Annotated in this window: 51 protein-coding genes, 1 tRNA gene and 8 pseudogenes (1 of these 60 cut by a window edge); 25 read left to right on the top strand and 35 right to left on the bottom strand. The window is 64.4% G+C overall.

Annotation, left to right across the window (positions count from 1 at the left end; translation table 11 throughout):
* On the bottom strand, nucleotides 1-607 hold the 5' portion of the coding sequence (locus ACVWYI_RS36280) for a peptide ABC transporter substrate-binding protein (RefSeq protein ID WP_456664399.1). Its footprint begins 1,184 nt before the window's first position; the window shows 607 of its 1,791 coding nt (coding positions 1-607); its start codon is at nucleotides 605-607; the stop codon falls past the left edge of the window.
* A 262-nt stretch (nucleotides 608-869) separates the two neighbouring features.
* Nucleotides 870-2,290: pseudogene (locus tag ACVWYI_RS36285) on the bottom strand (M20 family metallopeptidase).
* Nucleotides 2,291-2,574: 284 nt separating this feature from the next.
* On the opposite strand from ACVWYI_RS36285, the gene ACVWYI_RS36290 reads away from it, so the two are divergent.
* Both ACVWYI_RS36290 and ACVWYI_RS36295 read left to right on the top strand, forming a co-directional pair.
* Complete coding sequence (locus ACVWYI_RS36290) at nucleotides 2,575-3,546, top strand: S1C family serine protease (protein ID WP_247339869.1); 972 nt, start codon at nucleotides 2,575-2,577, stop codon at nucleotides 3,544-3,546.
* 28 nt (nucleotides 3,547-3,574) lie between these two features.
* Nucleotides 3,575-4,658 (top strand): annotated as a pseudogene (locus ACVWYI_RS36295) (phospholipase).
* On the opposite strand, the gene ACVWYI_RS36300 reads toward ACVWYI_RS36295, so the two are convergent.
* Nucleotides 4,653-5,309: a nucleotidyl transferase AbiEii/AbiGii toxin family protein gene (locus tag ACVWYI_RS36300; protein WP_247339867.1), complete on the bottom strand. Its 657-nt coding sequence runs from the start codon at nucleotides 5,307-5,309 to the stop codon at nucleotides 4,653-4,655. The pseudogene ACVWYI_RS36295 and the gene ACVWYI_RS36300 overlap by 6 nt on opposite strands.
* Nucleotides 5,293-5,607 carry a hypothetical protein gene (locus ACVWYI_RS36305; protein ID WP_247339866.1) on the bottom strand — a complete coding sequence of 105 codons (315 nt, stop codon included), beginning with the start codon at nucleotides 5,605-5,607 and terminating at the stop codon, nucleotides 5,293-5,295. Before ACVWYI_RS36305 ends, ACVWYI_RS36300 begins: the two co-directional genes overlap by 17 nt.
* A 131-nt stretch (nucleotides 5,608-5,738) precedes the next feature.
* On the opposite strand from ACVWYI_RS36305, the gene ACVWYI_RS36310 reads away from it, so the two are divergent.
* Nucleotides 5,739-5,945, top strand: a complete 207-nt coding sequence (locus ACVWYI_RS36310) for a hypothetical protein (protein WP_247339865.1) — start codon at nucleotides 5,739-5,741, stop codon at nucleotides 5,943-5,945.
* 77 nt (nucleotides 5,946-6,022) lie between these two features.
* Here the strand turns inward: ACVWYI_RS36310 and ACVWYI_RS36315 are convergent, their stop codons facing one another.
* The 3 genes from ACVWYI_RS36315 to ACVWYI_RS36325 all read right to left on the bottom strand — a co-directional run bounded on the left by ACVWYI_RS36315 (nucleotide 6,023) and on the right by ACVWYI_RS36325 (nucleotide 7,689).
* Complete coding sequence (locus ACVWYI_RS36315; protein WP_456664400.1) at nucleotides 6,023-6,682, bottom strand: DsbA family protein; 660 nt, start codon at nucleotides 6,680-6,682, stop codon at nucleotides 6,023-6,025.
* 98 nt (nucleotides 6,683-6,780) lie between these two features.
* Nucleotides 6,781-7,257: a PaaI family thioesterase gene (locus tag ACVWYI_RS36320; RefSeq protein ID WP_247339861.1), complete on the bottom strand. Its 477-nt coding sequence runs from the start codon at nucleotides 7,255-7,257 to the stop codon at nucleotides 6,781-6,783.
* A gap of 3 nt (nucleotides 7,258-7,260) precedes the next feature.
* On the bottom strand, nucleotides 7,261-7,689 hold the full coding sequence (locus tag ACVWYI_RS36325) for an acyl-CoA thioesterase (RefSeq protein ID WP_247339858.1): 429 nt from the start codon (nucleotides 7,687-7,689) through the stop codon (nucleotides 7,261-7,263).
* A gap of 111 nt (nucleotides 7,690-7,800) precedes the next feature.
* Between ACVWYI_RS36325 and ACVWYI_RS36330 the strand changes: the two genes are divergently transcribed.
* Nucleotides 7,801-8,349, top strand: coding sequence for a TetR/AcrR family transcriptional regulator (locus tag ACVWYI_RS36330; RefSeq protein WP_456664401.1), 549 nt, complete (start codon nucleotides 7,801-7,803; stop codon nucleotides 8,347-8,349).
* Nucleotides 8,350-8,396: 47 nt separating this feature from the next.
* Here the strand turns inward: ACVWYI_RS36330 and ACVWYI_RS36335 are convergent, their stop codons facing one another.
* Nucleotides 8,397-8,888 (bottom strand): hypothetical protein, encoded by a 492-nt coding sequence (locus tag ACVWYI_RS36335; RefSeq protein WP_247339854.1) that lies wholly within the window; start codon nucleotides 8,886-8,888, stop codon nucleotides 8,397-8,399.
* Nucleotides 8,889-9,093: 205 nt separating this feature from the next.
* Between ACVWYI_RS36335 and ACVWYI_RS36340 the strand changes: the two are divergent.
* Nucleotides 9,094-9,376: pseudogene (locus tag ACVWYI_RS36340) on the top strand (PsiF family protein).
* A gap of 99 nt (nucleotides 9,377-9,475) precedes the next feature.
* On the top strand, nucleotides 9,476-10,561 hold the full coding sequence (locus ACVWYI_RS36345; protein ID WP_247339851.1) for an AbrB family transcriptional regulator: 1,086 nt from the start codon (nucleotides 9,476-9,478) through the stop codon (nucleotides 10,559-10,561).
* Here ACVWYI_RS36345 and ACVWYI_RS36350 read toward each other — a convergent pair whose 3' ends face one another.
* Complete coding sequence (locus ACVWYI_RS36350; RefSeq protein WP_247339850.1) at nucleotides 10,562-11,101, bottom strand: disulfide bond formation protein B; 540 nt, start codon at nucleotides 11,099-11,101, stop codon at nucleotides 10,562-10,564.
* A 155-nt stretch (nucleotides 11,102-11,256) separates the two neighbouring features.
* On the opposite strand from ACVWYI_RS36350, the gene ACVWYI_RS36355 reads away from it, so the two are divergent.
* The 3 genes from ACVWYI_RS36355 (at nucleotide 11,257) to ACVWYI_RS36365 (ending at nucleotide 12,155) form a co-directional block, all read left to right on the top strand.
* Nucleotides 11,257-11,341 (top strand) — tRNA-Leu (locus tag ACVWYI_RS36355).
* Nucleotides 11,342-11,527: 186 nt separating this feature from the next.
* Nucleotides 11,528-11,830 (top strand): hypothetical protein, encoded by a 303-nt coding sequence (locus tag ACVWYI_RS36360; protein WP_247339849.1) that lies wholly within the window; start codon nucleotides 11,528-11,530, stop codon nucleotides 11,828-11,830.
* Between the two features lie 91 nt (nucleotides 11,831-11,921).
* Nucleotides 11,922-12,155 carry a hypothetical protein gene (locus ACVWYI_RS36365; RefSeq protein WP_247339847.1) on the top strand — a complete coding sequence of 78 codons (234 nt, stop codon included), beginning with the start codon at nucleotides 11,922-11,924 and terminating at the stop codon, nucleotides 12,153-12,155.
* A 74-nt stretch (nucleotides 12,156-12,229) separates the two neighbouring features.
* Here the strand turns inward: ACVWYI_RS36365 and ACVWYI_RS36370 are convergent, their stop codons facing one another.
* Nucleotides 12,230-13,189, bottom strand: coding sequence for a helix-turn-helix transcriptional regulator (locus ACVWYI_RS36370; RefSeq protein WP_247339845.1), 960 nt, complete (start codon nucleotides 13,187-13,189; stop codon nucleotides 12,230-12,232).
* A 566-nt stretch (nucleotides 13,190-13,755) separates the two neighbouring features.
* Between ACVWYI_RS36370 and ACVWYI_RS36375 the strand changes: the two genes are divergently transcribed.
* From ACVWYI_RS36375 to ACVWYI_RS36385, 3 genes and pseudogenes are all read left to right on the top strand, one after another.
* Entirely contained in the window at nucleotides 13,756-14,007 is a 252-nt protein-coding gene (locus ACVWYI_RS36375) for a GCG_CRPN prefix-to-repeats domain-containing protein (RefSeq protein ID WP_456664617.1), read from the top strand.
* 197 nt (nucleotides 14,008-14,204) lie between these two features.
* The gene (locus tag ACVWYI_RS36380; RefSeq protein WP_247339841.1) at nucleotides 14,205-16,931 is read left to right on the top strand and encodes a DUF2235 domain-containing protein; all 2,727 of its coding nucleotides are present in this window, start codon (nucleotides 14,205-14,207) and stop codon (nucleotides 16,929-16,931) included.
* A gap of 122 nt (nucleotides 16,932-17,053) precedes the next feature.
* Nucleotides 17,054-17,135 (top strand): annotated as a pseudogene (locus ACVWYI_RS36385) (DNA-binding response regulator); the annotation flags it as partial.
* A 298-nt stretch (nucleotides 17,136-17,433) separates the two neighbouring features.
* Here ACVWYI_RS36385 and ACVWYI_RS36390 read toward each other — a convergent pair.
* Nucleotides 17,434-17,717 (bottom strand): annotated as a pseudogene (locus ACVWYI_RS36390) (hypothetical protein).
* A gap of 235 nt (nucleotides 17,718-17,952) precedes the next feature.
* Here ACVWYI_RS36390 and ACVWYI_RS36395 point away from each other — a divergent pair.
* Nucleotides 17,953-18,177 carry a cysteine rich repeat-containing protein gene (locus ACVWYI_RS36395; protein WP_247339837.1) on the top strand — a complete coding sequence of 75 codons (225 nt, stop codon included), beginning with the start codon at nucleotides 17,953-17,955 and terminating at the stop codon, nucleotides 18,175-18,177.
* 33 nt (nucleotides 18,178-18,210) lie between these two features.
* Here the strand turns inward: ACVWYI_RS36395 and ACVWYI_RS36400 are convergent, their stop codons facing one another.
* The 6 genes from ACVWYI_RS36400 to ACVWYI_RS36425 form a co-directional block, all read right to left on the bottom strand.
* Nucleotides 18,211-20,097 (bottom strand): hypothetical protein, encoded by a 1,887-nt coding sequence (locus ACVWYI_RS36400; RefSeq protein WP_456664402.1) that lies wholly within the window; start codon nucleotides 20,095-20,097, stop codon nucleotides 18,211-18,213.
* A 2-nt stretch (nucleotides 20,098-20,099) separates the two neighbouring features.
* On the bottom strand, nucleotides 20,100-20,576 hold the full coding sequence (locus tag ACVWYI_RS36405; RefSeq protein ID WP_456664403.1) for a hypothetical protein: 477 nt from the start codon (nucleotides 20,574-20,576) through the stop codon (nucleotides 20,100-20,102).
* A 139-nt stretch (nucleotides 20,577-20,715) separates the two neighbouring features.
* On the bottom strand, nucleotides 20,716-21,429 hold the full coding sequence (locus ACVWYI_RS36410) for a hypothetical protein (RefSeq protein ID WP_456664404.1): 714 nt from the start codon (nucleotides 21,427-21,429) through the stop codon (nucleotides 20,716-20,718).
* Between the two features lie 84 nt (nucleotides 21,430-21,513).
* A complete protein-coding gene (locus tag ACVWYI_RS36415; protein ID WP_247445213.1) occupies nucleotides 21,514-22,221 on the bottom strand; it encodes a hypothetical protein in 708 nt (235 codons plus the stop codon).
* Between the two features lie 132 nt (nucleotides 22,222-22,353).
* Complete coding sequence (locus ACVWYI_RS36420) at nucleotides 22,354-22,602, bottom strand: hypothetical protein (protein ID WP_247339825.1); 249 nt, start codon at nucleotides 22,600-22,602, stop codon at nucleotides 22,354-22,356.
* A 158-nt stretch (nucleotides 22,603-22,760) separates the two neighbouring features.
* Entirely contained in the window at nucleotides 22,761-23,720 is a 960-nt protein-coding gene (locus ACVWYI_RS36425) for an NAD(P)H-dependent flavin oxidoreductase (protein WP_456664618.1), read from the bottom strand.
* 122 nt (nucleotides 23,721-23,842) lie between these two features.
* Here ACVWYI_RS36425 and ACVWYI_RS36430 point away from each other — a divergent pair, with 122 nt between their 5' ends.
* Nucleotides 23,843-25,405, top strand: a complete 1,563-nt coding sequence (locus tag ACVWYI_RS36430) for an AMP-binding protein (RefSeq protein ID WP_456664405.1) — start codon at nucleotides 23,843-23,845, stop codon at nucleotides 25,403-25,405.
* Nucleotides 25,406-25,771: 366 nt separating this feature from the next.
* Here ACVWYI_RS36430 and ACVWYI_RS36435 read toward each other — a convergent pair whose 3' ends face one another.
* The 7 genes from ACVWYI_RS36435 to ACVWYI_RS36465 all read right to left on the bottom strand — a co-directional run bounded on the left by ACVWYI_RS36435 (nucleotide 25,772) and on the right by ACVWYI_RS36465 (nucleotide 31,407).
* Nucleotides 25,772-26,545, bottom strand: coding sequence for a thioesterase family protein (locus ACVWYI_RS36435; protein WP_456664406.1), 774 nt, complete (start codon nucleotides 26,543-26,545; stop codon nucleotides 25,772-25,774).
* A 181-nt stretch (nucleotides 26,546-26,726) separates the two neighbouring features.
* Complete coding sequence (locus ACVWYI_RS36440; protein WP_247339822.1) at nucleotides 26,727-27,695, bottom strand: NAD(P)H-dependent flavin oxidoreductase; 969 nt, start codon at nucleotides 27,693-27,695, stop codon at nucleotides 26,727-26,729.
* A 149-nt stretch (nucleotides 27,696-27,844) separates the two neighbouring features.
* Complete coding sequence (locus ACVWYI_RS36445) at nucleotides 27,845-29,245, bottom strand: aspartate ammonia-lyase (protein WP_247339821.1); 1,401 nt, start codon at nucleotides 29,243-29,245, stop codon at nucleotides 27,845-27,847.
* Between the two features lie 30 nt (nucleotides 29,246-29,275).
* Entirely contained in the window at nucleotides 29,276-29,815 is a 540-nt protein-coding gene (locus ACVWYI_RS36450; RefSeq protein WP_247339820.1) for a hypothetical protein, read from the bottom strand.
* Between the two features lie 61 nt (nucleotides 29,816-29,876).
* Nucleotides 29,877-30,479: a YqaA family protein gene (locus ACVWYI_RS36455; protein WP_247351210.1), complete on the bottom strand. Its 603-nt coding sequence runs from the start codon at nucleotides 30,477-30,479 to the stop codon at nucleotides 29,877-29,879.
* A 36-nt stretch (nucleotides 30,480-30,515) separates the two neighbouring features.
* Nucleotides 30,516-30,920, bottom strand: a complete 405-nt coding sequence (hisE, locus tag ACVWYI_RS36460) for a phosphoribosyl-ATP diphosphatase (protein WP_247445218.1) — start codon at nucleotides 30,918-30,920, stop codon at nucleotides 30,516-30,518.
* A 118-nt stretch (nucleotides 30,921-31,038) separates the two neighbouring features.
* Entirely contained in the window at nucleotides 31,039-31,407 is a 369-nt protein-coding gene (locus ACVWYI_RS36465; protein ID WP_247445219.1) for a hypothetical protein, read from the bottom strand.
* Nucleotides 31,408-31,636: 229 nt separating this feature from the next.
* Here ACVWYI_RS36465 and ACVWYI_RS36470 point away from each other — a divergent pair, with 229 nt between their 5' ends.
* The 8 genes and pseudogenes from ACVWYI_RS36470 (at nucleotide 31,637) to ACVWYI_RS36505 (ending at nucleotide 39,945) form a co-directional block, all read left to right on the top strand.
* A complete protein-coding gene (locus ACVWYI_RS36470; protein ID WP_456664407.1) occupies nucleotides 31,637-32,686 on the top strand; it encodes an ABC transporter substrate-binding protein in 1,050 nt (349 codons plus the stop codon).
* A 66-nt stretch (nucleotides 32,687-32,752) separates the two neighbouring features.
* On the top strand, nucleotides 32,753-33,028 hold the full coding sequence (locus ACVWYI_RS36475; RefSeq protein ID WP_456664408.1) for a type II toxin-antitoxin system RelE/ParE family toxin: 276 nt from the start codon (nucleotides 32,753-32,755) through the stop codon (nucleotides 33,026-33,028).
* 34 nt (nucleotides 33,029-33,062) lie between these two features.
* Nucleotides 33,063-33,374 (top strand): HigA family addiction module antitoxin, encoded by a 312-nt coding sequence (locus tag ACVWYI_RS36480; RefSeq protein WP_247445221.1) that lies wholly within the window; start codon nucleotides 33,063-33,065, stop codon nucleotides 33,372-33,374.
* Nucleotides 33,375-33,448: 74 nt separating this feature from the next.
* Nucleotides 33,449-35,246 (top strand): annotated as a pseudogene (locus ACVWYI_RS36485) (glucan ABC transporter ATP-binding protein/ permease).
* A gap of 188 nt (nucleotides 35,247-35,434) precedes the next feature.
* Entirely contained in the window at nucleotides 35,435-36,907 is a 1,473-nt protein-coding gene (locus ACVWYI_RS36490) for a D-alanyl-D-alanine carboxypeptidase family protein (protein ID WP_247351216.1), read from the top strand.
* A gap of 188 nt (nucleotides 36,908-37,095) precedes the next feature.
* Entirely contained in the window at nucleotides 37,096-38,781 is a 1,686-nt protein-coding gene (locus tag ACVWYI_RS36495) for a long-chain fatty acid--CoA ligase (RefSeq protein WP_247351218.1), read from the top strand.
* A 15-nt stretch (nucleotides 38,782-38,796) separates the two neighbouring features.
* Nucleotides 38,797-39,351: a DUF924 family protein gene (locus tag ACVWYI_RS36500; protein WP_456664409.1), complete on the top strand. Its 555-nt coding sequence runs from the start codon at nucleotides 38,797-38,799 to the stop codon at nucleotides 39,349-39,351.
* A gap of 108 nt (nucleotides 39,352-39,459) precedes the next feature.
* Nucleotides 39,460-39,945, top strand: a complete 486-nt coding sequence (locus tag ACVWYI_RS36505) for a peroxiredoxin (protein WP_247351225.1) — start codon at nucleotides 39,460-39,462, stop codon at nucleotides 39,943-39,945.
* Between the two features lie 164 nt (nucleotides 39,946-40,109).
* Here ACVWYI_RS36505 and rnhA read toward each other — a convergent pair whose 3' ends face one another.
* From rnhA to ispH, 3 genes and pseudogenes are all read right to left on the bottom strand, one after another.
* A complete protein-coding gene (rnhA, locus tag ACVWYI_RS36510; RefSeq protein ID WP_247351227.1) occupies nucleotides 40,110-40,574 on the bottom strand; it encodes a ribonuclease HI in 465 nt (154 codons plus the stop codon).
* On the bottom strand, nucleotides 40,571-41,554 hold the full coding sequence (locus ACVWYI_RS36515; protein WP_247351228.1) for a homoserine kinase: 984 nt from the start codon (nucleotides 41,552-41,554) through the stop codon (nucleotides 40,571-40,573). The genes rnhA and ACVWYI_RS36515 overlap by 4 nt, the downstream gene beginning before the upstream one ends.
* A 6-nt stretch (nucleotides 41,555-41,560) precedes the next feature.
* Nucleotides 41,561-42,530: pseudogene (gene ispH / locus ACVWYI_RS36520) on the bottom strand (4-hydroxy-3-methylbut-2-enyl diphosphate reductase).
* Nucleotides 42,531-42,784: 254 nt separating this feature from the next.
* Here ispH and ACVWYI_RS36525 point away from each other — a divergent pair.
* Entirely contained in the window at nucleotides 42,785-43,480 is a 696-nt protein-coding gene (locus ACVWYI_RS36525; RefSeq protein ID WP_247351232.1) for a DUF1013 domain-containing protein, read from the top strand.
* Nucleotides 43,481-43,574: 94 nt separating this feature from the next.
* Here the strand turns inward: ACVWYI_RS36525 and ACVWYI_RS36530 are convergent, their stop codons facing one another.
* From ACVWYI_RS36530 to ACVWYI_RS36545, 4 genes are all read right to left on the bottom strand, one after another.
* The gene (locus ACVWYI_RS36530) at nucleotides 43,575-43,844 is read right to left on the bottom strand and encodes a hypothetical protein (RefSeq protein WP_247351234.1); all 270 of its coding nucleotides are present in this window, start codon (nucleotides 43,842-43,844) and stop codon (nucleotides 43,575-43,577) included.
* Nucleotides 43,845-43,955: 111 nt separating this feature from the next.
* On the bottom strand, nucleotides 43,956-45,866 hold the full coding sequence (locus ACVWYI_RS36535) for a propionyl-CoA synthetase (protein WP_247351237.1): 1,911 nt from the start codon (nucleotides 45,864-45,866) through the stop codon (nucleotides 43,956-43,958).
* A gap of 142 nt (nucleotides 45,867-46,008) precedes the next feature.
* The gene (locus ACVWYI_RS36540) at nucleotides 46,009-47,394 is read right to left on the bottom strand and encodes a tetratricopeptide repeat protein (protein ID WP_456664410.1); all 1,386 of its coding nucleotides are present in this window, start codon (nucleotides 47,392-47,394) and stop codon (nucleotides 46,009-46,011) included.
* Between the two features lie 132 nt (nucleotides 47,395-47,526).
* A complete protein-coding gene (locus ACVWYI_RS36545) occupies nucleotides 47,527-48,285 on the bottom strand; it encodes a tetratricopeptide repeat protein (protein ID WP_247351242.1) in 759 nt (252 codons plus the stop codon).
* 127 nt (nucleotides 48,286-48,412) lie between these two features.
* On the opposite strand from ACVWYI_RS36545, the pseudogene ACVWYI_RS36550 reads away from it, so the two are divergent.
* Nucleotides 48,413-49,958, top strand: a pseudogene (locus ACVWYI_RS36550) (cation:proton antiporter).
* An 84-nt stretch (nucleotides 49,959-50,042) separates the two neighbouring features.
* Complete coding sequence (locus ACVWYI_RS36555; protein WP_247351248.1) at nucleotides 50,043-50,813, top strand: hypothetical protein; 771 nt, start codon at nucleotides 50,043-50,045, stop codon at nucleotides 50,811-50,813.
* 48 nt (nucleotides 50,814-50,861) lie between these two features.
* On the opposite strand, the gene ACVWYI_RS36560 is transcribed toward ACVWYI_RS36555, so the two are convergent.
* The 4 genes from ACVWYI_RS36560 to ACVWYI_RS36575 all read right to left on the bottom strand — a co-directional run bounded on the left by ACVWYI_RS36560 (nucleotide 50,862) and on the right by ACVWYI_RS36575 (nucleotide 55,311).
* Entirely contained in the window at nucleotides 50,862-51,668 is an 807-nt protein-coding gene (locus tag ACVWYI_RS36560) for an SDR family NAD(P)-dependent oxidoreductase (RefSeq protein WP_247351250.1), read from the bottom strand.
* A 12-nt stretch (nucleotides 51,669-51,680) separates the two neighbouring features.
* On the bottom strand, nucleotides 51,681-52,100 hold the full coding sequence (locus ACVWYI_RS36565; RefSeq protein WP_247351252.1) for a DUF1850 domain-containing protein: 420 nt from the start codon (nucleotides 52,098-52,100) through the stop codon (nucleotides 51,681-51,683).
* On the bottom strand, nucleotides 52,061-54,169 hold the full coding sequence (locus ACVWYI_RS36570) for a TRAP transporter permease (protein WP_247351254.1): 2,109 nt from the start codon (nucleotides 54,167-54,169) through the stop codon (nucleotides 52,061-52,063). The genes ACVWYI_RS36565 and ACVWYI_RS36570 overlap by 40 nt, the downstream gene beginning before the upstream one ends.
* Before the next feature lie 194 nt (nucleotides 54,170-54,363).
* Nucleotides 54,364-55,311, bottom strand: coding sequence for a TAXI family TRAP transporter solute-binding subunit (locus ACVWYI_RS36575; RefSeq protein ID WP_247351256.1), 948 nt, complete (start codon nucleotides 55,309-55,311; stop codon nucleotides 54,364-54,366).
* Nucleotides 55,312-55,556: the final 245 nt, after the last annotated feature.

Consider the following 55,556-nt stretch of genomic DNA (forward strand, 5'->3'; position numbering starts at 1 on the left):
GAGCCCCGACAAAGGCGTCGGCCCAGAACGGCGTCGGCTTGTTGAAGACGATGCGGACCGTGAGGTCGTCCACCTTCTCGACCGTGATGTCGCGGAGCGTCCCGATCGTCAGCGCGGAGGTCGCCGGATCCTTGCCATATTCCCAGTTGAACACGACGTCGTCGGCTGTGAACGGCGTGCCGTCATGCCATTTGACGCCGGGTTTGAGCTTCCAGGTCACCGACTTGCCGTCGGCGGCGAGGCCGCCGTTCTGGATCGAGGGAATTTCGGCGGCCAGAACCAGCTTCATGTTGCCGTCGGGATCCCAACAGGCGAGGGGCTCGTAGAACAGGCGCGCGCCGTCCTGGTCCTTGGTGCCGGTGGCAAAATGCGGATTGAGCAGGGTCGGCCCCTGCCACCACAGCAGCTTGAGCGCACCACCGCCGCCGCGCTTGGTCGGCTTGTAGGTCGAGACGCCCTCAGCCATCGCGACACCGCCAAGCGCGAGAATCTGGTTGGCCAGAGGCGCGGTGAGACCCACGGCAGCCAGGCGCTGAATGAAGCCGCGGCGATCCATCCGCCCGTCCTTCACGTCACCGATCATCGAACGTAGTTCTTTATCCAGCATGGTTGTCCCCCGTCTGGTTCCCGTATGGATGCAGGCGGTCGCGCGAGGCGACCACCGGGCTTGGCTGGCGGTAGATGGCACCCCGAATGGGGTGCGCGTCAACTGCGAGCGTGTGTATGCAAACGGTCTTCTGACTATCTGTTGGGCAAAACCATATTCGGCAGCCCATCCGTTCGGCAATCCAGCATCAAAACAGGCTGGATTCCGCGCTGCACTGCAGAAAATTTGTTCGCCGGATCAGACGAAGTATCGAGGCGAAATTCTACGCCACGGACATGTCGAGCGGCGGCGCGACGTGGTCCGGCAGCGGACAGACGTAAGGCGTCTTGGCCGTCCGCTTCTCGAGGTCCGCCTTGGCGGCCTTGATCAGCTCCGGCTCTGTCAACGCCTTGATGCCGATGCCGGCCATCGCCTTGGCGGCCTGCACCATGGCCTTGTGCGCATGCGCGCTCTTGCCCTGCGCAACCACCTGCCAGGTATGGAAAGGCGTGCCGATTGCAACCGTGGGTGAATGGACCTGCACGGTCGGCACCACCCAGCTCACATCACCCACATCGGTCGAAGCCGACCTGCGGGTTACGCTTGGCATCGAGCGGCACCAGGAAGTCGGCCAGCGGCCGATCGGTCGGCTCCATGCCGATCGCATAATAGACCGCGGCGATGTCCTTGTCGCTCAGCGTCGCGCGGATTTGGGTCGCGAAGGTCTTGTCGGCGTCGTCGAAATGCGGCGGGCCGAGCTCTTCCATGACCCGGTGCAGCGCCTGCTCCAAGGGAGCATTGGGCAGGATGTTGGAGACCGCGGAAATGACCTTCATCTCCATCTTGGTCTCTGTCATCAGGGCTGCGCCCTGCGCGATCTTGTTCACGCGCCCGACCAGCTCGTTCATGCCGGACAGGTCGCGGGCGCGGATCGAATAGCGCACACGCGCGTGGGCCTGCACCACGTTCGGCGCGATCCCGCCGGTATCGAGCACCGCGTAGTGGACGCGAGCATCGCTCGGCATGTGCTCGCGCATATAGTTCACGCCGACATTCATCAGCTCCACCGCGTCGAGCGCGGACGCGGCCGAGATGCGGCGAGGCTGCCGCATGCGAGGTACGGCCGGTGAAGATGAAATCGGCGCGCGTGTTAGCGAGGGACGGCGTCACCGCCACCTCCCATAAGCTGCTCGGGTGCCAGGTGATGGCGACATCAGCGTCCTCGAACGCGCCGGAGCGGACCATGAATGCTTTTGCTGCGCCGCCTTCTTCCGCCGGGCAGCCGTAATAACGCACGCGGCCCGGCAACTTGTTCTCGGCGAGCCAGTCCTTCACCGCGGTCGCGGCCAGCAGCGCCGCCGAGCCGAGCAGATTATGACCGCAGCCATGGCCATGGCCACCGGTCTCAATTGGCCGATGTTCCGCGACGCCCGCCTCCTGGCTCAGGCCCGGCAGCGCGTCATATTCCCCCATGAAGGCAATGACCGGTCCGCCCTCACCCCACTCGCCCAACACCGCGGTCGGAATGTCCGCGACGTTCTCGGTGATGCGAAAGCCCTGATGACGCAACTCGGCGAGATGCTCTGCGGCTGACCGCGCCTCGGTGTAGCACACCTCGGGCATGCCCCAGACTTTGTCGCTGAGGTCGATGAAACGCGCCTTGATCGTGTCGATGCCACGCCAGATGTCGCTGCGGTTGTCCATGCTTCGGTCCGTGATCCCTGCGTCAAACGAAGCGGCAATGGTTAGCAGCTTCATTGTACCGCGCCTAGCACCTCGCCGAACAGCAGCCATGCGGCCAATGCCGGAGGCCGCCCTGCCGACCGAGCATGAACCGTTCCATTGCCGTTCAAAGATTTCACACGGCGTTCTCCGGAATTGTTGGGGAACGAGGCTTTCAAGACCGCCCCCTCCAGCCTAAATTATGCGTGCTTCGCGCGCCGTTCCGCTAGCCACGGCGGAGCAATACTCTCAGCCAGGAGAACTCGATGCCCGCCCTGACCGAATGGAGAGTACCGCTGGCCAATCAGCCGCGTGCGAGCGATTATGGTTTCGATCTCGACCGCGCGCTCGCGTCCGTGGTCGGCCTGCATGCCATCATCCCGCCGGACGCCTTCAGCGCCGAGACACTGGGCACCGAACGCGCCGGCAACGGCGTCGTGATCGACGACGGGCTGGTGCTCACCATCGGTTATCTGATCACCGAAGCAGAGTCCGTGTGGCTGCATGTCGGAGACGGGCGCGTGGTGGAGGGACATGTGCTCGGCTTCGATGCTGTCACTGGCTTTGGCCTGGTGCAGGCGCTCGGCCAGCTCGACGTCGAACCCTTGCCGCTGGGTATCTCGGCCGAGACCCGGCTCGGCGACCGCGTCGTGGTCGGCGGCGCCGGCGGACGCACGCGTTCGGTTGCGAGCCAGATCGTGGCCAAGCAGGAGTTCGCCGGCTATTGGGAATATCTGCTGGACGAGGCCATCTTCACCCTTCCCGCACACCCGAACTGGGGCGGCACGGCGCTTCTCAACGAGCGCGGCGAGCTGATCGGCATCGGCTCGCTCCAGCTCGAACGCGAGCGCGACGGCAAAGCCGAGCACGTCAACATGATCGTACCGATCGACCTGTTGAAACCGATCCTGGATGATTTGCGCAAGTTCGGCCGCGTCAACAAGCCGGCACGGCCATGGCTCGGACTCTATTCGACAGAGATCGACAACCGCGTGGTGGTGATCGGGATCTCCGCCAACGGCCCGGCCGCCCGTGCCGAGCTCAAGACCGGCGACGTCATCCTCGCCGTGGACGGCGAGAAGGTCACAAGCCAGACCGGCTTCTACAACAAGCTGTGGGGGCTCGGCGCAGCCGGCGTCGACGTGCCGCTGACTGTCCATCATGAAGGCGTCACCTTCGACGTCACGGTGACCTCGACCGATCGCTTCAAGCTCTTGAAGGCGCCGAAGCTGCACTGACAAACCGAACTCAAGCAAGGAAGCGACGATGACCGAGGCCGTCGTTGACGACATCGTGGCCGTGTTGCCGCCGCTGCTCAACGCGCTGGAAGCACTCGGCTTCTTCCAGCGACATTTGCACCCCGCCGGCCTTTGCCACCGTGATGAATGCGATCGGCGCGCCGGATGAGGCGCTGCAATCAGCCCGCGCGGCGATCAACGCCTGGCCGGAACAGTTCACAGGACTGCGCGAGCGGCTCGATCGTGCCTGCGACGAGACGCTCGCCGCCTTTGCCGGAATACGCGAGGTCGAGCGCGGCAATGGCGATTTCGTCGCGGTCTTCCGCGCGCTACGCCATGTGCCGCGCGCGCAGGAGGCACTTTATCCGCTGACGGCGCAGTTTCCGCCGGTGAGCGGCTTCTTCCTCAACGCCGCCAATCGCGAGAATGCGGACCTGTTGTCGCGGCTGGAAGCCGGCGCGGGCGAGCACACCGGCATCATCCACGACCACAACGAGCCCGGCAGCCGCGGCGGCTTTTCGGTCTACGTGCCCGAATATTACACGCCCGACCGCGCCATGCCGCTGGTGATGGCGCTGCACGGCGGCAGCGGCAACGGCCGCGGCTTTCTATGGAGCTGGCTGCGCGACGCCCGCAGTCTTGGTGCGATCCTGGTGGCGCCGACCGCGACGGGCCCGACCTGGGCGCTGATGGGTGACGATTCCGACACGCCCAACCTCATGCGCATTCTCGAAACCGTGCGCAACCGCTGGACCATCGACGCCTCGCGCATGCTGCTCACCGGCATGAGCGACGGCGGCACCTTCTGCTACGTCACCGGGCTAGAGGCCGCCTCGCCCTTCACACATCTCGCGCCGGTGTCGGCGACCTTTCATCCGCTGATGGCGGAGATGGCCGACGCCAAGCGCCTGCAGCGTCTGCCGATCTTCATCACCCACGGCAAGCTCGACTGGATGTTTCCGGTGCAGACCGCGCGGCAGACCCAGGCAACGCTCTCCGCCGCCGGTGCCGTCATCACCTATCGCGAGATCGACGACCTCAGCCACACCTATCCGCGCGAGATGAACGCGGAAGTGGTGCAGTGGCTGAACGCATGGCCGACGCCATCATAGCAAGCCCTGCCGCAGAGACACATCGGGCAACACGCCGACACGATCCCGAGCCTCACGCAGGATTCGGCGATCGGCAGCACCCAAGCTGCGAAGATCTCCATCCTCGAAGAAGCCTAACGCGCGCAGCACTTGCGCTGGCTCACCGCCAAACATTCCCCTGAATGCTGCGAGCCCGCGTGGCAGCGACACTCCGGCAGAAACCATTTCAGCAATGTCCCGATAGTCCTTGGCCTCAGCACGATCGAGCGTGGCCTTGAGCTTGGTCGCCAGCAAGTCTTCCAACGACGCCACGAGTATCATGCCGTCGGCCGTCTGCATCGGGTCGTTGACGCGACCAAATCCGATATGTCCGAAAAAGGAAATTTTCACCGAGCCCGAGGGCATATCGGCCAAGATGACCATCGTATTGGGCGCATCCTGAAGGATGGCAGCGCCGTTGAGGAAGCCGAACTGCGCGCGGACGTCCCCCTTGTCCAGTGGAGCGGAGCAAAAGAAGTCGAAATCGAGCGACTCTCGATGTCCGAGTTGGAGCGCCACGGCGGTACCGCCATAGAGGACGAGTCGCAGACGCAGCGCCGGAGCAAGTAAGGGCCAAACTTCGCGCTGAGCGGCAGGCAGGATCGATAATTTTGGCTCAAAACGTCGCGGCATCGAACGCCCTTCGTGGCGCATGCTCCGGCAGCGCTGCACCTGTCGCAAAGGACAGGCGCCCGCGCCAGAATTCCCAGGAACGATCGCTGAACCAACCGGGCTCGGCGTGCAGCATGACATCGACGAGATGCGCGCTCCCCAGCGCTGCCTCCAACTGGAGAATGTCGTCGTACGTTCCGAGGTTCATGATTTGCGAAACGATGCGCCGCTCGGCAAATGGCTCCCCGTCGACCGGTCGCCACCAGAGATATTTGCGGCCGAGCTCGCGGATCAGGCTTTGTGCAGTGTCGCTTGTCATTGGTAGGAGTATAGCGTTTCCAGCCACCTTAATCCACGACCATACGGCCGATCCGGTCCGAACTTGCCTCCCGGTTGCCGACGGAACCGTCCTTGGCGATCCACGTTATCGCCCGTCACCGGAGGTTCGCCATGCAGACTTTTCTCGGAATGATCTTGGGCGCGCTGCTGCTCGGCTGCGGCGTATACGCCTATGACTCCATGCAGACGTCGTCGGTCGCCAATGGCGAGGTCGCGACCACCAATCGCACCATCGTAAACTGGGATGTCGCCAAGGCCGACTGGGACGCGTTGCGCGATCGCGCGCACAAGGACTGGGTCCGCATCTCCTCGAAGTAACAACGCCGTATCATGAACAAGGCGCCGTCGCGGGTCCGCGGCGGCGCCTTTGTGTTGCGCGGTGAATATCACGCGCGTCAGTTCATCTTGGCCTTGCGGGCGTCGGCGATGATCTGCTCGAAGTCGTTGATGCTGAGCACGCCCGGCACGCGGTACTTGCCGACGATAAAGGATGGCGTGCCGCGGAAGCCGAAGGCCTCAGCCTGTTCGTTATTGCGCTTGAGCACGGCATCGATGTCCTTGCCATGGTCGGTGAGGTCGCGCTTCAGGCGGTTCATGTCGACGCCGGCGGCCGCGAGCAGCTCGTCGATGCGCGGCTCGGTCAGGCGCGAGCTGACACCCATCATGGCGTCGTGGGCCGGATGGTATTTGTCCTGGTATTTTGCCGCGAGAGCGATCCGGGCGGCCGTGACCGAAACGGGCCCGAGAATCGGCCAGTCCTTCATCACCAGCCTGACCTTGCCGTCGTCCTGGACGACCTGACGTAGCTCCGGCTCGAGCTTGCGGCAATAGGGGCAATTGTAGTCCGACCATTCGATAATGCTGATATTGCCGTCGGGATTACCGGCGACGGGAACGTCGGGGTCGCGCAGCACCTTGGATTCGGTCAGCACCTCGTCATTGTCGGTGGCCGCCAACGCCGAGGCGATCGCGCCCGTCGCGAGCGCGCCGGCTCCGATCAGCGTCAATGCCGCGCGCCGCGTCGGCACAAGGCTCTTATTCCTGAATCCGGCCATATCTCGCCCCGTTTCGGTCCCATCGCCGCAAATACGGCTCGGGACCGGGAATTGTTACGCGTCATATAGAGCGTTGCGGGCGCGATGTCATCGCCACGCTATGCGGGGATCGCGGCCGGCGCTTGCGAAGCGGCAACGCGCGGCACCATCGCCATCAACGTTCCGGTCATTGTGGCGATCATCGTGACCCTGCCCTCGTGCTCGGCAAACGCCTCGGCCTCGCAAAAGGTCAGCGTGCGGCCGGGCTTGACCACCTCTGCTTTGAAGACGAAACGCTCGCCCCGGGCCGGTGCGAGCAGCGTCGTCTTAAACTCGACGGTGAGGATGTCCGCCTCGCGCGGCATCAGGGTGAAGGCGGCGACGCCGCAGGCATTATCGAGCCCAGCTGTAATAATGCCGGCGTGGATAAAACCGTTCTGCTGCGTGAGGGCCGGCGAGTGCAGCATGGCCAGCTCAACCTCGCCCGGCGCCAGGCGGACGATCACGATGCCGAGCGTGTGCATCGCCGGCTGGCCGTCGAACATGGCGACGGCAGCCGCGCGATAACCCGGGTTCTTCGGCTCGTATGCGGCCATGGCTCAGGCCTCCGCCGGCTCGGCGAGATGCCTCATGGCGATCTCGCGGATGGCATCCGTGAACGGCCCCGATTTGCGCTGGCTACGGTCCATGTGCACGACCGTGATCTCGCAGAATGCGGCGATCTCGTCGGTCTCGGCATTGGCCATGTCGTGCCGGAAGCGGATCGATTTGTCCCGGATCTCGAGCAGATGACTGCGGATCCCGACAATGTCGCCGGCGAGCCGCTCGCGCTTGTAGGTGACGTTCTGCTGCACGGCGGCCATGCCGCGGCCGGAGCCGCGCAGATAGCTCGGCGTCAGCCCGAGACGGGCGAACAGATTCCAGTTGGCCTCATCGAATTTGCCGACATACCACATGATGTTCATGTGGCCGACGTGATCGCACTGCCACGGATAGACCGTGCCGCGATAGGTCGCCTCCTGCTCCATCGCAATTTCTCCCTGCCCTTTTCCGGCCTTTGATTGCTGATACGGTAGCGTATCAGCCTCCTCCCGCGCTAGCAATACGGCACCGTATCAAGCACCGGTGAGGCTTCCTTCATGAGCGACGGCAAGGGCGATGTCTGGGTCGAGGCGGGGTTCACCGAGCTCGCCCGATCGGGGGTCGAGGGGGTGCGGGTCGAGGTGCTCGCCAAGAACCTGGGCGTTACCAAGGGCGGCTTCTACCGCCGCTTCGCCGACCGTGCCGCGCTGCTCGGTGTCATGCTGGAACGCTGGCGCGAGGGGCGCTCGACGGCGATCGCGCAGCAGACGAGTCTCGGTGGCCAAGAGCCCCGCGAGCGGCTGAAGGCGGTGATCCAGCTCTATTCCGAGCGGCTCAATCCGGACGGGATGGCCATCGAGCTCGCGATCCGGCAATGGGCCCGCTCGGACGAGGGCGCAGCGGCAGCGGTGGCGAGCGTGGACGCGGCGCGGCTGAAGCACGTCTCCGAACTCTATCGCGCGACCGGCCTCGAGGCCGAGGCGGCCGAAGCGCAGGCCTTCCTGTTCTACTGCTTCATCTTCGGCCAGAGCCTGCTGTTCGTCGAGCGCGGCCCGCGCAAGCGATCGCAGCTCGTGGCGAAATCGGCCGAGAAGCTACTGGATTAAAGCAAGAGGCCGGAGCTTGGCTCCGGCCTCTGCATCGTCTTGAAGCTTCAGGCGGCGCCCTTCAGCTTCTTGTTGCATTCGCTGTAATAGCCGCCGCCCTTCTCGATCCACTTCATGCCGCCATTGCCGTTGGTGGCCTTGTTGGCGTTGTACTGGTCGACGCAGGTGTGGAGGCGCGCCTTGCCCGCGGTCTCCTTGGCGTATTTCGGATCGACTGCGTTCGGATAGATCGCAGGGCCGGCCGGCAGGGTCGGGGCGGCAGCGGGGGCTGCCTCCTTCTTCGCCTGCTTCGGCTCGGCGGGAGCCCCGGGCGCGGCAGGAGCAGCCGCGGTCGGAGCGGCGGCAGGCGCTGCGTCGGCACCGCACTGAGCCTTGCGGAAGTCATTCCACTTCGTGGTGCCGAGCGACCCGTCCTTCTTGGCGGCCTGATATTTCGCGCTGCACTCCTGGGAAGTCAGCGCCTGCGCCGGCGCACTCGCCACCAGCGCGGCAAAGCCCGACAGCGCAACTGCACACAGCATTTTTGATTGAATGGTCATCCGTGGTCCTCCTCCTTGATCTTCCCCCGAGGGAAGTGAAACGAGGATTGCTATCCTAACGTGCCGCCGGCTTGCGACAAGGAAGCGATGGCTCCTGCCGCCAAAATATAGTGGTCCCTCCCGTTCAGATCGTTCATGTTGCGTTCAGCAATGCGAGCCGACGTTCCCAACCCTTCGCAATTCTCGCAAAGAAGAGTGCAACACCATGACCTTCACCTCTCGCCTCGCCGTCGTCGCCCTCGCCTCCCTGTTCGCCACCGGCACCGCCTTCGCGCAGACTGGCCGCGCCGGCGGCCAAGACCGACACCAAGACCACTGCCGCCCCCGCCGACAAAAAGGCGCCGAAGGAGCACTCGGCCGAGTCACTCGAATGCTCCAAGCAGGCGGATGCCAAGGCATTGAAGGGCAAGGAGCGCAAGAAATTCCGCCGCGAATGCATGAAGGAAGCCAAGGCCGGCACGACCGCCGCCCCCGCTGACAAGAAGTAAACCCATCACGGTCTTTGCCGGCTCTCGGCGAGAGGCGCGCGCATTGCGGCATGACGTGGCCGCAATTGTGCGCCTCTTGCTGATTTGCGATAAGGCGGTGTGAAGCAAATCACCGCCTCTCTGCCGTTCGAATTGCCAAGCCGTGCCAAGATCTTGAGCACAGTGGAAACGCTCGTCATCGGCACCGCGGGAGGCCTCGCGTTTCTGCTCGCGGGCCTTCCCGGCGGATTGATCTCGGGCTCGATGATCGCGGTCGGGATCGCTGCGATCGCCGGACGCCAATTGTCGCTGCCGCCGATCCTGACTCAGACCGTGCTGGTGCTGCTCGGCATTTCGTTAGGGTCAGTCGTCTCGCGCCATCTGCTTCAACAGGTCGGTGCCTATCCGCTCACCATCGGCCTGCTTGCGCTCGCGACCTTCTGTTCGACCTTCGGCTCGAGCTATTATCTTCAGTGCGTCCACGGCTGGGACCGCACCTCGGCCTTCCTCGCCGGCAGCCCCGGCGCGCTGTCGCAGATCACGATTTTGGCGGTCGAGCGCGGCGCCGATTTGCCGGGCATCGCGGTGGTGCAGACCATGCGCGTCATCATCCTCACCGCGGCGCTGCCGATGGTGCTGGCGTTCGCCGGCGTCGCGCCCTCCGTCGCGCCTTCCTTGACGACGACGATCGCCTCGCCGCTCGACCTCGTCGAGTTGGTCGCGGCCTCGCTGGCCGCGGCGCTCCTGCTGCGGCTGATCAGGTTTCCGGCGAGCTGGATGTTCGGCGCGATGATCGGCTCAAGCGTGCTGCATGGCGCCGGCTGGGTCGAGGGCGGTCTGCCGGACTGGGTACGCGGCGTGGCGCTGGTCGGCATCGGCGCCCTGATCGGCAGCCGCTTCGCGCGGATGCGGATCAAGACGCTCGCCGGCCACATCAATGCGGCACTGGGTTCGTTTACTGTCGCCATCGCCGTCTCCGCGATCTTCGTCGGCATCGTGGCGCTCACCACACAGGTAAAATTCTCCGACGTGGTGGTCGCCTACGCACCGGGCGCGATGGACGCCATGCTGGCGCTGGCCCTGACGCTGCACATCGACCCGATCTTTGTCGGCGCACATCACCTCTCGCGTTTCGTCTTCGTGACGATCGCGACGCCGGGCATCGTGCACCTGTTCGGCCGCACGCAGGACGATGTGGATGATTAGCTAGCGCTTCGCCGTCCGCACAAATCCCCACGCGGCGATCGCCGCCATCAACAACGAGATCAGCAAATTGTAGCCGGCGAGCGAGAGGCCGAGGAAGCGCCACTGCACCTCATCGCAGCGGACCACCTTCACGGTGTCGAGCCGCGACAGCAGATCGGTGGCGCTGCCGAGATTGACGACCGGACCGGAGCAGTCGGTCGGTCCTTTCCAGAAGCCCCATTCGACGCCGGAATGATAGGCGCCGAGCCAGGCATTGGCGAGGCTCGCCAGCGCAAGGATCGCAAGGCCCGCAAGCAACAGCGGTCTCGGCGCACCGCCCCGCACCGCGAGTGCGATGAGCAGGCCCAGCGGGATCGCAAGGTAATAGGCGTAGCGCTGCTCCAGGCAGAGCGGACAGGGCACGATCCCGAGCACCAGCTGGAAGAACCAGGCGCCCGCGATGGTCGCGGCTGCAATCAGCGTGATCGCGAGCGAAGCGGCCAGCGCCGGGTTCGTGGCCGCCGGTTTGAACGCAGATATTGCGGCACTCTGGGTCGTCACGGCAGCCTCTTTCGGATGGACGCTGACTTTAAGCCTCTAACCCCGCCCCATGCGGCTGTCGAGAACGGCGGGATCACTTTGGCGCGGGTTGACCCCGTCCGGTCCATGGCTATAGTCCGCCGGCTTCGCGACGCCCTGTTTGGGGCTGACCGAGGGCCCCTGTGGCGGAACTGGTAGACGCGCTCGACTCAAAATCGAGTTCCGCAAGGAGTGCTGGTTCGATTCCGGCCAGGGGCACCAGCCTTCGCGGCTACGGCTTGGCAAGCCAGGCTAAATCCTATCCATGCGAAGCAGCGAAGGCTGTCCCGCCGAAGCCTTGGCGGAGGCGGACTGGGTCAACGAGTCCAGTCACTCCCCCTCCACTAGCCATCGTCACATCCCCACTGTATAAGCCGGTAGCTTCTTCACTTGACCGAAGAGGCTCACATGAACGACCTGCACGCGTGGCTTTCGCAACAGCACCACGGCCTGCGAACCTTCCGTATCTTTCAGCAAAAGCTCGAAACGCTCGGCCGGGACGATCCTTCCCAGCGCGGGCTGTGCCGCATGTTGAGCGGCCTTGTCGACAATTATGTCGAGGCCTTTGACGAGGCCCCGCTGCCGGTCGAAATCGCCGATGGCGCGTATCACCGCCTGCTCACACTGGTTGAGGGCATCGACCTTCAGGGCGATGCCGACCGCCGGCTCGCCGACATCAACCGCGTGGCGGAGACTCGGATCTGGCAGTAAGGCGGAAATGCCGCTCCCCGCAGGCGTTCGACTTCGTCCGGCCAGTGCCTATATCGTGTGGCAACGCGTACTGATGCAGCGAGCAGCTTCAATGGCCAGGAGACGCACGACGGAAGCGGACGCCGACGACCTCCCCCGCTTCTTCGTCTGGGTCCGGGGCCTCGAAGGCCCCGAGCCGCAAAAATGGATGGCGATGGATTTCGGCGTCCGCGACTGGAAGCGGCCGCTGGTGCTGGCGTATCTGGAGCTGCCGGAGGGCGAGCGACACTTGCCGTTGTCGGCGCTGGCCCGGCGATATCCGGCGCCGCGGGGAGAGGCTTCGTAGAGATGCCTTTCGGGATACGCTCAGGAGAGATTTCGAGGGTGTCCTCCCGTAAGTCAACCCATCTGTGGCCTACCTCACTTCCCCCGTGCCGCCGTCGGCGTCAGGCCGAACCTCCGGCGGAAGCAGCGGTTGAAATAAGACAGGTCGTTGAAGCCACAGGCGAAGGCGATGTCGCTGATGCGGTCTTCGCGATGGGCGAGAAGATCGGCGGCGTTGCGCAGGCGCAGCTCGTTGAGGCGCGTGGTGAAGCTGGCGCCGGCCTCGAACAGCAGCTCGTTGACGTAGCGTTCGGAGAGGCCGGCAGCGGCGGCGAGTCTTTGCGCGGAAAAGTCCGGCTCGTGGAAGCGCGCCTCGAGGATCGACAACACGGCTTTCAGCCGCACGGCGCGCAGGCCCCCGCGTCGCGCGGCGACGGCGACATCGCTGCGGGCGCCGAGACCGATCGCGGCGAGATCGAGCAGATGGGCGGCGATCGCCATGTCGGCTTCGTCGACGGCTGCGGGATAGCGAAGCAGCAGATCGCTGTAGTCCATCGCCAGCGTCAGCGCGCCGCCGGGTTCGAGTTCACAGCCGACGAGATCGTCCACGTTGGCGACCATCGCGCGCAGCGTGTCGACCGGCAGATGCACGTTGGTGAAGCGCTTGTGGCTCGCGCCGTCGGCGGCGAAGAACGGCTCGTCCAGCTTGAGCAGCACCATCGATCCCGGCCGCATGGTGAATTCGCGGCCGCGATGGACCACCCGCGAAGGACGATCGCCGGTGTTGCGGGCGAGGCAAAAGCGGTCGTCGCCGGTCTCAAGCACCTGGCGCTTTTCGCGCCGGACCGTGACGAAGCTGCCGTCGCAGCGTCCGAGCATGGTGGTGCCGATATGAATCGAGTTCATCGTGGCGCGAAACGGCACGTCGGACGCCGGATCGAGCTCGCCGGTGTTGGAGAAATGCTCGAACAACTCGGCGAAGCGGATGAAGCGCTGCCGGTCGGACAGGTCCCGCGGCAACATGTCGGTCGAAAGCGTCTTCCGGATGACGGACATCGAAAGACCTTCCAAAAGGACGTTTGGGAAAAGCTCATGCACGGAAGCGTGCCGAAGCCTGGCAGGTCTAAAATGAACGCCTGCCAAACACCGGTAAGCGCAGGCTATCAGCACGCCAACGTGAAGCAAGCTGCGCCGGTCAGTCCAAGCCGCGCCGCCGTCGGCGCCGGACAGTCCAAGACGGCTCGCACAAGCGGGCCCTATTCAGGCGGCGGGTACGACTTCCCGGCACATAAGGGACCGCATCCGGGCAAACGGGCGGCCCCAGCCTGACGCCCGCTGGAGGAGACGACGACATGCGAATCTCTCTACCCCGCAGCCTCGTGCTCGGCGGCGCCATCGCGACCAGCCTCTGCATCGGTTACGCGCTGGGCGCGCAGCCGCACATGGACGAAGCCATCGCGATCCTGCAATCGGCGCGCGTCGAGCTCGGCAAGGCCGAGCCGAACAAGGGCGGCCATCGCGAGAAGGCGATCGGGGCTGATCGACCAGGCCATCGCCGAAGTGCGTGCCGGCAGTGCGTTCGCCGCCGGCCATTGAAGCAGCGTCATTCGGGAGGACAAGACATGATGCGAACAATGTTTGCCGCAGCTCTCGCGCTCGGCGCGATCACAGGCTCTGCTCAGGCCATGCCGCTCGCCCCGCTCGGTGCGAGCGCGAATGGCGACGTCATCGCAGTCGCCGGCGGCTGCGGCGCCGGCTGGCACCGCGGTCCCAATGGCGGCTGCCTCAGGAACTATGCCAACCCGGCCGCGCATGCTTGCCCGCGCGGCTACCATATCGGCCCCGGCGGCGCGTGCCGTGGCAATGGCCGGTAAAGGCTGAACACTCCGCCTCTCCCCGTTCGCCGGGGCCCCTGCCGCGACGGCGCGTTCCTGCTTGCTACCTCAGCGGGATCGTGTGCAGAATGCACCTGCATTTTCACGACGCAATTATTGCATCCGTTAATTGACTCCGGGGAGTGCTGCCCGGCTCGGGCCTGAAGCGCGTCCCCGTCGAATTGCCGGAGGGGCTCATGCCACACCATGATGGTGCGCCGAACGCCGATTCTGCCGGACCGGAACACGCGCATATCGAGATGCATGTCGGCGGAACCACCACCGCCATCCCGCCGAAGCGCAAGCTGGTGCTGTTCGCCGACGGCACCGGCAATGCGTTCACCACCCAGGAATCCAGCGTCTGGCGTCTCTACGAAGCGCTCGACCACACCCAGCCGGACCAGATTGCCTACTACATCAAGGGCGTCGGCACAGCCGGCTGGGCGCCGCTCGCCGCGCTCGACGGCGCCACGGGCATCGGCGTGCCCGGCAACGTCCGCAAGCTGTACCGCTTCCTGTGCTGGAATTGGCGAGAGGGCGACGAGATCTACATCTTCGGCTTCAGCCGCGGCGCCTTCACCGCGCGCACCCTGGCATCGCTGATCGCGAGCCAGGGCCTGGTGCCGGCGGAAATCGGCGGCACGCCGGTGTCGCATGAGGAGATGGAGCGCAACGCCATGGCCGCGTGGCGGGAATACCGTCGCGATACCGTGCCGTTGAAGAAGAGCCTGCCGACGATCTGGATCGCGCGCTTCATCCGCGATGTCCTGCTCTATCTCTATCATGCGATCTGCCGGCACCGCTCCTACGCCGATGTCCGCTCGGCGATGAACGGCCGCAAAGAGATCGACATCGAATTTCTCGGGCTGTTCGACACGGTCGAGGCTTTCGGCGTCCCGATCGAGGAGCTACGGGTCGCGATCGACTGGGCGATCTGGCCGATCTCGTTCCGCAATCACCGGCCTTCGCGCAAGGTGAAGCACATCTCGCATGCGCTGGCGCTGGACGACGAGCGAACCACCTTCCATCCGCTGCGGATCGACCAGAGCCATTTGGCGCCCGACCAGACGGTCGAGGAGGTGTGGTTCACCGGCGTGCATTCCGACATCGGCGGCGGCTATCCGGAATCCACGCTATCCTTCGTGCCGCTGGTCTGGATGGCCGATCAGCTCGACGGACGGCTCCGCTTCCAGGACGGCGAGATCGAACACTTTAGGAAATACCAATCGGCGACCGGACCGAAGCACGATTCGCGCAGCGGCGCTGCCGTGCTCTACCGCTACGGGCCGCGCCCGATCCTCGCTGGTCAGGTCAATGGCGGGCTGCCGGTGGTGCACTTCGCCGTCATCGAACGCATGCTGTTCGGCTGCGACGACTACGCGCCGATCATGCTGCCGGCGGACGCGCTGGTGCTGACGCCCGATAGCAGCAAGCTGAACCTCGTCGAGGACGGCACGCGCGAGGCCATGAAACAGGCCTATCTGGCGAAGGCCCAAGACCCGCGGCGCGAGACGGAGGCCGAAGCCTTCACCCGCATGAACACGCCCAGTGCCGAAATGGCCAGGCTCACCCGCGACACCGTGTGGTGGCGGCGCGTCGCCTATTTCTCGCTGCTGTTCATGGTCGGTGTAATCGCGGTCTGGCCGTGGATCGCCCGCAGCCTGATCGGGGTGTCGAAGGACAATGGTCTGCAAGGCACAATGTTGCTGCACGCCATCGCCACCATCGATTGGCTCGTTGGCGCCGTGCTGGGGCCGCTGGCCAATCTTGTCAGGAATGTCCTGCCATCCTATGCGGCGCCGTGGCTCGACATCACGCTGTACTATCCGTTCGCGACCTCGATCGTCCTCGTCATCACCTACCTGATCTGGCGCAGGAACACGGTGCTCCGCGACACCATCCAGGAACGCGCGCGGCTGGCCTGGAGCAGGCCACACCGCATGGCAAGCCAGCGGCATCTCGACGAGCCCGGCTTGCTGCTCCGCTTCGCCCGATGGATGCGGCTGAATGCGGGACCGGCGCGCCTTCTCTTCACCAAGCTCGTGCTGCCCGGCATCTTTCTGTTCATCATCTTCTACTCGGCCCTGCTCATTGGGGCGACCAGCGTCTTCACCGCCCGCACCGCGACCGGAAATATCTGCACGACTCCGGGGTCAGAGGCCGGCACGCCGGTGCTCGACGAACCGATCCATGCGCGCGGCCGCTTCGCGACGAAGGAGTTTTGCTGGTGGAGCGGCCTTTCGGTCGAGAAAGGCCGCTCATACCGCGTCTGGGTCGAGATCGAGGATCCCTGGTTCGACCGGACCATCTTGAGCGGCACAAATGGCTTCAAGACCTATTTCACGGCTCACTACCTCGCCCTGCCGACGCTCCGTCAGTTCGGCGCCGCCTGGTTCCAGCCCGTCGTGCGCGTCGGTACGAAGGGAATGAGCGACGTTCCGCTGAAGGCCGTCTACGTCATGCCGGCCGACGAATTGCCGCGCCGGATGAATCCGACCATTCCGGTCGAGGACGATGCGGATCAGACCAAAGGCAGGTATCCGACCCAGCTCGACAAGACGAAAGGGTTCGCGGCACTTCCCGACGACGATCCGTTCAAGCTCTCAGTGCGCAAGCTCGGGCCCTTCGAGCCGGTGCCGAATGATCCGACCGCGCGCGCGATCTGGGACGAACAGAAGCTGTCGGGACGGCTGGTCGCGGAATTCGTCGCGCCCGATGCCGGCGATCTGTTCTTCTACGTCAACGACGCCGTCCAGATTTATCCGACGCTGCTCCCGGCCGCATTGCGCCCGGCGAAGCTCGACGTTGTCCTGGGGCCCTATGAGCAGTTCTACAAGAACAATGCCGGCACCGCGCGCATTGTCGTGCAGCGACTGCCGAGTCCGCCCATGCCGCAGGATAAACCGGCCGCGACGAAGCCGTAGACACCGCGTCGCGGATGCCAAGTGGTCGCCGTGCGCCCCCATGATTATGGGTGTCGCGGTGTCCGCGCCGCGGCTAGGCTTGGGCTCTCGCCGCGGGGGACACGCGGTGCAGGACGATGATCATGACCGAACAGGGCGAGACGGGTGAAGCCATCACCATCCTCCTCGTCGAGGACGACGCGCCGACTTGCTGGCAGCTCCAGCACTCGGCTCCTGGCGCGAGCGCGCGACCGCGCAATTGCGCTCGCACGAGATCGCGCTCGACTGGCAGGTGGGACGCCGCGCGCTGCGGGGCGACACTCAATCTCAGTCCGGATTCCTCAGGCACGCGCGTGCGGCTGCAATTGCCGCAGATTTTTCCCGACAGCGATGCTGCCAACGGCTGAAATGCCCCCCTCCGAACGTGTGGGACGCGCGGAGAGAGGGACGGGCCGGATAATTTGCCTGCGGAGGACGGGGGGTTCGTCCGCAAGGCTCCTTCGCCCGAACTCTTTCGTCGTTCTCAGCGCACGCCGACGCGATTGACCGGACCACCGCGATTCATCGGCGTGCCCGCGCGCACGCCGACACCGGGCGCACCGACACCCGGCGTCGCCACCACGACCGCGGCGGCCGGCGCAACCACCACCGCTGCTGTCGGCCGCACCACGCAGCCGTTGGGTATGCCGACCGTCTTGCAATAGACCACGGCTTGCGCCGGGCTCGTGCCCAGCGACACCATCGCCGCACCTGTCAGCGCGCCAAAATCGTCAGCCCGGCGCTCAGCGCTCCCGCTCTTTCCGACATCTTGCTCTCCTGCTTCCCGTTCGGCGTCCCGATGCAATCACCGGGTCTCGCAGCCAACGTGCAGCCTGAATGGCAAAAGACAGCGCGCGGATACATGCCATGAAAATGGGGGTACGGCGTGCGGGCGGGCGGGCCGATGCCATGAACATGGCATGGACCAGCGCGCGGCCTTCGCGAGATGGTCCGGCTCGCTTGATCCCAGGCGAGACCAACGACATTCTCAAAGAGGTGTTTTATGAAATTTTCGATTCTTACCGCGCTGCTGCTCGCCACCACCGCCCTGCCCGCCGCTGCGCAATCCGGTCCGACCCCGCAGGAGCAGATGGCCTGCCGCAGCGATGCCGGCAAATTCTGCGCCGAACACATCGGCAAGCCGCCGCAGATGAATGCCTGCCTGCGCGAGAACAAGTCGAAGCTTTCGGATGGCTGCCGCAAGGTCGTGGATTCCCACGGCGGGTGAGCACTTGCGTCCACCGCACAAATCTCGCCGGCGCTATTGGGTCAGGCCGTAGACGTCGATGCGCCCGTCATAGGTCGGGCGATAGATGCGGCCTTTCCAGACGATCGGACGATTGAACTTGGGATGCGTGAAGGCGTGCTCGGGTCCCCAGTTCTCGCTGTCCCAGATCACCTGGAGCCGCCTGGAGCCGTCGGGATTGGTGGCGAAATTCTGCGCGTCGTAGATCAGGAAGCGGCCCGGACTGAGCAACATGTTGCTGTCCTGATAGGGCACCATCGCCACGATGATGCCATCAGCGCCGTTGTTGGCGGCAAGCGTGATGCTCCAGCCGGGCATGCCGCCCGGCGGACGCGGCGATTGCGGCGAGGCGATCTCATTGCCACCGGCGAGATAGGCCGTGGTCCCGTCGGCTGCGATCGACCACGCCCGCAAGGCGCTGTTCTCGCCGCCGACAAAATGCATCGTGCCGTGGACGGCGGACTGAAACAACAACGGCGTGCCATGCAGGTGCCGCGTCGCGCCGCCCGGAAACAGGTTCAGCTCCATCGGTGACGCCGGCGCCGGCGGCACGCCAGGATCGAAATACGTGTACAGGATCGGCGGCATATGAAGCTTGTCGTAGTTCGCCGCAAAATGGCCGGCCGCAAGATCGCCCGGTTGCGTGTCGCCAAGCGCATTGGCATTGCCGGTGTAGAGGACTCCATCCTTGCCCGCTGCCAGCACGGCATGGGCGGAAGCGACATAGACCGGACCGCCGGAACCGAAATCCTGGTCGCTCCACATCGACTCGTTCATCGCCTCCATGTGATGCGCCACGATCGGCGCGATCTGCGCATCGGTTGCACTGCGACCTGACGTGACCGCGGCATGCGGCATCTCGCGCGCATGAAGAGGCTTGAGCGGCATTCCCATGCGCCTGGCATGCGCAATCACGGAAGGCAGGGATACGTTGGACGGCAACGCCGCCTCGTCATCGTCGTCCGCGGCCGCTGCGACCGCGGCGGCGCCGACCCGGTTAGCGTCGGTCCATGGCGCCCACCACGACGTGACCTCGAAATGCGCGTGGTGTCCCGTGCGCAAGGCGAGCCGCACGATGCTCTCGCCGAAATCACCATGTTGCGGCGAGAACGCCCCGTTGCCGGTGATGACATAGATCGAACCGTCGGGAGCAACGGCAGGTCCCGCCCCGCTCTGCCACAATCCGCCGCCGGCGCCGGTGACGGTGGAGCACCATGTGGCAGCGAGCCGCCAGGCATGGACGTCCACCGCAATCAACCAACCACGCGCCGTCTTCGACGTCTCCGCGATCGTGCCGAAGGGAATCAACACGTGGTTCTGCGTCAGCGTCAAGGCGCTGCGCTGCTTGCGTTGCGCCGAGACGAATTTCTGCACCGGCAAGCCGCTCGGCGGCGTGTAGACCGCGCCCTCGAGATTCAAGAGCCCGTGCACCTTCGAGCCGTCGCGAATCCGCAGCGCTGCGAGAAAGTGCTGCCCCTTGGCGACGCTGCCGTCGTTGCTGATCCAAACGCAGGCATAGAGAATACCTGCGCCTTCATCGATCACGGGCGTCGAGAGAATGCCCCAACGGACGTTGGTCATGTGGCCGTCGATCGCCCTCGTTCCGACGATCGGACGTCCGAGATTCGTCGCCCAGATCTGGTGGCCGGTCACAGCGTCGAATGCATAGACCCAGTTGCCCATGCTGGCCTGGAAGATCAAATCGCGGGTCTTGCCATCGGCCATGCGCACGCCGCCGACCGCCAGCGGCTGCGCCTCGAGCCTTGGATCGTCGGGAATCCGAAGGCTGAAGAGTTTGACGATGCCCTTCGTGCGGACGGCGGTCGCCGTCAGCACCGTTTCCGAATTGTTCGCACCGGTACGGGCGTGATCGTAGCTGCGGGTCGTGACGGAAGTGGGCATGGTTAGCCCCCGAATGCCAAAACGCTTCCAGCGACAAGCAGACAGGCCCCGGCGAACGACCGTCCGCTTTCGGTACTTGCGTTGCACCAACCGGACGCCACGGCTCCGCACGAAAATCCGAGGCTAGCCATCGCGGCGCTCGACAGCGCCACAAGGCCGACATGGTCCGGCGCGTGCGACACGATATTGTCGATCGCAAGCAGCGGCGGCAGGACGTAGACCCAGCCCGCCGCCTGTATCAGGCGATGTGCGATCGGAAGACGCAGGACCAACAACGCGCCACACGAGATCAGCGCGACCGCGGCAAGACCGCCTTCGGCGGGCACACCGACACCGAGCGCAGAGCCTAGTGCGTCACAAACGCCGAACATCAGAATCAGAGGCAGCACATGCCATCGCGGAACGATGAATGCGAGCGCGAAGGCCACGATGAGGCTATCGGCGGACGTCCACAACAGATGCACTGACATGGAAACCATGACGCGGCCTCTGGCTGGCTACGTCAATCATGCATTGAACGGAGATCGTCTGGAAGTTGAAAGTGGAGGCAAGCGCCTCCCCGGAACGAACCGCCGCTCACGATCGCGTGCGCGGCGGCGAACAGGGCGGTTTCAGGCGCTAATCGTCGTCGGCGCCGAACATCCTGATCTGCGGGAAGCCACTGCCCGGACGGATCACGACGTCCCGAGTGCTGGAATCTTCACGAACGTTGCGCGCGACATCGTCCCAATCGGTCTGATCGCGCATGCCGCGTTGCTCGCGGGGGTCGTAACGACGGCGCTCGGCCCAACGCTCGCGGCGATCCATCCGGCGCCGTTCGGACGTGGCACGCTTCACGTCAGAATCCCTGGCCTTGGCACTGGCATTGTCCTTGGCATTGTCAGATGAAGAGGACGGCACCGTCGAAGCCTGCTGCTCGGCGGGTTTTACAACTTGCGGAGGCGAAGCGGCTGCCGGCTTGAATTGCTCCTTGGGCGGCTCGACTGCGGCTGCTTGCGGGGGATGCGGCGCGGGCGATTCAGCGTTTGCCTGGGTAATCTGCGTCTCGGATTTGGGCTCAGGCTTTGCTTCGTCCTGCGCCTGCGCAGGCACGACGACTATCGCGCCGAACGTTTTTGAGCCGGTGAGATATTGGACGCGCTCCAAGGGCGCACTCGTTGTTGTCGGTGCGGCGACTGGTTCAGCACGCTGCGCCATCTTGCCGGTATCAGGCCCCTGCTTGGGCGCGATTGGGTGCATGATATTGCCGGCGACGATGCCGCCGCCGAGACCAATCGCCATGGCGGCGACGATCGTTCCGGCACCGACGAAATAAGCTATCGAGGCGCGCATCGATCCACTCCCTCTTTGGAGCGGGTAACGTCTTGGGATTGCCCGATGTTCCAGAAGCGAGCGCGCGGTTCCCTAACCCATGCGTCAGATTTGCTGCGCGACCTTCTCGAGCCCGATGATGCGGGCAAGCTTGCGCACTTCCTCTTTCTGGTCGTCACGCAGCTGGAACAGCAGCGGCATCGCGGCCGACTTCAACTGCTGGACCTCGTCGCAATTGGGATCGATCGGCACGCCCTGCACGTTCGGATTGGACAGCTTGTTTGCCGAGATCTTGCGGACAACGTTGCGCAGCGCTGTCTCGACCGAAGGCCAGTAATATTCCTGCGACGACGACAATTTCAGACGGTCCCGGATGCCCGAGATCTGCACGTCGGAAAGCAGCGAATAGGATTTCTGCGGCTGCGGCTTGGCCACGACCTTCGGCTTGGCCGGGACCTCGACGGCCGGAACCTCTGAAGCGGCCGGAGCCTCGTTCACGTTCGCCTTGGATGTCGGGAAATCGGACGGCGTGGCGGCAGCGAACGCCTGGCGCAGCGGCTCGGCCAGCACGGGCGTTTGCGAGAGCTTGTCGGCTGGAACCTGAACCGGGTCGATTGCGGCCGAAGCCAGCGCCAGCGTCGGAACCAGACGGTCGGCCTTGGCAGCCCGGTTGGTTGCAAGCGGCTTAGGCGGCGTCTGCGAGATCATCTCAGCGCTGACGCTTGGCACGCTGTCACGGCCGAGAATGGCAGTGGTGGCGGCGCCGAGGACGAGGAAGCAGGTCAGCACGACGATGGTGATGGCTTTCGACAAACGTCTCTCCGCGTCCGACTTCAAGTCCACGTGATCACTGCTTGGAAACTAGGCGATAATTAAGGCCTAACCGAGCCATTGCGGCGGCAATCGCGCAGACTGCGGCGACATCGCCCGAAAAACTCAAGAAGATCAGGCAGCTAGCGCCAGATCGTAGGCGTCCTGGATGTCGGCCACGATCTCCGAGGCCTCCCAGACGCCGCGCGGCTCGACCGATTGCAACGTCACCGTCCAATTGCCGCCCCGGCGGGTGCGGGGGACACTGACAATGTCGAAGCGCACACTGCGGCACAGCGGATGGCGGGCCAGCGCATGGGCTACGCGAACGCGAATTTCGTCCAGTGAAGCCGCCGTCTTGGCGTTGAGATAGTCGAAGTCCATCGCCTGTCCCTCTCGGTCCTGATTGGCGCCGTGAGAGGGATTCTTGCCGGGCGTTGGTTAATCTGCCGTTAAGTGAGGGGCTTCGAAGGAGCGCTCGATTAACTGTGATGGGGACAAAAGGCCCCTGCCGGCCACCGCAGTTTTACGGGGAGAGGCGGTCACCCCGCCTCTCGATACTCGGCGACCGTCCGCGCGACGAGATCGTCGACCGCCATCACGTCGGTCACGCCCGATATCGAATGCCCGCCGCTCCAGATATCGCGCCAGCGCTTTGGGCGGCTCTCGCGTGCGTTGACGTCGATGTCCTTGCCGATGTCGATCGCGCCCCGCGCCGGCAGATCGTCGGGGTCGAGACCGGCTGCCACGATCGACGGCTTGAGCATGCTGGTCTGCAGGCCCGTGAACGCGGTGGTCAGCAGAATGTCGTCCGCGCTGCCGTCGACCAGCATTCGCTTGTGACGCTCGTCCGCCATGCTCTCGCGCGTCGCTATAAATTTTGTGCCCATGTAGCCAAGATCGCAGCCGAGCACTTCGGCCGCATGCAGCGCGCGACCGTCGCTGATGCCGCCCGCGAGCACGACGATGCCATCGTAGAATGCGCGCACCGCGCGGACGAAGGCAAACGGGTTGAGCCAGCCGGTCTGCCCGCCGGCGCCCGCGGTGAGCAGTACGAGCCCGTCGGCGCCGGCCTCCGCCGCGCGCTGGGCGTGGCGGATCGAGGCCACGTCCGCCAGCACCAGCGCGCCAGCTTCATGCAGCGGCTTCAACACCGGCTCGGGCGATCCAACGGAGGTAATGACGATCTCCGGCTTGTGGCGCAGCAGCACAGTGAGATCCTGCTCCAGCCGAGCGTTGGAGCGATGCACGATCAGGTTCGGGCAGAGTGGCGCGGCCCTGCGACCGGCTTGATCCTCGTGATGGCGCAGCCGCGTCTCGATTTCGGTGAGCCACGCCTCAAGCTGTTCCGCGCCACGGCAGTTCACAGTGGGGAAGCTGCCGATCACTCCGTTACGGCAGGCCGCGACCATGAGCTCGACGCCCGACACCAGAAACATCGGCGCCGCGATCAAAGGCAGATTGAGACGATCGCGAAAGCGTTGCAGTCGATCGGACGTCACAACCCTCCCTGTCACTCTTGCCTCCTTGCGCGGGCTTTGTCGTTCCATCCCGCATTCCCTGTGCTAGCCTTGCGCGCAACATTGGCACGTCAAACGCCGATGACAAAGCAATGAGGAAACATATGCCCGATCCGCTCCACGCATCGTCTCCGGCTTGTGCGCAGACGCTACGGGCACTGTCGCGCTATCCTGGCCGCACCGCTTTCGCCTGGCCCGGCGGATCGCTGAGCTATCAGGGCACAATCGACCTGATCGGACGCATCCAGAGCGTATTCATGCGCCTTGGATTGCAGCCCGGCGCGCGTGTCGCTCTCCTCACCGCCAATCGCGCCGACACCTGGTGCGCCGGTGTCGCCGCGCAATTGTCCAGGCTCTGCATCACCTGGCTGCATCCTCTGGGGTCGCGAGGAGACCAGCTCTTCCAGCTCGAGGATTCCGGGGCCGAGATGCTGGTGGTCGATGCGGCCTCCTTCCGCGAGCGCGGCGGCGAGCTCGCCACACAGGCGGGGCAGCTCAAGGCGGTCTTCACCATGGGACCGGCCGACTATGGCGTCGACCTGTTGCAGGCGATCGAGATCGAAGGCCACGCCACCGCGCTGTGCCTCGCCGGCGCCGACGATCTCGCGACACTGAACTACACCGGCGGGACGACCGGAAAATCCAAGGGCGCGCTGCGCTATCATCGCGAGAACAGCGGGGCGGCAGGTGCGATCCTCGCCGACTTCGAAATTCCAGAGGCGGCGCGCTATCTGACGGTCGCTCCGATCAGCCATGTCGCGGGCACAAAGGTGCTGCCGACCCTGATGCGCGGCGGCACCGTCCACATGCTGAAGGGTTTTGATCCCGAGGCGGTACTGGCCACCATCGCGCGCGAGCGGATCAATTTCACATTGTTCGTGCCCACCATGATCTACGTGCTGCTCGATCATCCCGCGCTGGGCAAGACCGACCTCTCCTCGCTCGAGCTTGTGCTCTATGGCGCCTCCGCGATGTCGCCGAGCCGGCTGATCGAGGGGATCGAGCGCATCGGGCCGGTGTTTTCGCAGCTCTACGGCCAGACCGAATGCTATCCCGTCTCGGTGCTGCGCAAGGCAGATCACAATCCCAAGACGCCGGAGCTGTTCCTGTCCTGCGGTTTCCCGATCGCGGCTTGCGAGGTCGAGATCCTCGACGACAACGACCAGGAGGTGAAGACGGGCGAAGCCGGCGAGATCTGCGTGCGCGCTCCACATGTCATGGCGGAGTACTGGAAGCGGCCGGACATCACCGCCGAAACGCTGAAGAACGGCTGGGTGCATACCGGCGACATCGCGCGCAAGGACGATCGCGGCTACATGTTCATCCTCGACCGCAAGAAGGACATGATCGTCTCTGGCGGTTTCAACATCTTTCCACGCGAGGTCGAGGACGTACTGTCGCAGCATGCGGACGTGGCGATGGTCGCGGTCGTCGGTATCCCCGACGAGAAATGGGGCGAAGCCGTCACCGCCGTCGTCGTCCTGCGCGAGGGCGCAAAACCTGATGCCGATGAGTTGATCAATCTGGTGAAGACGCGAAAGGGCTCGGCGCATGCGCCGAAGCAGATCCAGTTCGTCAAGCAACTGCCGATGACCGGCGTCGGCAAGGTCGACAAGAAAGTACTGCGCGCGAGCTTTTGGGGCGGGCGGGACCGGATGGTGGGATAGACACCCCGGAATTCTACGGTGTCATTGTGGCCCCGGCACCACAACGCGCAACGGAGTGAGCGCCGGCGATGCGCACGCAATTGCGCGCGAATCAGGGAATCAACTAGACCGCTAGCGGGGCTGGGAAGCGGAGTGTGAAATGAGAGTCGCTTCCCTGGAAAGTGCGTTGGCCGCGGTCACGTTGATCACGGCTATCATCGTGGTGCTGTGGGAGATCAAGATCTTCTACGGCGTGTGAACAGGCAGGATGCCGCGCCGAACAAGAGACCTTCGAACAGAAGGCTCGCGACCAGGCATCCCTTCCGCGGCGGCGGAAGCCTGCCGTTCAACCGGCCAAGGGAGCGATCGCGGCGCTCGCCGTCACGCTCACCGCTTCTCGATCACCAGGCTTTGCACCGCACGGCCGAAATAGCCCTGCCGGTCGGCGAGCCGCGACATCGCAAGCCCGGCGCCGTCAGGACCGATCCAGGAGTCGCCGTCGAGCAGGATCCATTCGCCGATCGGCTGGCGCGAAAAGCTGACGGTGAGGTCGGCGTTGATGTAGGTCCAGGCGCGGAAGTCGAGCGTCGAGGCGGTGCCGTTGGAGAAATCGGCGGCGACCACGGCGCGCATCGCCTGCGAGAGCGCTTCGCCTGCGATCAGGGGATGGTCGACCCGAAACCAGATCGCGCCCGCGCCGGCCTGGCCGAAGCGGCCGCGCGCGGCGCGCATCGAGACCGAACGTACGAACGGGCTGGTGGCGGCATGACCGTCCTCGACCAGCGAGTCCTCGGGCGACGGCAATTCGACCGGCAGCGCCTTGACGTCGTCGGGGAGCGCCAGCGCCTGGCGCTTGATCTTGAGCACGGTCGCGCCGACGACCTGCACGCCGTCGGCGAGCAGCTTGACCCCGCAGAGCTGGATCTTGCGGCCCTCGCGCAAGATCTCGGTCGTAATCGTGAGCGGCGCCACCGGCACGGGGCGCATCAGATCGATGGTGACGCGCGCGATGTCCATCGTTACAGGCGTCGGAATGCGCTCAGCCGCCCACGTCACCAGCGAGGCCGGCGCCGAACCGTGCTGCATACGCCGGTCCCACGGGCCCGCGGCGTCCGGGCTGGTGACGACGCTGTTGCCGTCGACGCGGTAAATGGGGGTCATGTCGTACTCGATCTCGGGTGGCGTTCCCCGGACGCAGCGTAACGCTCTTGCGGTGCGCTGCTGATCCGGGGTCCAGTTGTCGTGGCGGTGGGTCCCGGCTCTGCGGCGCGGCACCATAGCGCGTCGAAGACGCGCGTGAACGCGCTTATGACGCCGCACCGGGTCCGGGACACCACAGCGATCACAACGGCGGATCGACCGCTTCGTCGTATTCCTTCTTAAAGCGCGCGATCATTTCGGCGGCGGGCACGATGCCGTCGATGCTGCCGACGCCCTGGCCCGAACCCCAGATTTCCTTCCAGGCTTTTGGCTTGGCGCGCTCGCCGGAGGCGTCGGTGCCGAAGTTCATCTTGGAGGGATCGGAGGTCGGCAGGTTTTCCGGATCCATGCCGGCGGCGAGAATCGACGGCTTCAGATAGTTGCCGTGGACGCCGGTGAAGAGGTTGGAATAGACGATGTCGTCGGCGTTCGCGCCCGCGATCATCTCCTTGTACGTCTCGACCGCATTGGCTTCCTTGGTGGCAATGAAGGCCGAGCCGATATAGGCAAAGTCGGCGCCCAGGATGCGCGCAGCGCGGATCGCCTTGCCGTTGCCGATGGCGCCTGACAGCGCGATCGGGCCGTCGAACCATTTTCGCGTCTCGGCAACGAAAGCCAACGGCGAGATCGTGCCGGCATGGCCGCCGGCGCCGGCCGCGACCAGGATCAGGCCGTCGGCGCCCTTCTCGATCGCCTTGTGCGCGAATTTCTGGTTGATCACGTCGTGGAAGACGATGCCGCCCCAGCCGTGCACGGCCTGATTGAGCTCTTCGCGAGCACCGAGCGACGAAATGACCATCGGCACCTTGTACTTGGCGCAGAGCTGCATGTCGTGATCGAGCCGGTTGTTCGATTTGTGCACGATCTGGTTGACCGCGAACGGCGCCGACGGCTTGTCGGGATGGGCGCGGTCATAGGCCGCGAGCTCTTCGGTGATCCGCGCCAGCCACTCGTCGAGCAGTTCCGGCGGCCGCGCGTTCAGCGACGGAAACGATCCGACCACACCCGCCTTGCACTGCGCGATCACAAGATCGGGCACCGAGATGATGAAGAGCGGCGAACCGATCACAGGGATCGACAGGCGTCCCTTGAACAAGGCAGGCATGGACATTGCGAGAAGGTCCTCTGTTGGCGGTCAAATGGAAGTTGGGGGCCATACCAACAAGGCAATCTTTCCACTGTCAAGTATTGCGTTCTGACGCCGTGGCGGACGCCGTTACCGCAATTCCAAGCTACGGAATTCGCTGCGGGACGACGACATCACGCAATCAGATCCGGATTGATCAGCCGCTCGAATGAGAACATCTCGTCCCATGTCTCCTGCGTCAGCAGCTTGCGCTCGACCACGACGATCTGGTGCAGCGATTTGCCGCTCTTGTAGCCCTCGCGCGCGATCTCGGCGCATTGCTTGTAGCCGAGCAGCGGCTTCAGCACGGTGACGATGCCGAGCGAATTGAGCACCATGTTGCGGGTGTGCTCTTCGTTGGCAGTGATGCCCACGACGCAATTCTCGCGCAGGCTGTTGACCGCGCGCTCCATGGTACGGATCGAGAAGAACAGCGCGAACGAGATCACCGGCTCCATCACGTTGAGCTGGAGCTGGCCGGCGGACGCTGCGAGCGTCACCGTGGTGTCGAGCCCGATGACGAGGAAGCTGGTCTGGTTGACGACCTCGGGGATCACCGGATTGACCTTGCCGGGCATGATCGAGGAGCCCGGCTGAAGCTGCGGCAGGTTGATCTCGTTGAAGCCCGCACGCGGCCCCGAGGCGAGCAAGCGGATGTCGTTGCAGATTTTTGTCAGTTTGCTCGCGGTGCGTTTGAGCACACCGGAGAGCTGCACATAGGCGCCGGTATCCGACGTCGCCTCGACGAGGTCGCCGGCGAGGATGAAGTCGATGCCGGTGAGCGCGCTCAGGTGCCGGACCGCAAGTTTTGGATAGCCATGCGCCGCGGTGACGGAGGTGCCGATCGCAGTGGCGCCGAGATTGACCTCGCGCAGCAACGCGCGCGCCTCCGAGATGCGATCGACCTCCTCGCCCATCGTGGTGCCCCATCCGCGGAATTCGGCGCCGAGCGACATCGGCACCGCGTCCTGCAAATGTGTGCGGCCCATCTTCAGCACGCGCTCGAACTCCCGGCCCTTGGCGAAGAACGCCTCCTGGAGCTGGCGTAACGCGGTCATGTAGCTCTCGAGGCGCAGGATCAGCGCCAGCCGAAAGGCAGTCGGATAGGTGTCGTTGGTCGACTGGCCGTAATTGACGTGATCGTTGGGGCTGACATGCTGATAGTCGCCCTTGGCAAAGCCGAGCGATTCCAGCGCGAGATTGGCGATCACCTCGTTGGCGTTCATGTTGGTGGAGGTGCCGGCGCCGCCCTGGATGAAGTCGGTGACGAACTGGTCCATCATGTCGCCGGCGATGACGCGGTCGCAGCCCACGATGATGGCTTCCGCGACTTTGGTGTCCACCGCGCCGAGATCGCGATTGGCCATAGCCGCAGCCTTCTTCACGTAACCGAGCGCCTTCACGAAGTAAGGCTCCTGGTTCATCGGAATGCCGGTGATGTGGAAGTTCTCCTTCCCGCGGATGGTCTGGACGCCGTAATAGATGTCGTCGGCGATCTCACGCTGTCCGAGGAAGTCCTGCTCCGTACGGCTCATGGGCGCTCCTTGCTTGCTCGCGCGACGTCCTCAGTTCCGGCACAGCGCGCTGGTGACGAAGGTATCAGTGCGGCAGTCGTCCGGCTTGCGTTGCCTGCCCGGGATCAGAACCTTGGCCGAGCATTTCTCCGCGGAATCGGCATTCAGGCTCTTGCCTTCCGTGTAGCCCTTGCTCTGGCAGAGTTTGTCGGCGGCGAGCTTGCAGTCGGGCGCGCCGTTCGACGAGGCCGGACAGGCCACGCGTCCCGACACCATGCTCGACGGCTTCGCCAGGCGCGACAAATCGTTGATGGTCTCGCTCGGGCTTTTGATCGGCGGCAGGATCGAGGGCAGCTTGTCGAACAGCTTGCCCATTTCGTTGATCAGCCCGGGATTGTCCTCACGCGCCGGCGGTGACGAAGGAGCTGATGTCGAGGGCGGCGGCGCGGCCTGCGGTCCTTGCTCCTGCAAGCCGAGCGCTGGCGGCGCGGATTGCGGCCATCCGGTACCGCCAGCAGCCAGCAGGAGCGAAAGCACCGCAAATATCAGCGTCCCCGGTCGCAGGACCGGAATGCCGGATCGAAGCATCATGACGGCAACCGTAGCCGAACCTGGCGCGGCCGCAAAGCGCCTCGGGCTAGATCAATTTGGGTTAGATCAACTTGATCGCGATCACAAAGCCGAGCACCAGCACGGCGGCGCCGATCGCCACCCAGAGACCGAGATGCTTCTCGATCCTGACCCGGATCCAATCGCCATAGCGATTGAGCAGGATCGCGACGATGAAAAAACGACCGCCGCGCGCGACGATCGAGCAGATCATGAACAGGACGAGATTGTAGCCGGCAAAGCCCGAGGTGATCGTGACGAGCTTGTAGGGGATCGGCGTCAGTCCCTTGAGCAGGATGATCACCGCGCCCCACTCGGCATAGGAGGCGCGAAAGGCATCGACCTTGTCGCCGAGGCCATAGACCTGGATCAGCCAGTGACCGACCGAGTCGAACAGCAGCGCGCCGATGGCATAGCCGAGCAGGCCGCCCAGCACCGACGTCGCGGTGCAGATCGCCGCATAGATCCAGGCGCGCTGCGGACGCGCCAGCGACATCGGAATCAGCATCACGTCCGGCGGGACGGGAAAGAAGGAGCTTTCTGCGAAAGCCACGGCACCCAGGATCCAGAGCGCGTAAGGCTTGTGAGCGGCGTCGATGCACCAATCGTAGATACGTTTCAGCATGGCGCCGCGATGAAGCACCATCGGACGGATTTGTCCATCGCCAGTTTTGTGACGTTTCTAGTGGCGCTTCCGCGCCACGCGACCCTCGATCGCGACAATTGGCCGCCTGGCGGCCACGCGCGGTGACGCAACTTTGGGCAGCTTCATCGCCGATTTCGGCAGCTTCTCGGCGATGCCGAGCATGTCTTCCCGCCGGGTCATTTCGCGCCAGACGTCCTCGGGACGCACGCCGGCCGAGGCCCAGAGCACAGTGAGATTGTAGAGCAGATCGGCGCTTTCCCGGATCACGGCTTCGCTGTCGCCATTGACCGCATCGATGACGACCTCAATGGCCTCTTCGGCCAGTTTTTTCGCCATTTTGGAGGGCCCACGCTGAAACAGCCGGGCTGTACGCGATGTTGCCGGATCAAGGTCCCTGGCCGCGAGTACAGCCAGATATAGCCGCTCAAGCGAATCACTCATGGTCCTGAAAACTACTCTAAACCAATGGCGGGCGCGTTAACGTCTGACAATAAACGGCCAAACAGGCCATCGCGGCAAGCGCGACGGCCTGTTGTGGTCAAATTCTACGTAGCCGGGCTTAGTAGCAGGTCGAGGCGTAGCCTTGGCCGCCCTGCGCGGACTGATAGGGACCGCCGCAACGGTGGAACGGGCGCGGACCAATATACGAGTCGCCGCTGTAATAGACTGGGCCGTCATCATAGTAGGCCGGACCACCACCGTAATAGGCCGGGGCATCATAGGCGTAGGCGTCACGGCTCGCGGCGATCGCAAGCCCGGTGCCGATGGCGCCGGCAATGGCCGCGCCGGCAAGGGCCGCACCACCACCACCATGCCAGTGGCGGCCGCCGGCGTATGAGGCGGTCGGGGCGACCGCGGTCAACGCCAGCACCGCGGCAGTGGCAATAGCGGCCTTGCGGCCGGCAAACTTCGAAAAGCTGTCAAACATGTCCTGGACCCTCCTTGGGACCTCGAATGGTGCCTGACGACAGGCTCATGTCTCTCAAACACCCACATCCCATGTTGGGTTCCCCAACCCCAACACAAGCTGAACGGGGTTGCGTGATCGTGACGCAACCGCCGCTCATCCGCCGTTCATGTTGGCGCGGAGAGACTGCTCCGCCAGCCGGCGCTGCGAGCGTCACGAGATCACAACAAGGGCGAGACCGGCGCGACTGATGTTCAGATTCAAGACGACCGCCCTTCGCTGCCTGCAAGCCCTTGCAATCTCGCTTGCCGCGCTGACTGCACGCGATGTCACGGCGGCTGAGACCGCCGCGCCCTCTATTGCGATCCACTTCGCCTTCGACCGTCCGATCGATGCAAGCATGGCGCCGTTCTTCTTGGCTGCAAAGGACGGCAGCTTCGGCGCCGAACGTCTCAGCGTCTCCTTCAGCAGCACGGCCGGATCGCCGGAGGCGCTCGCGCGCGTCGCCAAGGGCGAAAGCGAGCTCGCGCTGGTCGACATCAATGAGCTGATCCGCTTCCGCGACAAGGACGATGCGGCACCGGTCAAGGCGGTGTTCGTGCTGTTCAACCGTGCGCCCTACGCGATCGTTGCCCGCAGGAGCCGCGGCATCCATCTGCCGCCCGATCTCGACGGCAAGACCGTCGGCGTCGCCGATAGCGACCTGTCGATGCGGCTGTGGCCGGCGCTGGCGCAGCAGAACGGCATCAACACGGCGCACATGAAATTCCACAGGATCAGCGCCGCCGTGCGCGAGCCGATCCTCTCCGCGGGACAGGTCGATGCCGTCTCCGGCTTCAGCTATCTCTCGGCAGTGAACCTGCGCGATCGCGGCGTACCCGGCGGCGATCTCGTCGTGCTTCGCTATGCCGACTATGGCTGCGAGGCTTATGGCTTTGCCGTCGTGGTCAACCCGGCTTTCGCCGCGGCCAAGCCGGACGCCGTGAAGGGATTCGTGCGCGCATTGATCGCAGGCATCAACGCGACCGTGAAAGAGCCGGCGCGTGCGGCGGACGAAGCCGCGAGCCGCATCGACGACGGCGACCGCAATCTCGAATTGGCGCGCCTGCGCACCGTCCTCGTCGACAATATCCAGACCGACGAAGTCCGTCGCAACGGCCTCGGCGGCATCGACCCCGCGCGCATGGACCGCTCGATCGACCAGATCGCGCAGGATTTCAAATTCCGCAAGAAGCCGGTTGCGGGGGATATCTTCGACGACCGGTTCCTGCCGCCGGTTGCAGGGCGGCTGATCAACTGAGCATCCGATCTTGGCTTGTGTAAGCAATTAGCTTACATAAGAAACTGCATCGGTTTTGGCAGCACCTTGATAAAGTCCTTCTGGAACAAGGCTTTTGGCGATCTCTGGTCTAAGGGAAAGACTGCGAAGATCGATTCAAAGATGCATGCCAGAGTTCTGCGACGGCTCGATCAACTCGATAGCGCCACGCTTCCCGAGGACATGGATGTGCTCGGCTTCGACTTTCATCGTCTGCACGGGAAGCCGGTCAAGTACACGGTCCATGTGAATGGTCCGTGGTGCATCACTTTCGAATTTGAAAACGGTGATGTCTATCGGGTCGATTTCGAGCAATATCACTAACACCGAGCCGAGATTGACTCGGCGTGGAGCTGCCATGGTCGAATATCCTGCCAAGCGAAATCCCCGCCGCTGTCCCGTTCATCCCGGCGCGGTGCTTCGCGAGGACATGCTGCCGGCCTCAGGCAAGACCAAGGTTGAGATCGCGCGCCTGTTAGGCATCTCGCGGCAGCATCTTCACGACATCATGGAAGAGAAGAAGCCCCTGTCGCCGGAGGTAGCGGTCCGTGTCGGGAAGCTGTTTGGAGGCGGCGCCGGGATCTGGGTCCGGATGCAGGCTGCCCACGACACCTGGCACGCGGAACAGACGGTGGACGTCAGCCATATCCCCACGTTGAAGGTGGCCTGAGCCGTCCACACCAATGTAGTCTTGCAGCCGTTCAACTGGTTGACTGACGACCTTCCCACGGTTCAGCGTATCGCATGCCCATCCTCCGTCTCTACACCCGCGTTCTCGAACTGCTCGGCAAGGAAGCAGGGCTCGGCTGGCTGCTGGCGTTTGCCAATCTCCTGCTTGCCGCCTCGCAGTTCGCAGAACCCGTGCTGTTCGGCCGGATCGTCGACGTGCTCTCCGGCAAGACGGTTGCCGGATCGGACTCGGCCTGGCCGTTTCTGATGGCCTGGGTGGCATTCGGGCTGTTCACCATCGCCTGCAGCGCGCTCGTGGCCTTGCAGGCCGACCGGCTCTCGCACCGCCAGCGCCAGGCGGTGCTGACCGACTATTTCGAGCACATCCTGCAATTGCCGCTGACCTTCCATTCCGGCACACATTCGGGCCGGCTGATGAAGGTGATGCTCAACGGCACCGATGCGCTGTGGCGGCTCTGGCTCGGCTTCTTCCGCGAGCACTTTGCCGCGATCCTGTCGGTCGTGGTGCTGCTGCCGCTATCATTGTACCTGAACTGGCGGCTCGCGATCCTGCTGTTCGTGCTTTGCATCGTCTTCACGGCGCTGACGACCTTCGTGGTGCGCAGAACCTTCGGCATGCAGATGGAGGTGGAGGAGCACTATAGCGAGCTCTCCGCGCGGGCTTCCGACGCCCTCGGCAACGTCGCGCTGGTGCAGAGTTTCGTGCGCGTCGAATCCGAGGTGAAGGGCTTGCGCTCCGTCGCCGACCAGTTACTCGCGGCGCAAATGCCGGTGCTGTCGTGGTGGGCGCTCGTCACCGTCATCACGCGCGCCTCCACCACCATCACCGTGCTCGCGATCTTCACACTGGGCATCTCGCTGCACGACCAGGGCCTGACCTCGGTCGGCGAAATCGTGATGTTCGTGAGCTTCGCGACGCTTCTGATCCAGAAGCTCGAGCAGGTCGTGAGCTTCATCAACAACGTATTCATGGAAGCCCCGCGCCTGCGCGAGTTTTTCAACGTGCTCGATGCCGTGCCCGCGGTGCACGACCGACCCGATGCGATCGACGCGGGTCGGCTCTCCGGCCTCGTCGAATTCAACGACGTCACCTTCTCCTATGACGGCAAACGGCCGGCGATCGAGGATCTCTCCTTCACCGCTCTGCCAGGCCAGACCATTGCGCTGGTCGGCGCGACCGGCGCCGGCAAGTCGACGGCGATTGCGCTGCTGCATCGCGCCTTCGATCCGCAGTCCGGCTTCATTAGGATCGACGGCATGGACGTGCGCGGGGGTGACGCTGACATCGCTGCGGCGGAACATCGGCGTGGTCTTTCAAGAGGCGCTGCTGTTCAATCGCTCGATCGCGGAGAATCTGCGCGTCGGCAAGCCGGACGCCACTGAGGCGGAGATGCGCAAGGCGGCAGGGCGCGCACAGGCGCTCGAATTCATCGAGCGCAGCGGCGGCTTCGAGACCAATGCCGGCGAGCGCGGCCGCATGCTGTCCGGCGGCGAGCGCCAGCGACTGTCGATCGCCCGCGCACTGCTGAAAGATCCGCCACTTCTGATCCTGGACGAGGCGACCAGCGCGCTCGACGCCGTCACCGAGGCCAAGGTGAATGCCGCTCTCGACGAAGTGATGAAGGGACGCACCACCTTCGTGATCGCCCACCGTCTCTCCACCATCCGCAATGCCACGCGGATCCTGGTGTTCGAGAACGGGCGTGTGATCGAAAGCGGAACTTTCGATGAACTCGTGGCCAAAGGCGGCCATTTCGCCGAGCTCGCCAGGGCCCAGTTCATGGTTCGGGAGAACGCACGGGCCAGCGTGACAGCTGCTGAGGCTGCCGCGACTGCCGCCCAGTCGCCTTAGCAAGTCTTCATGGGACCGTCGAAATTCGGCCTATTTCATTGCGGAATACCCCGCTGATGCCCCTATTCCCGACGCACCAGCCGGTATAGGTTTGCGACGCCGCAAGCGGCGGCGCTGGATTCAGAACCGAACATCAGATCACGAGAGCCGACCGGAACCGGCGGGTCTCCAAGGACCGGAATCGGATAGTGCACGCTCTTCGCCCGCTGCTTCGTAAATCCCTGTTCAACCTGTTCGCTGCGACACTCGCATGCGCCGCATCGCTCGCGCCGCGCGCGGCGAGCGCCGAAGCATTGCTGCTGATCGAGGCCGACACCGGCAAGGTGTTGCAGGCGGAAAACGCGACCATTCCATGGTATCCGGCTTCCGTCACCAAGATCATGACCGCCTATGTCACGCTGAAGGCGGTCAAGGACGGCAAGCTCACGCTCGACACGCTGATTACGGTGTCGCCGACAGCGGCCTCGCAATCGCCCTCGAAGATGGGATTCCGTCCGGGAACACAGCTCACCGTCGACAATGCGCTGAAGATGATGATGGTGAAGTCGGCGAACGACATGGCCGTTGTGCTCGCCGAAGGCGTCGGCGGCTCGATCGACGGCTTCTCCGCGATGATGAACGACACCGCACAAAGACTCGGCATGACGCAGACGAGCTACGTCAATCCGAACGGTCTGCCCGCCGACGGCCAGATCACGTCGGCGCGCGATCTCGGCATTCTCGCGCGCTCGTTCCTGCGCGACCTGCCGGAATACGAATACTTCGTGCACATCCCGGCGATCCGCTTCGGCAAGCGCGTCACCGGCAATTTCAACAAGCTGATCGGCCGCTATCCCGGTGCCGATGGTTTCAAGACCGGCTTCATCTGCGCCTCGGGCTACAACCTCGTTGCGTCGGCGACACGCAATGGCCGGAGACTGATTGCGGTGGTGCTCGGCGCCAATTCCGGCACCGCGCGCGCGGTGAAGGCAGCCCAGCTGCTCGAGCGCGGCTTCTCGCAAGACAATCTCACCTGGCTCCGCCCCTCGCTCGGCACCGTCGAAAAGCTGGTGCCGGTCGACGCCTCGCCGCCGAACCTGCGCGAGGACATGTGCGGCGGCCATCGCAAGCGGCCCGCCAGCGACGACGACGACGCACTGATCGCCACCAATGGCGGCACGAGCGGATCGGCCTCCGCCACCGGCGGCGAAGCCCAGGTGACGTTCTTCACCGCTGGGCTTCAACCTCCCTTGATGAAGGCCTCCGAGCTGATGGCCACGGCCGCGGCGGCCGCGGAGCCCGTGCTGGTCTATACCGGCCCGACCCGCACCGGTACCGCCCTGATCGCCGCGGTCGCGGCCGATGCCGACCAGCAGGCCACCCCAAAGTCGCGTGGCAAGAAGTCGCGCGTCGCCAAGAAGCCTGACGCGGCCGACAAGCCGAAGGATGCCAAGACGGACGCCAAGACCGAGGCCAAGACAGCGGCGGCGAAGCCGGTTGCCAAGCCAGCCGACGGCAAGAGCGCTGCCAAGCCGGCCGGGACCAAGCACGCTGCGGCCAAGTCGGATTCAGCAAAGTCCGATGCGGCGGCAAAACCTGCGGCAAGCGGCGATCAGGCACCCAAGCCCGCCAAGCCAAAGGCAGCGACCAAGCCCGCCGCCAAGCCGGCCAACAACAGTTAGCGGCGCTCCGAGCTGAGACCACGCCCACTTTGCACTGCGGCCGCGCGGTTTGGCAGGATTCCGGTAGCCACTCCCTGGCCTTTGCCCTAAGTCACGACGACTTGCCACCCGTTCCGGCAAGCTCGATACTGGCGGCAATGAGGCAAGCCCGAGACACAACGGGCTCTGGTAAATGAGGGGAGTTTTCGATGGAGCGCATCTGGCTCAAGCAATATCCGCCCGGCGTGCCTGCTGATATCGAGCCGACGCAATACTCATCGCTGGTCGACCTGTTGGAGGAGAGCTTTTCGAAGTTCGCCGACCGCAAGGCGTTCATCTGCATGGACAAGTCGATCAGCTATCGCGACCTCGATCAGATGTCGGTCGCGCTGGCCGCATATCTGCAAGGCCGTGGGCTCCAGCGCGGTGCTCGCGTCGCCCTCATGATGCCGAACGTGCTGCAATATCCGGTCGCGACCGCCGCGGTGCTGCGCGCCGGTTTCGCCGTGGTCAACGTCAACCCGCTCTACACACCGCGCGAGCTCGAGCACCAGCTCAAGGATTCCGGCGCCGAAGCCATTATCGTGCTGGAGAATTTTGCCCATACCGTCGAGCAGGTGATCGCGAAGACGCAAGTGAAGCACGTCATCGTCGCCAGCATGGGCGACCTGCTCGGCTTCAAGGGCGTGATCGTCAATCTCGTCGTCCGCCGCGTCAAGAAGATGGTGCCGGCCTGGTCGCTGCCGGGCGCGGTGTCGTTCAACGATGCGTTATCGGCTGGCCGCGGCGCGACCTTCAACAAACCGAAACTGTCGCCCGGCGACGTCGCCTTCCTGCAATATACGGGCGGCACCACCGGCGTCTCCAAGGGCGCCACCCTGCTCCACCGCAACATCGTCGCCAACGTGTTGCAGAACGACGCCTGGCTTCAGCCGGCGATAGTCGCACCCCCGCATGTCGATCAGCTCATGATCGTTTGCGCGCTGCCACTCTACCACATCTTCGCGCTGACGGCCTGCTACCTGCTCGCGGTGCGCGCCGGCGGCTGTAATCTGCTGATCCCCAATCCGCGCGACATCGCAGGCTTCGTCAAGGAGCTGGCAAAATACCAGGTCAACAGCTTCCCGGCTGTGAACACGCTCTACAACGGATTGATGCACCATCCCGATTTCAAGAAGCTCGACTTTTCCAAGCTGAAGATTTCCAACGGCGGCGGCATGGCGGTGCAGCGCCCCGTGGCCGAGCAGTGGAAGGAGGTGACCGGCTGCTTCATCGCCGAAGGCTACGGCCTGTCGGAGACATCGCCGACGCTGACCTGCAATCCCGCGACCACGACCGAGTTCTCGGGATCGATCGGCATTCCCGTGCCCTCGACCTGGATTTCGATCCGCGACGACGACGGCAACGAGCTGCCGCTCGGCCAGCCCGGCGAGATCTGCGCCAAGGGCCCGCAGGTGATGTCGGGCTACTGGAACAGGCCGGACGAGACCGCGAAGGTGATGACCGCCGACGGCTATTTCCGCACCGGCGACATCGGCGTGATGGACGAGACCGGCTACACCAAGATCGTCGACCGCAAGAAGGACATGATCCTGGTCTCCGGCTTCAACGTCTATCCCAACGAGATCGAGGAAGTGATCGCGAGCCATCCGGGCGTGCTCGAATGCGCCGTGATCGGCATTCCCGATTCCAAGTCGGGCGAGGCGGTGAAAGCGTTCCTGGTCAAGAAGGATCCGAACCTCACGGCCGAAGCCGTGATCAAGTTCTGCCAGGAGCAGCTCACCGGCTACAAGGTGCCCAAGCAGATCGAATTCCGAACCGACCTGCCGAAGACCAATGTCGGCAAGATCCTGCGCCGGCAATTGCGCGACGAGAAGAAGGCGGAGGCGGCGTAGCCGCTCCCTGGATTCATGACTGAGGTAGGCGACATCACGCCGGCCGGCATTCTCGCGTTCTGGCGGGAGGCCGGTCGCGAGCGCTGGTACAAGCACAGCGACGCTTTCGACGCGGAGGTCAGGCGTCGCTTTCTTCTGCTATGGAAGAGGGCGATCGCCGGCGAGCTGGCCTCCTGGGAAGACAGCGACGAGGGCGCGCTGGCGCTCGTCATTGCGCTCGACCAGTTTCCCCGCAACATGTTCCGCGGCACGCCGGAAGCCTTTGCCAGCGACGCGCTGGCGCGCAACGTCGCCCGCCGCGCAATCGAGAGGGGCACAGATCGCAGGATCGATCCCATCCTGCTCGAATTCCTCTATTTGCCCTTCATGCATTCCGAGCACCTATCCGACCAGTTGCATTGCGTCGCGCTGTTTCAGAACACCGACAACGCCGAGAACCTGAAATACGCGCGGGAGCACGCCGACATCATCCAGCGGTTCGGCCGCTTCCCCCACCGCAACCGGCTCCTGGGACGCGAGACCACCGAGGACGAACAGGCCTTCCTCGACGGCGGCGGTTTTGCCGGCTGATGACATAACGGTGAAGGACCGCGCCCCTCGCCGCCTCCCAACCTGCAACATTGTGCAGCGCCGCCGCACGGTCTAAAAAGCGGGACCGATTTTCAGGGAGACTTCACGATGACCATCCAGACTGGCGACAAGCTGCCCGAGGCGAAATTCCGCGTGATGACGGCGGAAGGTCCGCAGGTGAAGACCACCGACGATATCTTCAAGGGCAAGAAAGTGGCGCTGTTCGCAGTGCCCGGCGCCTATACCGGCACCTGCCACAAGATGCATCTGCCGAGCATCTTCCTCAACGCCTACGCCATGAAGGACAAGGGCGTCGAGACCATCGCCATCGTCTCCGTCAACGACGCCTTCGTCATGAACGCCTGGAAGCGCGACACCGACCAGCGCGACGAGGCCATCTTCCTCGCCGACGGCAATGCCGACTTCGCCAAGGCGATCGGCATGGAGCTCGACGCCTCCGGCAACGGTCTCGGCATCCGCTCCAAGCGCTATTCGATGCTGGTCGAGGACGGCGTGGTCAAGAAGCTGAACCTCGAGGCGATGCCCGGCAAGGTCGAGGTGTCCGGCGGCGATACGCTGCTCGGGCAGCTGTAAGGCGGCCAGCGCTTTTAGCCTTAACCACAACTGTCATCGCCCGCGAAAGCGGGCGATCCAGTACGCCGAGACCTCTCGGCTGAATGATAAGCGTCTCTGGAATACTGGATCGCCCGGTCAAGGCCGGGCGATGACAGTTGAGAATGAGGCGACGACGCCTCGCGCTACTCCGCCACCCGCTGCTGCAACCGCGCCTTCACGATCCCGTCGCGCGCGAGCTGATCGGCGCGTTCGTTCTCGGGATGCCCGGCGTGGCCCTTGACCCAGTGCCAGCGCACGTCATGCGCCTTCAGCGCGGCATCGAGGCGCTGCCATAGCTCGACATTCTTCACCGGCTTCTTGTCAGCGGTGCGCCAACCATTGCGCTTCCAGCCATGGATCCAGCCGGTGATGCCCTGACGGACATATTGGCTGTCGGTGTAGAGATCGACGGTGCACGGTTTCTTCAGTGCTTCCAACGCGGAGATCGCCGCCATCAACTCCATCTGGTTGTTGGTGGTGTGACGCTCGCCGCCGTTCAGCTCCTTTTCCTTGTCGCCGAACTTGAGGATCGCGCCCCAGCCGCCGGGCCCGGGATTTCCCGAGCAGGCGCCGTCGGTATAGATCGTGACAACTGGAATCTCGCTCACGCGACCAGTCCTGACGGCATCAGCCCATAGTCGCGCACGGTGGAAACACTCTGGTGGAAGCGCAGCTTGCGGACATATTCGAGCGGATCCTTTGGCCGAACCAGTGCGCCGGGCGGAACGTTGAGCCAGTCGACCAGCCGCGTCAGCAGGAAGCGGATCGCGGCGCCGCGCGCGAGCAGCGGCAGTGCTGCCTCTTCCGCCTCGGAGAGCTTTCGCACGCGGCCATAGGCATTGAGGAAGGCGCGCGCCTTGGTGACGTTGAAGGAATGATCCGGCTCGAAACACCAGGCGTTGAGGCAGATCGCGACGTCATAGGCCAGCATATCGTTGCAGGCGAAGGTGAAGTCGATGATCCCCGAGAGCTGGTCGCCAATGAAGAAGACGTTGTCGTTGAAGAGGTCGGCGTGGATCACGCCTTCGGGCAAAGGCTTCGGCCAGACCCCGCTCTCGAGGTAGTCGAGCTCAGCGGCGAGGAACGCGCGCAAGCCGGGCTGCACCTCGTCGGTCCGGCGTGACGCCGCATCGAACAGCGGCCGCCAGCCCGAGACCGAGAGCGCATTCGGACGCTTGATCGCGAAATTGGCGCCGGCAAGATGCATCTTGGCCAGCGCCCCGCCGACGCCCGCGCAATGGGTCGCGCTCGGCTTGCGCGGCCAGACGCCTTCGAGAAAGGTGATGATCGCGGCCGGCCGGCCCGACAGCTCGCGCAGCGCCTCGCCGTCTCTGCCCTTCACCGGCAGCGGGCAGTTGATGCCGTGCTCGGCGAGATGCGTCATCAGCGCGAGAAAGAACGGCAAATCGTTCTTCGCTACGCGCTTCTCATAGAGCGTGAGGATGAACGAGCCCTGGGTCGTATGCAGCAGGAAGTTTGAATTTTCGACGCCCTCGGCGATGCCCTTGTAGGAGAGCAATTCGCCGAGATCGTATTGGTTCAGGAAGTCCGCAAGCTCGTCGGCGGCAACGTCGGTGTAGACCGCCATGAAGATCTACTCGGCGGCGGCTTCGGGGCGCACCTGACGCGGCAGCGGGAAGAACTCGTTCTCTTCCGCGGCCGAGACCGTCTCCACATGCAGCGTGAAGCGCTCGGCGAACGCGTCCATGATCTCCTCGACGATCACTTCCGGTGCCGAGGCGCCCGCGGTGATGCCGAGGCTGGTGATGTTCTCGAAGCGCTTCCAGTCGAGGTCGGCGGCGCGCTGCGCCAGCACCGCGATCGGGCAGCCCTCGCGTTCCGCGACTTCGCGCAGGCGCTGCGAGTTCGACGAGTTCGGCGCACCGACCACGATCAGGGCATCGACCACCGGCGCCACCTTCTTCACCGCGAGCTGGCGGTTGGTGGTGGCGTAGCAGATGTCTTCCTTGTGCGGCCCGTTGATGTTCGGGAAGCGCTCCTTCAGGAGTGCGACGATCTCCGCGGTGTCGTCGATCGACAGCGTGGTCTGAGTCACGAAGGCGAGGTTGTTCGGATCCTTCGGCGCAATGGTCTTGGCGTCCTCGGCGGTCTCGATCAGGGTGACGGCGCCGACGGGGAGCTGGCCGAGCGTACCGACCACCTCAGGGTGATGGGAATGGCCGATCAGGAAGATTTCGCCGGCCGCGCTTGAAATGGATCGCGGCCTCGCGGTGCACCTTGGTCACCAGCGGGCAGGTCGCATCCAGCGAAAACAGATTGCGCGACGTGGCGTCGGCCGGAACCGATTTCGGTACGCCATGGGCCGAGAACACCACCGGCGCGGTGGTGTTTTCCGGGATCTCGGCAAGCTCCTCGACGAAGATCGCGCCCTTCTTCTTCAACCCGTCGACGACGTATTTATTGTGCACAATCTCGTGGCGAACATAGACGGGGGCGCCGTATTTATCGAGCGCCCGTTCCACGGTGTCGATCGCCCGGACCACCCCGGCACAGAAGCCACGGGGAGAACAAAGCACGATCTTAAGGTCTGGTTTGGCTGACATTGAGCGATCTCGGGACCGAATCACCTCGCCAAATGGGCGGGAAGCGGTCGATGGATGAATAGGGCTTGGGAACGAGCTTACAGCGACTTCAGAGGGAATTGGGCCCCCTTTCGGGCGCTGTCAAGGCACTATCTATAGCAGAACCATTGCGTGACTACCCCCTCCGGGCTTATATAGCCCGAATTCCCAGTCATCGCTGATGACCACCGGTTTCGCCTCCAAAAGGGGTGGGCGAAGCACAAAGGAGATTTGCCATGAGCAACGCACCGCTGATGCCCAAGGCGACCGCCGTTTGGCTGCTCGACAACACCGCGCTGACCTTCGACCAGGTCGCCGATTTCACCAAAATGCACCCCCTTGAGGTGCGCGCGATCGCCGACGGCGACGCGGCGCAGGGCATCAAGGGCATGGATCCCCTCTCCAACGGCCAGCTGACCCGCGAGGAGATCGAGAAGGGCGAGAGAAGCCCGGACTACCGGCTCCGCCTCCAGGAGAGCAAGGTGGTGCTGCCACCGCAGCCCAAGCGCAAGGGTCCGCGATACACCCCGGTCTCGCGCCGCCACGAGCGCCCGAGCGCCATTCTCTGGCTGCTGCGCAACCATGCCGAACTCAAGGACGCCCAGATCATGCGCCTGGTTGGCACCACCAAGAGCACGATCGCCAGCGTCCGCGACCGCACCCACTGGAATACCTCGTCGCTGACCCCCATCGACCCCGTGACCCTCGGTCTCTGCTCGCAGATCGAACTCGATTTCGAGGTCGCGCGCGCCGCCAAGGAAAAGCCGATCGACGCAGCCTATGGCGGCGCAACCCTGCTGCCGGCCTCCGAGACCACCAAGAAGGACGAGTTCGAGCCGGCGGAGAAATCCAGCGACGACCTCAACGTCGACGCCGTGTTCGCCAAGCTCAAGACGCTTGGCGGCAAGAAGCAGGAGGAAGATGAGGAGTAATCCTTCGTCTTCAGTCGTCATCGAATGCAAACGCGGCGGGAAAACCCGCCGCGTTTTTTATGTGACGCAAGGACGGAACAGGTGGAAGCAGCCTCTACGGCCGGTCCGGATGGTTCAGCATGTATTCGCCGAGGTCGCGCTGGCGACGGTCGGCCCGGGTGGTCGCGGCGCTGCGCTGGACGTCGCGGTCCTTGCGGCAGGCCACGTATTCGGGCGAGCCCAGCGCATTGCCACGGCTCTGGCAGACCGCGTCGTCATCGTCGCCGCCCATCGCCACCGGCGTCTGGTAGCGCGCGGAGCAGGCGGAGAGGGCGATGGCGAGCAGGACAGCTGCAAGCAGGCGCGGCGTGGCGGCGAGTGGCATCCGAGATCCTTATTGGCCGGCCTTGTTTAGCGCGGAATGAGGAGATTGTAAGTCGTTTGCACCGTCATTCCGGAGCGGTCCGCAGGACCGAACCCGTAATGACGACGGAGCTCATACCCTCCCCTTCAGCGCCTCCCCGATCTCGTCGAGCACCTTGGGGTCCTCGATCGTCGCTGGCATCGTCCAGGTCTCGCCATCAGCGATCTTCTTGATGGTGCCGCGCAAAATCTTGCCCGAGCGCGTCTTGGGCAAGCGGCCGACAATGATGGCGAGCTTGAACGCGGCGACGGGACCGAGCTTGTCGCGCACCAGCGCGACGATCTCTTTCTCGATCTCGGCGGGAGCCCGCTTCACGCCAGCCTTGAGCACCAGGAAGCCGCAGGGTACCTCGCCCTTGATCGCATCCTTGACGCCAAGCACGGCGCATTCGGCGACATCGGCATGCGAAGCCAAAATCTCCTCCATGCCGCCGGTCGAGAGCCGATGTCCGGCGACGTTGATGATGTCGTCGGTGCGGCCCATGACGAAGACATAGCCGTCCTGGTCCTTGTAGCCGGCATCCGATGTTTTGTAGTAGCCGGGAAATTCGGTGAGATAGGCTTCCTTGAATCGTTCGTCCTGATTCCACAGCGTCGGCAGGCAGGCCGGCGGCATCGGCAGCTTGATGACGATCGATCCCATGGTGTTGGGGCCGACCGGCTTTGCGGCCTCGTCGACCACGTCGACCTGATAGCCCGGCATCGGGACCGTCGGCGAGCCGTGCTTCACCGGCAGCATGCCGAGCCCCACCGGATTGCCGGCGATGCACCAGCCCGTCTCCGTCTGCCACCAATGGTCGATGACAGGCACTTTCAACTGCTGCTCCGCCCATTCCACCGTCGGCGGATCGGCGCGCTCGCCGGCGAGGAACAGCGTGCGGAATGTCGAAAGGTCGTATTGCCGGATGAATTTTCCTTCCGGATCATCTTTCCGGATCGCGCGGAACGCGGTCGGCGCGGTGAAAAAGGCGACCGCCTTGTGCTCGCTGATCACGCGCCAGAATGCCCCCGCATCGGGCGTGCCGACCGGCTTGCCCTCGTACATGATCGAGGTCGCGCCGTGCAGCAGCGGGCCGTAGACGATGTAGCTGTGGCCGACCACCCAGCCGATGTCGGAGCCGCACCACCAGACCTCGCCCGGCTTGACGCCATAGAGGTTGAACATGGACCATTTTAGCGCGACGAGATGGCCGCCATTGTCGCGCACGACGCCCTTGGGAATGCCGGTCGTGCCTGACGTATAAAGGATGTAGAGCGGATCGGTGGCGGCGACAGGCACGCACGGCGCCTTCTTGCCGTCGTTCATCGCCTTGCGGCGCAGGCCCGCCCAGTCATAGTCGCGGCCGGGCGTGAGGTCGCAGATGAGCTGCGGACGTTGCAGCACGATGCAGGCCTTCGGCTTTGCGCCCGCAAGCCTGATCGCCTCGTCGAGCAGCGGCTTGTACTGCACGATGCGACCGGGCTCGATGCCGCAACTCGCCGACAGGATCAGCTTTGGCTGCGCATCGTCGATGCGTGTGGCGAGCTCTTTCGCGGCAAAGCCGCCGAACACCACGGAGTGCACCGCGCCGATGCGCGCGCAGGCGAGCATCGCGACCACGGCCTCCGGCACCATCGGCATATAAAGGATGACGCGATCGCCCTTGGCGACACCAAAATCCTGCATGATGGCGGCGAGCGCCTGCACCTCGGCCAGCAGCTCGGCGTAGGTGAATTTGGTGACGCTGCCCGCCAGCGGCGAATCATGGATCAGCGCGACCTGGTCGGCGCGGCCCCGTTCGACATGGCGGTCGAGCGCGTTGTAGCAGGTGTTGACGACGCCGCCGCTGAACCAGCGGCCGTAGACGCCCTGCGAAGCATCGAAGATCGCCTTCGGCGGCTCGATCCAGTCGATCTCCTTCGCCGCGTCGGCCCAAAAGCCCTCAGGGTCGGCCAGCGAGCGCGCATAGACGTCGTGATAGCTGCTTTTCCCCTGGACATTCATGCTTGCGCTCCCGTTCCCTTTATTCGCCTGGCCTTGACCTTTGGCGGGACAAACGTCCCGCCATGACGGGGATCAAGTACCGGGCTTGTTTGGGGGGTATTTTCCCGGGAACGGGCCGTGGTTCAAGCTGAAAGAACGGTGCTCAGCTATCCATCGCATTCAGCCGCTGTAACCGCTCCTGCATGACCTTTCTCAGGTCATAGCCCGGCCGGCGGAAGCTCGTATTGCGGGTGGCGAGGAAATCGCGCTGGGTGCGGCGGAGGTCGCCGGCCGAGCGGGAGCCGGCCGACTTCAATACGCGTTCGTAGGTCTCGGCAATCTGGCGGTCGAGCACGCCCAACTGTGGATCGGCGCAGATCATCTTCTCGACCTCGCGCTTCGCCGTGGCACAATCGAACGACGGGCCATTGCCGGAATTCGCCGCGAGCGGCCGCAGCGACTCGACGCCGAATTTCGCGATTTCCGCGATCATGGTTCGGCGGCCGCTGGCGGCATTGTCGTTGCGGGGATCGAGCCGTAGCGCGGTCTCGTAATCGGCCAGCGCCTTCTTGCGCTCGCCCATCTTCTTGTAGAGCACGGCGCGGTTGTTGTAGGTCTGCGCGAAATTCGGGTCGAGTTTCAGCGCGGCCTCGTAATCGCTGAGCGCAGCACCAAGCTCGCCCTTGAGATGGTAAGAGTCGCCGCGGTTGGTGAAGAAATTCGGCCGCGGTGCCAGCCGCAGCGCCTGATCGTAATCGGCAATCGCCTTGTCGTACTCGCCCATCGCGGCCAGCGACAGGCCGCGATTGTCATAATATTCGGGCACCTTCGGATCGAGCCTGATTGCCTCGCCGTCGTCGGCAACCGCCTTGTCGAGCTGGCCGAGCTTCTTGTAGGCGGCGCCACGATTGGTGTAGCTGCGCGGCCGGTTCGGATCGAGCCGCAGCGCCTGGCTGAGATCGCGAATCGCCTTGTCGTTGTCGCCGCCGAGATAGTAGGTCACGCCGCGGTCGGACCAGGTCTGCGCATTGTCAGGCTTCAGCTTGATCGCCTGATCGTAATCGGTAAGCGCGCGGTCGAGCCGGCGCTGGTTGGTGTAGACCACGCCGCGCAGCTCGTAAGACTCCGCATCCTGCGGATCGAGCTCGATGGCCTTGCTGAGATCCGCCGCGGCGCGGTTGAGATCGCCGCCGGCCTCGAGCAGGAGATCGCCGCGCAGGCGCCAGGCTTTTGCATTTCGGCCCTCGAGCGCGATGGCGCGGTCGATATCCCTCAGCGCCTGCGTGACGCCGCCCGAGGTCCGCGCATTGGCGTCGGCGCGCACCAGCAATGCCGCGGCGCGATCGGAGGATGGATTTGAGGCCTGGTCGATGATGGCGCTGCATGCCGGGATCAGCTCGGCCGGAGCGGCCTTGCTCCCCATCACGCAATCGACGCCGGCCAAGGCAGGAGCGACGAGGACGACGCTCATTGCCGCGCTGAGCAGGAAGGAGCGAAGCGAGATTTTTGCAAACGAGAATATTTGCGCGGAAAGATGCGTGCCGCACATGGCATAGGGCTCCGAGACATCAGGCTTTCACCATTGTCGCGGCGGCCAAAGAATCGGTTCAAATCGGGCGTGTCAGGGGCGCACCGACCCCTCCCTCCCTCGCCCCGCTCTTGAGGCGGCAGACGAGGAGCCTCAATAGCCATCCACCCCGTTCAGCCGCAGCAGCCGCTCCTGCATCGCCTTCTTCAGATCGTAGCCGGGCCGGCCATATCCGGCATTGCGGCGGGCGATGAAATCGTCCTGCTCGCGCTGAAGCGCCTTCGCTTCGCCCGCGTTGCGGGCCTCGCGGAGCACACGGGCATTGGAGGCAAAAACCTCGCGGTCGAGATCGGCGAGCTCGCGGTTGGCGCAGATCGACTTCTCGACGGGACGGCGCGCACCCTTGCAACTGAAGCTGGGCTTGCCTGCGACCGCCATCTGCGCGCCGATCCGCTCGATCTCGCGCGCCATCGCCTTGTGATTGACCTTGGCCTTCTCGTGGTTCGGATCGATCTTCAAGGCCGCGCCGAAATCCTGCACCGCCTTGGGCTTGTCGCCCTTCCTCAGCCAGAGCTCGCCTCGCGCGTTGAAGATATCGGCGAGGCCGGAATCGAGCAGAAGAGCGCGGCTGTCGTCGGCGATCGCGCGGTCGATCTGGTCATGCCGGGCAAACAGCGCGCCGCGCGCGATCAGCGCCTTGATCAGATCGCCTTTTGCCGCCTTCTCGTTGTCGATCACGGCGGCGCAGGCCGTGGCGGCCTTGTCGATGTCGTCGGCCGCTGCAGCAGCAAGGCACGGCGCGACGTCGACCTGCGGGACCGCGGCCGGTTCGCCGCCGGTCGCGGCATGAGCCGCGGCGAACGAGAGCGCAAAGAGCAACCCGGCGCCGGACCATTGAATGAGAAAACGCATGCTCGTCACAATCGGAAAGGCCTGAGTTAAGGTCCGGGTTAAGGTCTTGCCTCGGGGCCGCACTATCCACCATACGGCCGGATTGGTGCTAGCTTGTGGCGCCGCTCAATCGGGTTCGGGGATCAACGTGTCGACATTCGAATGGATCATCGTGCTTCTGCTCGGCGCCGTTGCATTATCGGCGCTGGCGCGGCGGATCAAGGTCCCCTACCCGACCTTTCTCGCGATCGGTGGCGCGCTGATCGCCTTTGTGCCGTCGAGCCCGTCCTGGACGCTGGAGCCCGACCTGGCATTGGCTCTTTTTGTCGCACCGGTCCTGCTCGATGCCGCCTTCGACACCTCGCTGCGCGATCTGCGCAACAATTGGGTTCCGGTCTCCACCCTGGTCGTCGCCGCCGTCGGCCTGACCACGGCCGGCGTGGCCTACGTCGCGCACCGGCTGATGCCGGACATCCCCTGGGCCGCCGCGGTTGCGCTCGGCGCCATCGTGGCCCCGCCGGATGCAGCCGCCGCGGTCGCAATCCTGAGCCAGGTGAAGTTGCCCTATCGGATGGTCAAGGTTCTGGAAGGCGAGAGCCTGCTCAACGACGCGACCGCGCTCTTGATCTATCGCATCGCGGTCGGCGCCGTCGCCACGGAGCATCTGGCATGGAGCCAGGTCGCGCCGACCATGGCGCTGGCGCTGGTCGGCAGCGTCATCGCGGGATTGGTCGCAGGCCGCATCATCCCGCTGTTCATGGAACGGGTAAAGGAAGCGCCGAGCGCGATCATCGTGCAGTTCGCCACCACCTTCATGGTCTGGATTGCCGCCGAGCATCTCGGCCTCTCCGGCATCCTCACCATCGTGGTCTACGGCATCACCATCGCGCGCACGGCGGGGGGCACGCATGCCGGCGCGGCTGCGGGTGCCGTCCTATGCGGTGTGGGAGACCATGGTGTTCGTGCTCAACGTGCTCGCCTTCATGCTGATCGGCATGCAGATGCGGCCGATCTGGACGCGGCTCAATGCGGACGTGCGCTGGGAGTATTGCGTGGCCGCGGCCTGGATCCTGCTCACGGTGGTGCTGGTGCGGGTCGCTTGGATCACATTCTACCGCACGACGCTGCGCGCACTGATCGCGCACGGGGTCTATCACCCGAAGGATCCGAAGCAGGTCGCCTCGCCCAAGGGCGGCCTCATCGTCTCCTGGTGCGGCATGCGCGGTCTCGTCACGCTCGCGACCGCCTTTGCCCTGCCGGAAAACTTTCCCTATCGCGACTTCATCGTCTTTTCGGCGTTTGCGGTCGTGCTCGGCACGCTGGTCGTGCAGGGCCTGACGCTGCGGCCGCTGATCCTGGCGTTCGACCTCAAGGACGACGATCCCGTCGGCATCGAGGTCGCGCGCGCCCGCGCCGTCGCCTATCGCGCGGCGCTCGACGCGATCGAGGACGATCCGTCGGAGGAGGCTGAAATCCTGCGGCTCGAATATCGCGCCATCCTGATGCAGACGGACGACGATCCGAACGGCGGTGTCGCCAACGGCGAATTGCCCGCCGATCCCCTGCGCCGCCGGGGTATCGCGGCCGCGCGAAAGTCGATCTTCGACCTCCGCGCCACCGAAGTAATCGGCGACGATGCATTTCATCGGATCGAGGAAGAGCTCGATCGCGCAGAATTGAGCGCGGGGGGTTAAATCCTGTCGCGCCCTGACATCCGCCCCGCCTGCACAGGTGGCCAGGGGCTTGAACCAAACCGCGCCTCTTCAGACTCATTCCAGATGACGACCCTAATCGACGACCGTCGTGTGCGCGCGCGAGATGCGTCGCCCGCACGATATTTTTATCTCCACATGGCACTGGCCTGCGCGGCCACCGCTTTTCTCGGCTTCGCACCGACCTATTTTGTGCCGCTCGCGCAACGGACATTGTCCGCAAGCCCCGTGATTCATTTTCACGGTCTCTTGTTCTTCACCTGGTCTCTCTATTTCGTGATCCAGGCCTGGCTCGCGGCCTCAGGCCGCGTGCTCAATCACCGCGCGATCGGCATCGCCGGCGTTTCGCTCGCGACCGCGATGACGATCTTCGGCTTCCTCGCATCGGTGCATGTGATGCAGCATTCCGCCGCGCTCGGACAGAAAGAGGCCGGCATCGCCTTCTCGATCGTGCCGATGAGCGGGATCGCGTTCTTCGCAGTGGTGTTCATGCTTGCGATCATGAACACGCGAAAGCCCGAGATTCACAAACGCCTGATGCTGCTAGCCGCGGTCTCCATCCTCGATGCGGCGATCGCGCGCTGGTTTCTCACCTTCCTTGCACCTCCGGGACCGCCCGGGCCGCCGCCAGTGCCCGTTACCATCGCGCCGGCCGTGGTCGCTTCGCTGCTGCTCGTCGTCGCCATGGTACGCGACTGGCGCACCGAAGGCCGGGTGCATCCGGTGTACATCTACGGTACGCTCGCGATGCTGGCGGTGAAGGTGCTGAACTGGCCGATCAGCGAGACTGCGGCTTGGCATTCGTTTGCCGGCGGGATTCTGGCGCTGGCGCAGTAAGGGCCCGGGCTGTCGTCCTGGCGCAAGCCAGGGCGACGAGGAAGGGAGCTACGCCCCCGCCTTGCACGTGATCCCGCCGTCCACCACCAGCTCGATCCCCGTCACATATTTCGCTTCGTCCGACGCCAGGAACAGCGCCGCATTCGCGACGTCCCAGGCCTCGCCCATGTGGCCCATCGGCACCTGCGCATCGCGGGCGCGCCACATCGCCTCGACATCGCCCTTGGCGTAGCTGTTCGCAAGACCTGCGGAATGTTCCACCATCGGCGTCTTCATCAGACCGGGCAGGATTGCATTCACGCGCACATGGTTCTTCGCGAACTCGATCGCGGTGGATCGCGTCAACTGGTTCATCGCCGCTTTGCTGACGTTGTAGCTGACATAAGAAATCCCGACATGGCGGATCGATGCGATCGAGGAGATGTTGATGATCGAGCCGCCGCCCTGCTTCACCATCACGGGGATGACGTGCTTCATGGCGAGATAGGCGCTCTTGAGGTTCACGGTGAAGACGCGGTCCCAGCTCTCCTCGGTCACCTCGACGACGCTGCCCATCTCGGCGATGCCGACATTGTTGTCGAGCACGTCGATGCGGCCGTGTGCCTTGAGGCATGCCGCAACCATCGACTCGATCTCGCTGGCGCGCGAGACGTCGGCCGTGAACGCGGTCGCCTTGCCGCCTTCGTCCGTGATGATCTTCGCGGTCTCTTCAGCGGCCGCACCGTTGCGATCGACGCAACACACCTGCGCGCCCTCGCGCGCAAAGGTGACCGCGGTGGCCTTGCCGTTGCCCCAGCCCGGCCCGATCGAGCCGGCGCCCACCACCATCGCAACCTTGCCCTTGAGCCGGTCCATCGCGTGTCTCCCTTATTTCCCTTGTTCTTCGCAGATGCTCATCTTCGTGACGTTAGCACCGATCGGATGCCCGACAATCTCCGACAACGTCTGGCACTTACCGTCATGGCAAAGCCGCCATTCGCCAGCCGCGCCGGAATTGCCCAGCACGACCTCCGGCATCGGCGCGCGCGCAGGCCTCCATTGAAACCAGCCGTCGACGAGCCGCGCCTCGGGCGGCGGCTCCATGCCGGGTCCGGTGCCCTTCACCCGCGCCTGCACCAGTTCGAGCCCCGCCGGGGTGACGCGCCAGTCTTCCTGCCAATCGACCTTCGCGATCGAATGTGTCCACACCAGCGTGAAGGCGGACAGCGCCAGCGCCTTCACGCCTGAGGCTGTGGCGAAGCAGAGGCTCACATCGCCTCGACCGGCGCCGGCGGACGCTGCCGCCACTGCCACAGCACGATCGCCGCGGAGAGCAGGAAGCCCGCGGTGTCGCTGAACGGGAAGTCGCCGAGCAGGCAGAGCGCAGCACCGAGCGCGACCAAACGTTCGAGGAACGTCAGGCGCGTGAACAGGAAGCCGATCGCGACCATGCCGAACAGCGCGATCGCCACCAGCGCCTTCAAGGTCGCCAGCGCCACCGCGCCGTAGAAGCCGAGCCTGGCCGCCATGGGATCGCCGGCCTGCAGCATCAGCGCCGGCGAGTAGACGAAGACGAACGGGATGACATAGCCGGCGAGCGCGATGCGCATCGCCTCCCAGCCGATCTTGTCCGGATTCTCCTTCGCGATCGGTGCCGCGGCTAACGCCGCAAGCGCCACCGGCGGCGAGAGGTCGGCCATGATGCCGTAGTAGAACGCGAACATGTGGCTCGCGATCAGGGGAACGCCGAGTTTCGCCAGCGCGGGCGCCGCGAGCGCTGCCGTAATGATGTAGGTCGGGATGGTCGGGATGCCGGTGCCGAGCAGGATCGACAGCAGCATGGTCATGATCAGCGCCAGGAACAGGCTCTTCTCGCCGAGGCCGATCACCCAGCCGCCGAAGATGGTGCCGACGCCGGTCTGCGACATCATGCCGATGATGACGCCGACGATGGCGCAGGCCATGCCGACGGTGATGGCGGATTTCGCGCTTTCAGCCAGCGCATCGCGGCAGGCGCGCAGGGCGGAAAATCCGCCGCGCACGAACGCAGTGATCACGATCAACGCGACGACGACGCCTGCGACCGGCACGATCTGAAGGCCGTCACGCGACAGCGCGGCAACAACGAGCGCGAGCCCGATCCAGAAGATGCTGCGGATCGCCATCGAAGACGCGCCCGTCGTGATGGCGGCGCCAAGGATCAGCCCCACTGTGAGCGCGAGGCCCATGCTACCGGCATAGAGCGGCGTAAAGCCTTCGAACAGCATGTAGACGAGGGCTGCGAGCGGCAGCACGAGGTACCAACCCTTCACCAGCGCCTTCCAGGCGCTCGGGGTCTCCGACTTCTTCATGCCGGTGAGGCCGTGCTTGCCGGCTTCCAGATGCACCATCCAGAAGGCGGAGGCGAAATAGAGCATTGCGGGAATCGCCGCCGCTTTCACGATCTCCGAATATTGGACGCCGAGCGTCTCCGCCATGATGAAGGCGACCGCGCCCATCACCGGCGGCATGATCTGCCCGCCCATCGAGGCTGTCGCCTCGACGCCGGCCGCGAACGCGCGGCGATAGCCGAACCTGATCATCAGCGGAATCGTGAACTGGCCGACGGTGACGACGTTGGCGACGCCGGAGCCGGAGATCGTGCCCATCATGCCCGAGGCGAACACCGCGACCTTGGCAGGTCCCCCGCGGGTACGGCCGAACAGGCCGAGCGAGACGTCGGTGAAGAGCTGGATCATGCCGGCGCGCTCCAGGAACGAGCCGAACAGGATGAACAGGAAGATGTAGGTCGCCGAGACGTAGATCGGCACGCCGTAAAAACCTTCGGTGCCGAACGACAGATGCGTGACGATCTGGTCGAAATCATAGCCGCGATGGTTGAGCGGCGACGGCAGATATTGCCCGAAGAACCAATAGACGAGACAGGCGCCGCACATCAGCGGTAGCGCCGGCCCCATCAGGCGTCGCGTGCCCTCGAAAATCAGCACCGCAAGCAGCGTGCCGACGGCGAGATCGAGGCGGGTCGGATCGCCGTCGCGCGCAATCAAGTCCGCGTAAAAAATCCACTGGTAGAGACCGCAGAAGAAACCCGCGCCGCCGATCACCCAGCCGAGCGCGCGTCCGGCGGCGCTCTTCGCGGTGAAGTTTGCGATCAGGCCGAAGGTGAGAAGAACGAGGAAACCGACATGGACGCCGCGCACCACCTGGCTCGGGAGATAATTGAAGGCGGCGACATAGAGCTGGAACGTGGCGAACGCGATGCCGATCCAATAGGCGAGTGTGCCCCACCAGCCAGGGCCAAAGCCTTCCGGGAAACCGTGCTCGAAATTGTCGAACTCGACCTTGATGGGCGCCGCGGTGCCCTCTGCCTGCAACATCGATATGTCCCCGCCCCCGATCGGGCGTTCCTACAGCATTCGCGCTGCATCCTGAATACGTTATTGCCTGGGCTTGTCCCGGGCATCCACGATCTTTCTCGCCTGGCCTTAGAACGTGGACAGCCGGGACATCTGCGCGAAGACGCGCTTCGCGCTTTTGCCCCGGCCATGACGTCCGATAATGAGGGCCGACCTTACTTGATCAGCCCTTTTTCCTTGTAATAGCGGATCGCGCCGGGATGCAGCGGAACCGGGCTGCCGCTGGCCGCCGTCTCGAGCTTGATCTCCTTGCCGGCCGCATGCGCATTGGCGAGTTCGGGCAACGACTCGTAGACCAGCTTTGTCATCTGATAGGCGAGATCGTCCGACACCGCCGAGCTGGTGACGAGATAGTTGACCACGGCCGCGGTCGGCACGTCCTTGTCCTGCCCGGTGTAGGTGTTGGCGGGAATGGTCGCCGCGATGAAGGGCAGGCCGATCTTGTCGACGGTCTCCTTCGGCACCGACACCACCGTGATCGGGCTCGAGGTCGAGAGATCCTTCAGCGAGGCCACGCCGAGGCCGGCCGATTGCAGCGTCGCGCCGAGCTGGCGGTTCTTCATGAGATCGACGGATTCGGCAAACGGCAGATACTCGACCTTGCCGAGATCCTTGTAGCTCATGCCGGCCGCCGCCAGGATCGCGCGCGAATTGAGCTCCGTGCCCGATTTCGGCGCGCCGACCGACAGGCTCTTGCCCTTGAGGTCCGCCAGCGTCTTGATGCCGCTCTCGGCAGTCGCGACGATCTGGATGTAGTTCGGATAGATCGCGCCGATGGTCCTGAGCTTGTCGAGCTTGGTCTTGAAGCCCGCCTCCTCCTCGCCGTCCCAGGCCGCTTTCAGCGAGTCGCCGAGCGTGAAGGCCAGCTCGCCGCGGCCCTGCTGGAGCAGGATCAGGTTCTCGACCGACGCCTTGGTGGCCTGCACCTGCGTCTTCACGTTCGGAATCTTGTCGCCGTAGATCTTCCCGATCGCAACCCCGAGCGGGTAGTAGACGCCGGAGGTACCCCCGGTCAGCACATTGATGAAGGATTGCGCCTGCGCGCAAGGTGCCGACGCCGCCAGAGCAAGAGCCGCGGCCACGCCGAAAATCGTTCGTTTCATGATCTTTCCACTCCCCAAACCGGCCGGGAAGTTGGCCGGATGAGGGGAGCGGGTCAACCCATCCAAAAGTCAAAACAGGACTGCGGTAAATGGCTGTCCTGGCTTGATTTTTGGGGAACCGGGCAGGTGCGGCGAGGTGGCGCAGCCAGACACGCTTACGTGGGATCAATCACTCACGCAGCAGGCTCGGTGCAACCTCTCCCGCGTGCGGGAGAGGTCGGCGCGAAGCGCCGGGTGAGGGCTTT

Source organism: Bradyrhizobium sp. LB13.1 (assembly GCF_054056815.1).

Coding starts and splice junctions, on each gene's coding strand:
- ACVWYI_RS36290 (WP_247339869.1), top strand. CDS start 2,575: ATGCCCGCCCTGACCGAATGGAGAGTACCGCTGGCCAATCAGCCGCGT.
- ACVWYI_RS36300 (WP_247339867.1), bottom strand. CDS start 5,309: ATGCCGCGACGTTTTGAGCCAAAATTATCGATCCTGCCTGCCGCTCAG.
- ACVWYI_RS36305 (WP_247339866.1), bottom strand. CDS start 5,607: ATGACAAGCGACACTGCACAAAGCCTGATCCGCGAGCTCGGCCGCAAA.
- ACVWYI_RS36310 (WP_247339865.1), top strand. CDS start 5,739: ATGCAGACTTTTCTCGGAATGATCTTGGGCGCGCTGCTGCTCGGCTGC.
- ACVWYI_RS36315 (WP_456664400.1), bottom strand. CDS start 6,682: ATGGCCGGATTCAGGAATAAGAGCCTTGTGCCGACGCGGCGCGCGGCA.
- ACVWYI_RS36320 (WP_247339861.1), bottom strand. CDS start 7,257: ATGGCCGCATACGAGCCGAAGAACCCGGGTTATCGCGCGGCTGCCGTC.
- ACVWYI_RS36325 (WP_247339858.1), bottom strand. CDS start 7,689: ATGGAGCAGGAGGCGACCTATCGCGGCACGGTCTATCCGTGGCAGTGC.
- ACVWYI_RS36330 (WP_456664401.1), top strand. CDS start 7,801: ATGAGCGACGGCAAGGGCGATGTCTGGGTCGAGGCGGGGTTCACCGAG.
- ACVWYI_RS36335 (WP_247339854.1), bottom strand. CDS start 8,888: ATGACCATTCAATCAAAAATGCTGTGTGCAGTTGCGCTGTCGGGCTTT.
- ACVWYI_RS36360 (WP_247339849.1), top strand. CDS start 11,528: ATGAACGACCTGCACGCGTGGCTTTCGCAACAGCACCACGGCCTGCGA.
- ACVWYI_RS36365 (WP_247339847.1), top strand. CDS start 11,922: ATGGCCAGGAGACGCACGACGGAAGCGGACGCCGACGACCTCCCCCGC.
- ACVWYI_RS36370 (WP_247339845.1), bottom strand. CDS start 13,189: ATGTCCGTCATCCGGAAGACGCTTTCGACCGACATGTTGCCGCGGGAC.
- ACVWYI_RS36375 (WP_456664617.1), top strand. CDS start 13,756: ATGATGCGAACAATGTTTGCCGCAGCTCTCGCGCTCGGCGCGATCACA.
- ACVWYI_RS36380 (WP_247339841.1), top strand. CDS start 14,205: ATGCCACACCATGATGGTGCGCCGAACGCCGATTCTGCCGGACCGGAA.
- ACVWYI_RS36395 (WP_247339837.1), top strand. CDS start 17,953: ATGAAATTTTCGATTCTTACCGCGCTGCTGCTCGCCACCACCGCCCTG.
- ACVWYI_RS36400 (WP_456664402.1), bottom strand. CDS start 20,097: ATGCCCACTTCCGTCACGACCCGCAGCTACGATCACGCCCGTACCGGT.
- ACVWYI_RS36405 (WP_456664403.1), bottom strand. CDS start 20,576: ATGGTTTCCATGTCAGTGCATCTGTTGTGGACGTCCGCCGATAGCCTC.
- ACVWYI_RS36410 (WP_456664404.1), bottom strand. CDS start 21,429: ATGCGCGCCTCGATAGCTTATTTCGTCGGTGCCGGAACGATCGTCGCC.
- ACVWYI_RS36420 (WP_247339825.1), bottom strand. CDS start 22,602: ATGGACTTCGACTATCTCAACGCCAAGACGGCGGCTTCACTGGACGAA.
- ACVWYI_RS36430 (WP_456664405.1), top strand. CDS start 23,843: ATGCCCGATCCGCTCCACGCATCGTCTCCGGCTTGTGCGCAGACGCTA.
- ACVWYI_RS36435 (WP_456664406.1), bottom strand. CDS start 26,545: ATGACCCCCATTTACCGCGTCGACGGCAACAGCGTCGTCACCAGCCCG.
- ACVWYI_RS36440 (WP_247339822.1), bottom strand. CDS start 27,695: ATGTCCATGCCTGCCTTGTTCAAGGGACGCCTGTCGATCCCTGTGATC.
- ACVWYI_RS36445 (WP_247339821.1), bottom strand. CDS start 29,245: ATGAGCCGTACGGAGCAGGACTTCCTCGGACAGCGTGAGATCGCCGAC.
- ACVWYI_RS36450 (WP_247339820.1), bottom strand. CDS start 29,815: ATGATGCTTCGATCCGGCATTCCGGTCCTGCGACCGGGGACGCTGATA.
- ACVWYI_RS36455 (WP_247351210.1), bottom strand. CDS start 30,479: ATGGTGCTTCATCGCGGCGCCATGCTGAAACGTATCTACGATTGGTGC.
- hisE (WP_247445218.1), bottom strand. CDS start 30,920: ATGAGTGATTCGCTTGAGCGGCTATATCTGGCTGTACTCGCGGCCAGG.
- ACVWYI_RS36465 (WP_247445219.1), bottom strand. CDS start 31,407: ATGTTTGACAGCTTTTCGAAGTTTGCCGGCCGCAAGGCCGCTATTGCC.
- ACVWYI_RS36470 (WP_456664407.1), top strand. CDS start 31,637: ATGTTCAGATTCAAGACGACCGCCCTTCGCTGCCTGCAAGCCCTTGCA.
- ACVWYI_RS36480 (WP_247445221.1), top strand. CDS start 33,063: ATGGTCGAATATCCTGCCAAGCGAAATCCCCGCCGCTGTCCCGTTCAT.
- ACVWYI_RS36495 (WP_247351218.1), top strand. CDS start 37,096: ATGGAGCGCATCTGGCTCAAGCAATATCCGCCCGGCGTGCCTGCTGAT.
- ACVWYI_RS36500 (WP_456664409.1), top strand. CDS start 38,797: ATGACTGAGGTAGGCGACATCACGCCGGCCGGCATTCTCGCGTTCTGG.
- ACVWYI_RS36505 (WP_247351225.1), top strand. CDS start 39,460: ATGACCATCCAGACTGGCGACAAGCTGCCCGAGGCGAAATTCCGCGTG.
- ACVWYI_RS36515 (WP_247351228.1), bottom strand. CDS start 41,554: ATGGCGGTCTACACCGACGTTGCCGCCGACGAGCTTGCGGACTTCCTG.
- ACVWYI_RS36525 (WP_247351232.1), top strand. CDS start 42,785: ATGAGCAACGCACCGCTGATGCCCAAGGCGACCGCCGTTTGGCTGCTC.
- ACVWYI_RS36530 (WP_247351234.1), bottom strand. CDS start 43,844: ATGCCACTCGCCGCCACGCCGCGCCTGCTTGCAGCTGTCCTGCTCGCC.
- ACVWYI_RS36535 (WP_247351237.1), bottom strand. CDS start 45,866: ATGAATGTCCAGGGGAAAAGCAGCTATCACGACGTCTATGCGCGCTCG.
- ACVWYI_RS36540 (WP_456664410.1), bottom strand. CDS start 47,394: ATGTGCGGCACGCATCTTTCCGCGCAAATATTCTCGTTTGCAAAAATC.
- ACVWYI_RS36545 (WP_247351242.1), bottom strand. CDS start 48,285: ATGCGTTTTCTCATTCAATGGTCCGGCGCCGGGTTGCTCTTTGCGCTC.
- ACVWYI_RS36555 (WP_247351248.1), top strand. CDS start 50,043: ATGACGACCCTAATCGACGACCGTCGTGTGCGCGCGCGAGATGCGTCG.
- ACVWYI_RS36560 (WP_247351250.1), bottom strand. CDS start 51,668: ATGGACCGGCTCAAGGGCAAGGTTGCGATGGTGGTGGGCGCCGGCTCG.
- ACVWYI_RS36570 (WP_247351254.1), bottom strand. CDS start 54,169: ATGTTGCAGGCAGAGGGCACCGCGGCGCCCATCAAGGTCGAGTTCGAC.
- ACVWYI_RS36575 (WP_247351256.1), bottom strand. CDS start 55,311: ATGAAACGAACGATTTTCGGCGTGGCCGCGGCTCTTGCTCTGGCGGCG.